At 55.2% G+C, this 57671-nt stretch carries 52 protein-coding genes (1 of these 52 running past the window's edge); 20 read left to right on the forward strand and 32 right to left on the reverse strand.

Going from position 1 to position 57671, the window contains the following annotated elements:
* Positions 1 to 357: 357 nt before the first annotated feature.
* The 8 genes from AC2FH6_RS16145 to AC2FH6_RS16180 all read right to left on the reverse strand — a co-directional run bounded on the left by AC2FH6_RS16145 (position 358) and on the right by AC2FH6_RS16180 (position 10451).
* Positions 358 to 1722, reverse strand: coding sequence for an aminotransferase (locus AC2FH6_RS16145; RefSeq protein WP_496703588.1), 1365 nt, complete (start codon positions 1720 to 1722; stop codon positions 358 to 360).
* On the reverse strand, positions 1715 to 3277 hold the full coding sequence (locus AC2FH6_RS16150) for a trimethylamine methyltransferase family protein (RefSeq protein WP_496703590.1): 1563 nt from the start codon (positions 3275 to 3277) through the stop codon (positions 1715 to 1717). Before AC2FH6_RS16150 ends, AC2FH6_RS16145 begins: the two co-directional genes overlap by 8 nt.
* Entirely contained in the window at positions 3270 to 4502 is a 1233-nt protein-coding gene (locus tag AC2FH6_RS16155; protein ID WP_496703591.1) for an aromatic ring-hydroxylating oxygenase subunit alpha, read from the reverse strand. Before AC2FH6_RS16155 ends, AC2FH6_RS16150 begins: the two co-directional genes overlap by 8 nt.
* Complete coding sequence (locus tag AC2FH6_RS16160; RefSeq protein WP_496703732.1) at positions 4502 to 6562, reverse strand: oxidoreductase; 2061 nt, start codon at positions 6560 to 6562, stop codon at positions 4502 to 4504. The genes AC2FH6_RS16155 and AC2FH6_RS16160 overlap by 1 nt, the downstream gene beginning before the upstream one ends.
* A gap of 61 nt (positions 6563 to 6623) precedes the next feature.
* Complete coding sequence (locus tag AC2FH6_RS16165) at positions 6624 to 7685, reverse strand: ABC transporter substrate-binding protein (protein WP_496703593.1); 1062 nt, start codon at positions 7683 to 7685, stop codon at positions 6624 to 6626.
* Between the two features lie 17 nt (positions 7686 to 7702).
* Positions 7703 to 8800 carry an ABC transporter ATP-binding protein gene (locus tag AC2FH6_RS16170; RefSeq protein WP_496692077.1) on the reverse strand — a complete coding sequence of 366 codons (1098 nt, stop codon included), beginning with the start codon at positions 8798 to 8800 and terminating at the stop codon, positions 7703 to 7705.
* Positions 8797 to 9585 carry an ABC transporter permease gene (locus AC2FH6_RS16175; protein ID WP_496690593.1) on the reverse strand — a complete coding sequence of 263 codons (789 nt, stop codon included), beginning with the start codon at positions 9583 to 9585 and terminating at the stop codon, positions 8797 to 8799. Before AC2FH6_RS16175 ends, AC2FH6_RS16170 begins: the two co-directional genes overlap by 4 nt.
* Positions 9582 to 10451 (reverse strand): ABC transporter permease, encoded by an 870-nt coding sequence (locus tag AC2FH6_RS16180; RefSeq protein ID WP_496702811.1) that lies wholly within the window; start codon positions 10449 to 10451, stop codon positions 9582 to 9584. The genes AC2FH6_RS16175 and AC2FH6_RS16180 overlap by 4 nt, the downstream gene beginning before the upstream one ends.
* Positions 10452 to 10560: 109 nt before the next feature.
* Between AC2FH6_RS16180 and AC2FH6_RS16185 the strand changes: the two genes are divergently transcribed.
* Positions 10561 to 11214: a TetR family transcriptional regulator C-terminal domain-containing protein gene (locus tag AC2FH6_RS16185; RefSeq protein WP_496692080.1), complete on the forward strand. Its 654-nt coding sequence runs from the start codon at positions 10561 to 10563 to the stop codon at positions 11212 to 11214.
* 446 nt (positions 11215 to 11660) lie between these two features.
* Positions 11661 to 12611, forward strand: a complete 951-nt coding sequence (locus AC2FH6_RS16190; RefSeq protein ID WP_496703595.1) for a proline racemase family protein — start codon at positions 11661 to 11663, stop codon at positions 12609 to 12611.
* A gap of 710 nt (positions 12612 to 13321) precedes the next feature.
* Here AC2FH6_RS16190 and AC2FH6_RS16195 read toward each other — a convergent pair.
* The 4 genes from AC2FH6_RS16195 to AC2FH6_RS16210 all read right to left on the reverse strand — a co-directional run bounded on the left by AC2FH6_RS16195 (position 13322) and on the right by AC2FH6_RS16210 (position 15126).
* Positions 13322 to 13636, reverse strand: coding sequence for a monooxygenase (locus AC2FH6_RS16195; protein ID WP_496703597.1), 315 nt, complete (start codon positions 13634 to 13636; stop codon positions 13322 to 13324).
* 30 nt (positions 13637 to 13666) lie between these two features.
* Positions 13667 to 14044, reverse strand: coding sequence for a hypothetical protein (locus AC2FH6_RS16200; protein ID WP_142640351.1), 378 nt, complete (start codon positions 14042 to 14044; stop codon positions 13667 to 13669).
* Positions 14045 to 14055: 11 nt separating this feature from the next.
* Positions 14056 to 14499 carry a MarR family winged helix-turn-helix transcriptional regulator gene (locus AC2FH6_RS16205; RefSeq protein WP_496703599.1) on the reverse strand — a complete coding sequence of 148 codons (444 nt, stop codon included), beginning with the start codon at positions 14497 to 14499 and terminating at the stop codon, positions 14056 to 14058.
* A 168-nt stretch (positions 14500 to 14667) separates the two neighbouring features.
* Positions 14668 to 15126 (reverse strand): Lrp/AsnC family transcriptional regulator, encoded by a 459-nt coding sequence (locus tag AC2FH6_RS16210; RefSeq protein ID WP_496703733.1) that lies wholly within the window; start codon positions 15124 to 15126, stop codon positions 14668 to 14670.
* A gap of 113 nt (positions 15127 to 15239) precedes the next feature.
* Here AC2FH6_RS16210 and AC2FH6_RS16215 point away from each other — a divergent pair, with 113 nt between their 5' ends.
* The 7 genes from AC2FH6_RS16215 to AC2FH6_RS16245 all read left to right on the forward strand — a co-directional run bounded on the left by AC2FH6_RS16215 (position 15240) and on the right by AC2FH6_RS16245 (position 24478).
* Positions 15240 to 16445 carry a methionine gamma-lyase gene (locus AC2FH6_RS16215; RefSeq protein ID WP_496703601.1) on the forward strand — a complete coding sequence of 402 codons (1206 nt, stop codon included), beginning with the start codon at positions 15240 to 15242 and terminating at the stop codon, positions 16443 to 16445.
* A gap of 11 nt (positions 16446 to 16456) precedes the next feature.
* A complete protein-coding gene (locus AC2FH6_RS16220) occupies positions 16457 to 18832 on the forward strand; it encodes a thiamine pyrophosphate-binding protein (protein WP_496703603.1) in 2376 nt (791 codons plus the stop codon).
* Positions 18833 to 19165: 333 nt separating this feature from the next.
* Positions 19166 to 20557, forward strand: coding sequence for an MATE family efflux transporter (locus AC2FH6_RS16225; protein WP_496703605.1), 1392 nt, complete (start codon positions 19166 to 19168; stop codon positions 20555 to 20557).
* Entirely contained in the window at positions 20554 to 20985 is a 432-nt protein-coding gene (locus AC2FH6_RS16230) for a glyoxalase superfamily protein (protein ID WP_281973536.1), read from the forward strand. The genes AC2FH6_RS16225 and AC2FH6_RS16230 overlap by 4 nt, the downstream gene beginning before the upstream one ends.
* Before the next feature lie 588 nt (positions 20986 to 21573).
* Entirely contained in the window at positions 21574 to 21954 is a 381-nt protein-coding gene (locus AC2FH6_RS16235; RefSeq protein WP_496703607.1) for a DUF4345 domain-containing protein, read from the forward strand.
* A 14-nt stretch (positions 21955 to 21968) separates the two neighbouring features.
* Positions 21969 to 22829, forward strand: coding sequence for a DUF302 domain-containing protein (locus AC2FH6_RS16240; protein WP_496703609.1), 861 nt, complete (start codon positions 21969 to 21971; stop codon positions 22827 to 22829).
* Between the two features lie 71 nt (positions 22830 to 22900).
* Positions 22901 to 24478, forward strand: coding sequence for an arylsulfatase (locus AC2FH6_RS16245; RefSeq protein WP_496692090.1), 1578 nt, complete (start codon positions 22901 to 22903; stop codon positions 24476 to 24478).
* A gap of 106 nt (positions 24479 to 24584) precedes the next feature.
* On the opposite strand, the gene tnpB is transcribed toward AC2FH6_RS16245, so the two are convergent.
* The gene (tnpB, locus tag AC2FH6_RS16250; protein WP_496703611.1) at positions 24585 to 24938 is read right to left on the reverse strand and encodes an IS66 family insertion sequence element accessory protein TnpB; all 354 of its coding nucleotides are present in this window, start codon (positions 24936 to 24938) and stop codon (positions 24585 to 24587) included.
* 643 nt (positions 24939 to 25581) lie between these two features.
* On the reverse strand, positions 25582 to 26973 hold the full coding sequence (locus tag AC2FH6_RS16255; RefSeq protein WP_496703612.1) for an aminotransferase family protein: 1392 nt from the start codon (positions 26971 to 26973) through the stop codon (positions 25582 to 25584).
* 243 nt (positions 26974 to 27216) lie between these two features.
* Between AC2FH6_RS16255 and AC2FH6_RS16260 the strand changes: the two genes are divergently transcribed.
* On the forward strand, positions 27217 to 28845 hold the full coding sequence (locus AC2FH6_RS16260) for an acyl-CoA synthetase (RefSeq protein ID WP_282022212.1): 1629 nt from the start codon (positions 27217 to 27219) through the stop codon (positions 28843 to 28845).
* Here AC2FH6_RS16260 and AC2FH6_RS16265 read toward each other — a convergent pair.
* The 7 genes from AC2FH6_RS16265 to hmgA all read right to left on the reverse strand — a co-directional run bounded on the left by AC2FH6_RS16265 (position 28842) and on the right by hmgA (position 35503).
* Positions 28842 to 29177 (reverse strand): DOPA 4,5-dioxygenase family protein, encoded by a 336-nt coding sequence (locus tag AC2FH6_RS16265; RefSeq protein WP_281973544.1) that lies wholly within the window; start codon positions 29175 to 29177, stop codon positions 28842 to 28844. The genes AC2FH6_RS16260 and AC2FH6_RS16265 overlap by 4 nt on opposite strands.
* A gap of 88 nt (positions 29178 to 29265) precedes the next feature.
* Positions 29266 to 29904 (reverse strand): maleylacetoacetate isomerase, encoded by a 639-nt coding sequence (maiA, locus tag AC2FH6_RS16270; protein WP_281973543.1) that lies wholly within the window; start codon positions 29902 to 29904, stop codon positions 29266 to 29268.
* Positions 29905 to 29923: 19 nt separating this feature from the next.
* Positions 29924 to 30121 carry a DUF2783 domain-containing protein gene (locus AC2FH6_RS16275; protein ID WP_142639098.1) on the reverse strand — a complete coding sequence of 66 codons (198 nt, stop codon included), beginning with the start codon at positions 30119 to 30121 and terminating at the stop codon, positions 29924 to 29926.
* 5 nt (positions 30122 to 30126) lie between these two features.
* A complete protein-coding gene (locus AC2FH6_RS16280) occupies positions 30127 to 31737 on the reverse strand; it encodes an FAD-dependent oxidoreductase (RefSeq protein WP_496698960.1) in 1611 nt (536 codons plus the stop codon).
* A 127-nt stretch (positions 31738 to 31864) separates the two neighbouring features.
* On the reverse strand, positions 31865 to 32815 hold the full coding sequence (locus AC2FH6_RS16285) for an MBL fold metallo-hydrolase (RefSeq protein ID WP_496703615.1): 951 nt from the start codon (positions 32813 to 32815) through the stop codon (positions 31865 to 31867).
* Between the two features lie 10 nt (positions 32816 to 32825).
* Complete coding sequence (fahA, locus tag AC2FH6_RS16290; RefSeq protein WP_496703617.1) at positions 32826 to 34082, reverse strand: fumarylacetoacetase; 1257 nt, start codon at positions 34080 to 34082, stop codon at positions 32826 to 32828.
* A gap of 65 nt (positions 34083 to 34147) precedes the next feature.
* On the reverse strand, positions 34148 to 35503 hold the full coding sequence (gene hmgA, locus AC2FH6_RS16295; RefSeq protein ID WP_496702847.1) for a homogentisate 1,2-dioxygenase: 1356 nt from the start codon (positions 35501 to 35503) through the stop codon (positions 34148 to 34150).
* A 58-nt stretch (positions 35504 to 35561) separates the two neighbouring features.
* Between hmgA and AC2FH6_RS16300 the strand changes: the two genes are divergently transcribed.
* Both AC2FH6_RS16300 and AC2FH6_RS16305 read left to right on the forward strand, forming a co-directional pair.
* Positions 35562 to 36014, forward strand: a complete 453-nt coding sequence (locus tag AC2FH6_RS16300) for a MarR family winged helix-turn-helix transcriptional regulator (protein WP_142639108.1) — start codon at positions 35562 to 35564, stop codon at positions 36012 to 36014.
* A gap of 61 nt (positions 36015 to 36075) precedes the next feature.
* Positions 36076 to 37314: an adenylate/guanylate cyclase domain-containing protein gene (locus tag AC2FH6_RS16305; protein ID WP_496702849.1), complete on the forward strand. Its 1239-nt coding sequence runs from the start codon at positions 36076 to 36078 to the stop codon at positions 37312 to 37314.
* An 877-nt stretch (positions 37315 to 38191) separates the two neighbouring features.
* Here the strand turns inward: AC2FH6_RS16305 and AC2FH6_RS16310 are convergent.
* The 6 genes from AC2FH6_RS16310 to AC2FH6_RS16335 all read right to left on the reverse strand — a co-directional run bounded on the left by AC2FH6_RS16310 (position 38192) and on the right by AC2FH6_RS16335 (position 41662).
* On the reverse strand, positions 38192 to 38665 hold the full coding sequence (locus AC2FH6_RS16310) for a GNAT family N-acetyltransferase (protein WP_496703619.1): 474 nt from the start codon (positions 38663 to 38665) through the stop codon (positions 38192 to 38194).
* A 76-nt stretch (positions 38666 to 38741) separates the two neighbouring features.
* Positions 38742 to 39113: a VOC family protein gene (locus AC2FH6_RS16315; protein WP_496698885.1), complete on the reverse strand. Its 372-nt coding sequence runs from the start codon at positions 39111 to 39113 to the stop codon at positions 38742 to 38744.
* 48 nt (positions 39114 to 39161) lie between these two features.
* The gene (locus AC2FH6_RS16320; RefSeq protein WP_496703622.1) at positions 39162 to 39818 is read right to left on the reverse strand and encodes a methyltransferase domain-containing protein; all 657 of its coding nucleotides are present in this window, start codon (positions 39816 to 39818) and stop codon (positions 39162 to 39164) included.
* A gap of 50 nt (positions 39819 to 39868) precedes the next feature.
* Entirely contained in the window at positions 39869 to 40288 is a 420-nt protein-coding gene (locus tag AC2FH6_RS16325) for a DUF6326 family protein (RefSeq protein ID WP_496703624.1), read from the reverse strand.
* Between the two features lie 62 nt (positions 40289 to 40350).
* Positions 40351 to 41007 carry a DUF2306 domain-containing protein gene (locus AC2FH6_RS16330; RefSeq protein WP_496698890.1) on the reverse strand — a complete coding sequence of 219 codons (657 nt, stop codon included), beginning with the start codon at positions 41005 to 41007 and terminating at the stop codon, positions 40351 to 40353.
* A gap of 34 nt (positions 41008 to 41041) precedes the next feature.
* The gene (locus AC2FH6_RS16335; RefSeq protein WP_496703626.1) at positions 41042 to 41662 is read right to left on the reverse strand and encodes a class I SAM-dependent DNA methyltransferase; all 621 of its coding nucleotides are present in this window, start codon (positions 41660 to 41662) and stop codon (positions 41042 to 41044) included.
* A gap of 189 nt (positions 41663 to 41851) precedes the next feature.
* Here AC2FH6_RS16335 and AC2FH6_RS16340 point away from each other — a divergent pair, with 189 nt between their 5' ends.
* Positions 41852 to 42766, forward strand: coding sequence for a LysR family transcriptional regulator (locus AC2FH6_RS16340; protein ID WP_171329874.1), 915 nt, complete (start codon positions 41852 to 41854; stop codon positions 42764 to 42766).
* 211 nt (positions 42767 to 42977) lie between these two features.
* Here AC2FH6_RS16340 and AC2FH6_RS16345 read toward each other — a convergent pair whose 3' ends face one another.
* Both AC2FH6_RS16345 and AC2FH6_RS16350 read right to left on the reverse strand, forming a co-directional pair.
* Positions 42978 to 43610, reverse strand: coding sequence for a tyrosine-type recombinase/integrase (locus tag AC2FH6_RS16345; protein WP_171329876.1), 633 nt, complete (start codon positions 43608 to 43610; stop codon positions 42978 to 42980).
* Positions 43611 to 44222: 612 nt separating this feature from the next.
* Entirely contained in the window at positions 44223 to 44750 is a 528-nt protein-coding gene (locus AC2FH6_RS16350; RefSeq protein ID WP_496702858.1) for a hypothetical protein, read from the reverse strand.
* 69 nt (positions 44751 to 44819) lie between these two features.
* Between AC2FH6_RS16350 and AC2FH6_RS16355 the strand changes: the two genes are divergently transcribed.
* Both AC2FH6_RS16355 and AC2FH6_RS16360 read left to right on the forward strand, forming a co-directional pair.
* A complete protein-coding gene (locus AC2FH6_RS16355) occupies positions 44820 to 47036 on the forward strand; it encodes a hypothetical protein (RefSeq protein ID WP_496703629.1) in 2217 nt (738 codons plus the stop codon).
* The gene (locus tag AC2FH6_RS16360) at positions 47033 to 47539 is read left to right on the forward strand and encodes a hypothetical protein (RefSeq protein WP_496703631.1); all 507 of its coding nucleotides are present in this window, start codon (positions 47033 to 47035) and stop codon (positions 47537 to 47539) included. The genes AC2FH6_RS16355 and AC2FH6_RS16360 overlap by 4 nt, the downstream gene beginning before the upstream one ends.
* 792 nt (positions 47540 to 48331) lie before the next feature.
* Here the strand turns inward: AC2FH6_RS16360 and AC2FH6_RS16365 are convergent.
* From AC2FH6_RS16365 to AC2FH6_RS16375, 3 genes are all read right to left on the reverse strand, one after another.
* Positions 48332 to 49084, reverse strand: coding sequence for a VOC family protein (locus AC2FH6_RS16365; RefSeq protein ID WP_496703632.1), 753 nt, complete (start codon positions 49082 to 49084; stop codon positions 48332 to 48334).
* Positions 49085 to 49088: 4 nt separating this feature from the next.
* The gene (rsgA, locus tag AC2FH6_RS16370; RefSeq protein WP_496703634.1) at positions 49089 to 50171 is read right to left on the reverse strand and encodes a ribosome small subunit-dependent GTPase A; all 1083 of its coding nucleotides are present in this window, start codon (positions 50169 to 50171) and stop codon (positions 49089 to 49091) included.
* 559 nt (positions 50172 to 50730) lie between these two features.
* Positions 50731 to 51720, reverse strand: a complete 990-nt coding sequence (locus AC2FH6_RS16375) for a LysR family transcriptional regulator (protein ID WP_496703637.1) — start codon at positions 51718 to 51720, stop codon at positions 50731 to 50733.
* 117 nt (positions 51721 to 51837) lie between these two features.
* Here AC2FH6_RS16375 and AC2FH6_RS16380 point away from each other — a divergent pair, with 117 nt between their 5' ends.
* The 5 genes from AC2FH6_RS16380 to AC2FH6_RS16400 form a co-directional block, all read left to right on the forward strand.
* Positions 51838 to 52845, forward strand: coding sequence for a TAXI family TRAP transporter solute-binding subunit (locus tag AC2FH6_RS16380; RefSeq protein WP_496703639.1), 1008 nt, complete (start codon positions 51838 to 51840; stop codon positions 52843 to 52845).
* 80 nt (positions 52846 to 52925) lie between these two features.
* Positions 52926 to 55139: a TRAP transporter permease gene (locus tag AC2FH6_RS16385; RefSeq protein WP_496703641.1), complete on the forward strand. Its 2214-nt coding sequence runs from the start codon at positions 52926 to 52928 to the stop codon at positions 55137 to 55139.
* A 4-nt stretch (positions 55140 to 55143) separates the two neighbouring features.
* A complete protein-coding gene (locus tag AC2FH6_RS16390) occupies positions 55144 to 56382 on the forward strand; it encodes an NAD(P)/FAD-dependent oxidoreductase (RefSeq protein WP_496703643.1) in 1239 nt (412 codons plus the stop codon).
* Between the two features lie 28 nt (positions 56383 to 56410).
* Entirely contained in the window at positions 56411 to 57154 is a 744-nt protein-coding gene (locus AC2FH6_RS16395; protein ID WP_496697294.1) for an aspartate/glutamate racemase family protein, read from the forward strand.
* 100 nt (positions 57155 to 57254) lie between these two features.
* Positions 57255 to 57671 carry the 5' portion of a TSUP family transporter gene (locus AC2FH6_RS16400; RefSeq protein WP_496697293.1) on the forward strand. It continues 312 nt past the right edge of the window, so only the first 417 of its 729 coding nucleotides appear in the window; it begins with the start codon at positions 57255 to 57257; its stop codon lies off the right edge, out of view.

Consider the following 57671-nt stretch of genomic DNA (forward strand, 5'->3'; position numbering starts at 1 on the left):
TGATCCACTGGATCAATTGCTTAACGTCTTCACCTCGTCAGGCTCATAACCTGAAGGCCAAAGGTTCAAACCCTACTTCCGCAACCAAAATCACTACACAATATCAATATATTACACACCGTGCCCGAGCGAGCTTTTGCGTTGCGCCATCACAACTGGAAGCACCGTGGAAGCAAGCAGTACGAGAAAAACACTGTGACAGACCCGTAATAGATAATGCCAACCCGTAGGAAACCGTCGCTGTCAAAACCTTCTTCAAAACCGCCAAGGCCGAACGGTTTTGGCGGAGATCGTGGAGCATACGACAATACGCTGAAATGTCGGCCTCCGGGCTTTCGCAACAATAGCGCAAGCAATTCATTGGCCTCTAATCCCGCTGAGCCACGCACTTGTCGCTTCAAGCCCTTTTCGCAAGACAGCAAACATTTGCTCAATTTCACTTTCGCTAATGATTAGGGGCGGTGAAAGAACACACATGTTGATCACAGGTCGAACCAATAACCCACGTTTCTGGCATTCGATATCGATCTGGCTACCAATCTCGTAGTCGCACCCCAGATCGCTCTGGGGATCACCATCGACTGAGCACTGAACGCATCCCATCAACCCCATGCCGCGCACATCGGTAACGATGTCAATCTGACCCAACTGCTGTAGCTGATCCTGAAAAATCGGAGTGACCCTTCGAACGTGTTCGAGAAGCTTTTCCCGTTCAATAATTTCCATACTTTTCAGACCAGCGGCCGCGCTGACCGGGTGGCCAGAATAGGTGTAGCCATTAGAAAAGGTTGCATCTTTTCCCGCAATATCGGCGATTAGCCTGTCCGAGATAATAGCGGCACCCATCGGCGCATACCCAGATGTCATTCCTTTGGCGCAGGTGACTATGTCTGGCTGAATGCCAAAGACTGTTTCTGATGCAAACCAATGGCCCAATCGCCCGAAAGCGGTCACTACTTCGTCGGAAATGTATAGAACATCATACTTCTTGCAGATGTTTAGGCAACTTTCGTGATACCCTTTCGGCGGCACTATCACGCCACCAGAGGCAAGAACCGGTTCGGCGATAAAAGCGGCAACATTTTCTGGGCCAAGCGCCACAATGGCGTTTTCCAGGTCCGAAACTTTCTCTTTCAGAAAGCTCTCTTCGCTTTGACCAGGCGCACGATAAAGCGGATTCACGTCTGGCAAGAAATGTGCGAGGTCATCCGCCTTGTCGAGCCAAAGCCTGTCACGCTCTTTTCCACTGACGCTGGCCGCCAAAAAAGTGCTTCCATGATAAGCTTTTTGCCTTGAAATGATTTTCTTTTTCTCGGGGCGTCCCAAGAGGTTGTTGCGGAAATGAACAAACCGGATGGCCGTATCAACTGCGGTGGAACCGCCGGTGGTAAAAAAGACATTGTTCAATTCGCCCGGCGCACGTTTAGCGATTTCGCGCGCGAACCGCGCAGTAGTCGAGTTGGAATTGTTAAAGGGTGAGAAATAGGCAAGGTTTCGAGCCTGCTCAGCCATGGCCTCGGCCATCTCCTCTCGGCCATAACCGATCTGGGTGCACCACATGCCTCCCGGTCCGTCGATCAGGCGTTCGCCTTTTTCGTTCATGACATGGATGCCGCTGGCACCTTCAATAAATGTCCGGTCGTTTTCGCCCAAAGTTGCCATCCCTTCCCACGGGTGCAGGAAGTGGTCGTTATCCCAGTGCTTGGCGTTAGAGTTATCCACGGCGGGCCATGCTTTCTGCGCTCATCACAATTGGAAACTCTTCGCGCACCTGAGCGTCTGAAGCGCCGAAGTAGTTGGGGAAGTGGCTGTCGAGAATGGAATTGGCCTTGTCACGGGCGCGGTCCAACAGATCAGTTTTGCCTTCGTTTTCCCATGTATCTGTACGCTCACGATCCATGAGCCGCGGGTAGACAAATTCGGTGTTCATATAGTTCAGCGTGTGTGGGTTGCCGAGGAAGTGACCAGGATCAATGGCACACTGGTGGATCACGTCCACCGCCATGGTTTCATCTGTGACCTCAATCCCGCGCAACGATCGCAGGATCATACCACCCGCTTCGTCATCGATAACCATGCTTTCAAAACTGCATCCCATCAGGCTGCCGATCATACCGCCAAACTCGCACAGACGATTGGCACCGGCATGGGCGGCAAGCGTGAAGGTCAGCGCCTTTTCTAACCCGTATTGCGCGTCGGGTATTTTGGCATCGGTCATGCCTGCACCAACTGATGTGGGCAGGCCATAGAAATTGCCCATCTGAATGGCTGCTGCCCCGATGAGAGCCTGTTCGCCGCTGCCGCCGGTGAACGACCCGCTGCGTAGGTCAGTGATGAAGGGCCAGGCGGCAAAGCAGACCGGACAGCCCGGTGTGATGAGGTTTACGATGGCAACGCAGGCCAGCGTTTCGGCCACGGTTTGCACCAGCGTTCCTGCAAGTGTAGCAGGGGCTGTGGCCCCGGCCTGAGGAGGCACAGCCAGATCGACCGTCAGGCCCAACTTGGCTGTATCAATCAGGATTTCCATGTTTTCCTTGCCGACCCGCAAGGGGGAAACCATGGGGCAGCCGCCAAATATGACGCTTGGCTTTTTCATGAAAGCACCTTCGCCACCTTGAGCAAAATCAAACATGCGGATGGCATGCGGAATATGGCTGCGGTCGCGAAAGGTCAGACAGGCAGGTTTTTGACTGCCTGCGAGCATGGCATAAATGGTGTTCATGTCGTGAGCGAAATCATCAGTCACATCGGTGGCCAAAACTGTGTCGCCCAGCATATGGATGTTGTCCAAACGGTCCACCAGACGGGTGAAATCATAGACATCGCGCAAGATCGACGGGCGATAAGATTTAGTTTCGGAATCGAAGGTGGTCACGGCGGTGCCGGAGTTGGCGAAATAGACGCTCTCCGCCGAGCAATGCATGTCGTCTTTGCCTTCACGCTCTCCGCGGGCATAGACGTAAAACTCCTTGGCAGCACTAGCTAGGATGTCTTCCATCAGTGCGCGGGGGAAGCACAGCCGATTTAATTCATTCATCACCGCGCCCTTGGGCAGCACCAGATCAAGTAATTCTGGGAAATGATCGGTAATGCCGGTTTTTTCCAGAACGGTCAGAGCCGCTTGATGGATGTTCTCCATATCTGTTGGGGTAAGCGGCTTATAGCGGCCGCCACTTAATCCCCCACGCACGGCCTCATTGCCCGTGGTCGCCTGTTGAACCTTTATGCGCGCGGCGCGCCCACCACCTCCGCGACGGCGTGATTTTACCTCAGCCATTACCGGCCATCCTTTGTTCTGGTTCCGAGCGGATCATGGCAAAATAGAAATCGTAAAAATCCTGGATCGAGGTTTCCATTTCGCCCAAGGGCCCCGGTTGGAAGTATTGAGAATTAACGCCGGACTGGTTGTGCCGAATGATGCGTTCGTCATCCAAAGATGTGACATGCCAAAGCCAGGTCAGGTCTTCCTTGTTGTAATCTTGGCCTTCTTCGGCATCAGCGTTAACCAACCAGACCACCTGAATGTCGGTTTCTTGTAGACCACGTGGAATAAAGCGGTAGCCCACCAGGTGATCCGAATAGATCAGGAACCAATTCAATGGGCCAATATCAAAGTCAGTTGCGCCACCGTCGAAGCCTTTCAGCGTTCCAAGCAATGGCGCAAGTGCCTCACCCGATTTGCTGCCGGTTTTGTAACCTTGGTAAAGCGGGTAGCGCCGATAATACCCGCTGGTGAATGGGGTGGGCGCAGCCTCGCCAACAAGCGCCAATTCATCAGGTGCCAGCCCGACTTCTACAGCCCTTGCATTTAGCGGCTCGACCAAGCCAGCCATGTCTTGTGGCGATTTCAGGCTATGAGAGCGAGAGTATTCTTTGTGTGCTGGTCCGCAGTGGTAGCATTCAAGATAGTTCTCAACCGCCAGTTTCCAATTCGCTGGAACCGGAAAAGACGCCGTATGCGCCACTTTCAGATCGTCAAAGCCATAGGGTTCGACGAGTGGTGAAAGCTGGCTGAGGACAGGATCTAGCGATGGCGTGTTTGCATAGGCACACACAAAGATCAAGCCTTTAAAGACACTCACCTGAACGGGAAAGAGCCCGAATTTGGATGGGTCAAAGTGTTCCCCCATGTTATGGCCAGCACGAAGTTTCCCCGAAAGTTCATATGTCCAGGCGTGATACGGGCAAACAAGAACACGGGAGTTGCCAGACTGTTCAGTGCAGACGCGAGATCCACGATGGCGACAGACGTTCAAATGAGCGCGAACTTCGCCTTCGCGGTCGCGAACAATAATGATGCTCTCCGGGCCATAGTCGAACAGGAAATAGTCACCGGGTTTTGGAATTTGGCTGACATGCCCTGCCCAAAGCCAGTTGCGGTTCCAGACCTGGGCAATGTCATAGTCATAGATGTCTTGCGAGGTATAGAATCCGCGCGGCAGAGCGTGGCCGTGCTGGTGCGAGGCCATCAAAGCATCTAACCCAATCGGTCGGCTGTTCATCACGTTTCCTCCAAATCGACTATCTCGCGGCGAAACCAATCCTTGTCTGCTTCTGCCTTTGGGCGTTCAAAATCGCGGGCCGCACGGTGGCCTGCGAAGACAGCGTCGACGATCAGTCCTGGAGACGCGGCATCGCCTAAAAGTTCGAGGGTCTTCAACCCAACCCCGCGCAAGCTGTCGTAAAGCGCTGTCTCTCGCTGGCGCTCGGTAACCAGAACTGTCGAGGCACAGGGAATACTCGCTTCGCGATCGGTAAAGGCACATCCGATGCGGGCCATGTCACTTTCGACCGCGGTCAGCACCTGATTACAGCGAATGTCGATGCCAAGTTCGATCAGACGAGCCTGAATACGGGGCTGCTCCAAAGTATGTACGGCGTAAGCAGAGACCAAACTCTCCGGCGTGACAAAGACCACCGGATATCCGGCAGCTGCCAGTTTTTCTGCAATCACACCTGCCAAATAGATATGGTCATCATCATAGATCATCACCGGGCCATTCGGAGGCAATATGCCGTTCATGATATCATCAGGTGTCAGCACTCTGGCGCTTTGCTCGATATGAGGCATACGGCGCTGGGTGTTTCGCCCCATGCCATCCGTACGCCAACGGCTGCCGGTGGCGACAAAGACGTGTTCGACGCCAAGCTCTGCCACCTGATCGCCGTCAAGTCTGCTGTCGGTGAACAACTGAACGTTGCCGCGCTGTTTCAGATCATTCAGGCGATAGTCGACGACGCGCGACCAGGCCGCTAGGCCGGGAAGCTTGCTTTCCTTTGCAACACGTCCACCAAATTCAGCTGAGGCTTCGGCCAAGGTCACCTGATATCCTCGCCGTGCGATTTGCATGGCACACTCAAGACCTGCGGGTCCGCCACCGATTACCAGTGCTTCCGCCTCGCTTTTTTTCGGTGCAATGATCTCGGGGTGCCAGCCGCGACGCCATTCCTCGCCCATGGTCGGGTTTTGGGTGCAGCGGATCGGAATACCCAGATTGTCCGAAGACACGCAGATGTTGCAGCCGATGCATTCGCGAATTTCGTCGACCCTGCCTTCTTCAATCTTATTCGGTATGAATGGGTCCGCAATAGAAGGTCGCGCCGCTCCGATAAGGTCGACAATACCTTTCTTGACCATCGACAGCATCATATCGGGGGAGGTCAGGCGACCGACACCTACCACGGGTTTCCGCGTGATTTGTTTGACGTGGGACAGAAACGCGTTCTGATAACCATCTTCCGGCTGGAATCTGGTTGTGGCACTGTCATTGGACCAGTCGGCCACATTCACATCCCATAGGTCAGGAAGATCGGCCAAAAGCTCGACCACGGCACGGCCTTCTTCTGCGGCCTGCATACCGTCGGCGCCCACCATCTCATCAATGGCAAAGCGGAACGCCACGGCACAGCTGTCGCCTACAGCTTCGTGGGTATCTACCAGCAATTCGCGCGTCAGGCGCACGCGATTTTCAAGCGAACCGCCATATTCATCACTACGCTGGTTCATATGCGGCAGCATGAAATGTTGCGCCAAAGTCATGTTGTGTCCGGCATAGACGTAAATGATGTCAAATCCGGCATCTTTCGCGCGCAGGGCGGCCTCGCGATGCCAGCGGCGGAATTCCCGGATATCGGCCTTATCCATGGCCTGCGCCTGCTTGGGATGCGTCATATCAACGGACATCTCGGACGGAGCAAGAACCGGAGCGCGGGTCAGCAGGTTTTGCGCATGATTGCCATTATGTACCAGCTGGATGGCCGCCAGCGCACCATGTGCATGTACTGCATCTGTCATCAGCCGCAACGCAGGTACATCGCGTCCATCCCACAATCGCCCCTCGGCATAGGGGGACAAGTCCGAGGTCGGGTGTATCTCGGTCTCCTGATTGGAAACCACTGCCCAACCACCTTCAGCCTTCATTCCGCGGACGGCAGCATCCGCCCGTGGCCTGAGGTGTCCCAGTCCGGTGCAATGCGGCACCTGATAAAAGCGGTTTCTGGCTGTGACAGGCCCGATCTGAACCGGTTCGAAGAGCAGAGCGTATGGGTTCGCGTCCGACATAATCACGCGTTTTTCCTATATTTGGGTTCCGGAGCCCGAAGGCCCCGGAAATATGGTTGTGTTAGAATCCGGCTTTGATCCGTTCAAATTCTGCCAGCATTTTTGCCTCCAACTCGGGGTTCACCGCGTCAAAGAACAAACTGCTTTCGAAGAAGCTTTTCGGATCGGCAAAACCATAGGCTTCGATATTGGCTTGATCGGCGACTTCGAACGCTTTTGCGTTGGAATGCGGGTAGCCCCAGTTGTCGATGATGTATTGGCCGCTTGCAGGATCAGTGAGCGCGTTCAACAGATCATAGACCTGATCGACCGGTGTCGTGGAAGACTTCAGATGCACGTAGCCACAGGCCCAGGTCGCGATACCTTTGTCGACGTCACGCATCATGGCGGCAGGCACTTCGTTCCAGATCAGGTTCAGTTCGGACTGGTTCCAGGCCCAACCCATTTCGATCTCACCGCTGGTCATGGCCTGATCAAACTGACCCGCATCGGACCAGTAAAAGCGCATGTTTGGGTGGATTGAGCGCAGGAAATCCGATGCTTCTTTGAACTGCTCATCGCTCAGATTTGTGTAATCATCAGCGTTTCCAGTGGCCAGCGCAGCCAGGGCATATGCAGACGACGCCGCATCCGGGATCGCGATCTTACCTGCATAGGCCGGATCAGCCAGCATTTGCAGCGAGATATCATCCCCCGAGATTTTGTCGGTGCGATAGATAAGACCCGTGTTCCCCCACTCGAACGGCAACATGTAAAGCTCGCCGTCCAGGACGATGGCGTCGACTTCCTTGATCTCGGGCAGTACATCGGCCCAGTTGGTCAGTTTGCTTTCATCCAGGGGCTGAATCAGGTCGGCTGCGACCCATTTCCGGACCGCGTCGGAACAAGGATGCGCCAGATCAGCCGTGAAACCTGAACTCAGTTTCGTAAAGGCTTCCTCCTGACTTCCGAAATAGGAATAGCTTGGCGCCTCATCCCCGTATTTTTCCATGTAGCTGGCAAAGAACCCGGGGTCTTCATATCCCGACCAGTCAAAAACCGTTAGATCAGCGCCACCTGCTATGGCACTTCCCGTACTTATCGCCGTCGCACATGCGAAGGCCGCAATTCCCTGAACTCTCATTTTATCCTCCCACTATTTTACTTTGTGTCTGTACCTAGATCGATCACGCTTGCCCCCTGAAGCCCCAGCCAAACTGCGTCGCCGCGTTTGAAATCGACCGTGTGAAAGTAGTTGGGAACCGAGACCGAGATTGGCTTTTCGGCTCCCGCAACCTGAATGTGATAGTGAATGTTCTCGCCATAGAAGGCGACGTTGCTGACAGTGCCTTGAACCGTTGATGGATAGTCTTCTGGCTTTTCAGCAGCGATTTCCAATTGTTCCGGGCGAATACCGATGTTCATGTCTTTAGAACTGGTCGCAACGTTGGGATTTCTCTCAATCTCAATCCGCCCGAAGGCGGCTGCATCGATCGACAACATATTGCCTGTTTCGCCTGATAATTGGGCAGGCAGTATGTTCATCTCACCGATGAAACTGGCCACTTGCTGATCACAAGGACGGGCGTAAAGCGTGGTTGGTGTATCCACCTGCTTGAGTCGTCCATTGAACATCACGCCAATACGATCGGACATGGTCATCGCCTCATATTGGTCGTGTGTGACCATCACAAAGGTAATGCCAAGGGATTGCTGCAGGTTGCGCATTTCAAACTGCATCTGTTCGCGCAACTTCTTGTCGAGTGCTGACAAGGGCTCGTCCAGCAACAATACTTTGGGTCGCATGATCAGCGCGCGGGCAAGCGCCACCCTTTGCCGCTGCCCACCCGACAATTCACTTGCGCCGCGATCCTGAAGACCGCCCAGCTCGACCATTTCCAGGGCCTCGGCTACGCGCTGTTCGATCTCGGCCTTGGGCGCCTTGCCCCGCAAGCCATAGGCCACGTTGTTCCCGACGTTCAGGTGCGGGAAGATGGCGTAGCTCTGAAATACCATATTCGTTGGACGGTTGTTGGCAGGCACACCTTCCATATCCTGACCGTCGATCAGCACGGTACCCTCGGTCGGTTCCTGGAAGCCCGCGATCATCCGCAATACCGTGGTTTTGCCACATCCCGAGGGGCCGAGGAGTGAAAAAAACTCGCCCTCTTTGAGATCGAGATCGATCCCGCTGGCCGCCAGGAATGTGCCATAGCGCTTTTCGACGCCCCTGAGTTCTATGATGTTTCTGTCTGTCATCGGACCTCTGATGCGGATGAGCGGCGGCGGAAGTACTCGGCCAGCACCAAAAGCAGAACCGAGGTGAGCAGCAGGATAGAGCCCAAGGCCAAAACGTTTGGAAGCTTGGCGGGGAAACGGATCTGGCTCCAGATATAGACCGGCAGGGTTGGCTGGTTGCCTGACAGGAAAAAGGCCAGGACGAACTCATCGAAGCTGACTGTAAAAGTGACCAGCATGCTGGCTACGATACCGGGGGAAACGACCGGCAGCGTCACGCGACGAAAGGTTTCGAACACGCCGACGCCCAGATCGTAAGATGCCTCTTCCAGCGACGCGTCGAAGTCATCGAACGCGGACTTCAAGATCGAGACGGAAAATGGCAGCGCAAGAAACGTATGGCCCAGAACAACGGTCAGCAAAGACGGCTTGAGACCGAGAAACAGAAACAGGACCAGCATTGACGAGGCCACGATAATGCCAGGTATGACCAAAGGCAGCATCACCAAACCTTCAGCAGCACGCTGACCCCGAAAACGGTATCGAACAAAGGCGCGGGCAGCGAACAGCCCCATAGCAGTGGATAGAAGTGCGACGACCGTGCCGACGCCAAGTGAATTCCAAAGGGCCTGGATCAAAGTATCCTGCTCGCCCAGCTTCCGATACCAGTCCAGCGTCCAGCCCTTGATCGGAAATGCAACGATTGTACCGCTGTTGAACGAGAACAACGGTAGGAAAAGAACCGGCAGGTATAGAAACACCAAATACAGGAAAGCATAGGCTGTCAGGGTCGAGGGGCGCTTCATCTGATCCTCCTCCCAAGCCGGGTAGCGGTAATGACAAACACGATGGCGACGAAGCCGACCGACAGCATCGCGATCAGCGAAAGTGTGGCGCCGAGAGGCCAGTTGTTAGCGGCCCCGAATTGCACCTGAATAAGATTGGCAATCATCTTCCCGTCCGATCCGCCGACCAGCGCTGGGGTCACGTAGTCACCGACAGTCGGAATGAAGATGATCAGGCAAGCCGCAATGATCCCTGGGATGGTCAACGGCAGTGTCACCCGCATGAAGCGTTGCAAAGGACTGTTACCGAGGTCTGTGGCGGCCTCTAACAGGCTTGGATCGATCTTCTGCAACGAGACATAGATTGGCAGGATCGCAAAAGGTGCCCAGGCATGAGCAAGCGTCAGCACGACGGCGAATTCATTATAGAGCAAGAAGTCGAGCGGTTCGTCGATCAGACCAAGCATCAATAGTGCAGAATTCATCACCCCGTTGAACCCAAGGATGAGTTTCCAGGCAAATACGCGCAGGAGGTAGCTGGACCAGAACGGAATGGTGATGAGCAGAAGCCAGATGGTCTTTTTCCGGGCCTTCATCGCGATGAAGTACGCGATGGGATAGGCCAGTGCGACAGTGACTACCGTAACTGCTCCGGCAATCCAGATCGACCTTAGCATTAAATGTCGAACCAGCGGATCGGCAAACGCGTCGCTATAGTTTTTCAGCGTCGGTGTCTTGTCGAGCGTTACGTAGGTTTGGGTCCAGAACGAATAGGCGATCAGGATCACCAAAGGCGCCGCCACCAGAAACCCCACGTATGCCGTGGCTGGTGCGCTGAGGGTATAACCCCGGGACGCTTCGCTACGAAAAATCACCCTATCTCCCATCTCGGTACTTACGAGTCTCTAATGGACGATCGTCCATTTAATGTTGCGCCAGAAAGGCCTTTCGTGTCAATCTTCCTGTGAGCCACCCATATGAGAAGACCCTAAGCTGATGGAATCATTGAATAGAGTGACAGAGCCTAAAGGAAGAAAACGTAGCTCGAAGCGCGATCCAGAAGCCAACAGGCAGCTTCTGATCAAAGCGACACTGGATACTATTGCTGATATTGGAGTCACCGATACCTCGGTCAGTCGCATCTGCGAGCGCTCAGGTCTGTCGCGCGGAATGATCCATCTGCATTTCGGGGGGAAGGACAATTTGCTGACCGCAGCGGCCCAGCATTTCAGTACCGAGTATTATGCCGAGATGGACAGAATGACCGATCTGGGCTCGGATGCATCGCCCGAAGAGCGAGTGATGGCTGTGATCGAGGCGGATCTGTCCGAAGCTTTGCTCAATCCACGAAGTACGAAAATCTGGCATGCATTCCGAGGCATCGCGAGCTCACACCCAGGTATTGCCCGATACAGCAGCACTCAGGATCCCAAACTTGTCGAGACTTTGCGGCGTGCGTTCACGGAGATAGCCCAACAAAACGGACATGATCCTAACTTGGTGAATGATGCCACTAGCGGAACGTTGGCCTTACTGGAAGGTATGTGGGTAAATTACCTTACCGATATGCAGGTTTTTTCGCGACGACGCTCTGCTGAACTTATTCGAAGATTTTTAGGCGGACTTTTTCCAGGAAAATTCAAGTTGTGAGCCTTCACGACGCTCAGGTTTGAGATGGAAACAATGCCTCTTCCTGGAAAGCAACTACTGGTATTGGTGAGGCCTCTAGCGTCCAAGTAGCATCCACCTAGCTATTGAAAAATCTCGACGTCCGCTGTGCGCTATTAGCGGACTTTCACAATTAAACTTTGTAGTCCGAGATGCGCAACAAAGTGAGGTTTTGCAGCATTATTGACGTCGTGGTGTGGCTACGCACCCGTTGGTCCAATCTTCAAGCTGGTCGGGAAAAGCATCGACTGACTTCGCTCGGCGCCTGCGATAAATCTCGACATACATGCCTCCAGCCTTTGCCGAAAAGCATACATCATCCAGAGTTTTCACACAGACTCAGTCCAATACACCATCAGCTGAAAGCAAGCATGGATGTTTGCAGCCAGAAGCTACAAGGTAGCACACGATATCCAGGACGCCGAACAATGCCTAATAAACACCAGGGACAAACGGGTGCGATAGATGTAGATCTCGCTGGAGATATTCTTCGAGTGGCAGTTTCTGGTCTTCCTAAACTAGTTTCTAGCAATGCGGCTGGCGCCTTGCTGGAGCTTCGTTCGGATCATGAACAGTTTCGGGGTTTTTTGAACCTCCCACCAAATGGAAACCACCTCATCAACTCTTGCCTACTCTATCCACCCTTTGAGCAAGGTACCGATGGGGCACTTTTTCTAGCCTCTCAGTTTGCATACGCACCATATGCCGGAACCGCACTCATGGCTGCAGCCACCATAATTGCGAGCGCGAAGCGTCAAGCATTAGCCAAAGATCAACAAGTTGTTGCTTTGGAAACAGCAAATGGTGTCATGGAAGTACAAGTAACCCGAACAGGTAGCGTTATGACACATGCCAAGTGGTTTACTGTCAAGCCTAAGCTATTGATTAATAATCAAATATTGAATCTTCCTCTAAGTGGAAACATTCCAGTTTCTCTAGTCGATGCCGGGTTGCCGTATTTGGTTGTCGATGCAGACTATCTAGGTATTTCGCTTAGTGAACGCCAAAAATTGACCAACGCTGCAATTGAGTTAAGCGGGGCGGCTAGTAAACAATACCCGATGTCTAATTTTGGCATTGGCGGCAGCTACGGTAAATACTTGGTCATGTTCAGTTCGAAATCAGGGAAGAACCATATTAAAACTGTCTGGGCCTCTGAAAAGGGAGAACTGGCAAATTCGGCTGGGGGGACAGGCGCATTGTCTGTTGTGGTGGCGTGCGAGGGCAACGGGTCACTATCTCCAGGCAGGTCCGTGACAATCGAAGCACCGGGCGGGATTTTTGAATGCCAAGTTGTCGGTCAATTCGCCACTGTATCAGCAGAAGTTAGGATCGTTGCAAGGCATAGCTTTCCTTCTTTTTACTACGCTAATCCGTAAGGCAGCTTTTTAAATTGGGTGTTTGGGTGCAGAACCCTAACAAACCGAGCAACTGAATTCCATTCTGCCAGAACCCGTTGTGGCGCCTTAATTGCAACCCAGTGCCTGGTAGGGCCACTTAAAGCTTCGGACATTGCCGACGAGAGTATTGGGCCGACCCCCGACGAATATTCGGAAAGGCCTTCTGCGGGCAAGTTTTTCGCCCATCTTCACTAAAATCTGGGTTTTTTAGCTCAATCAGCCCAAATCGGACATTGGTCGTGGCAGTAAAGAACGACAGGAGTACACTAAAGGCACCAAAATCAGCGTGCTTTCTTGATCTTTATTTTGTCAAGCTTCGCTCTGCTCTTGGTCGATTCCTCAGAGCGCGTGAGAGCTTTGGCAATGGCCTTCAAGCCCATCCCCTTTGACACCAATAGGTGCAATTTTTGAATTTCCTCTTGTGTCCAAGCTTGACGGTGACGCTCAAATCGTTCTGCCATGGTTTTCGTCTACCTTATCAATGTGTCTGATCTGTCATAAAGCATGGTGGTCGTGTTGACGCCAGCTCAAGCAAAATCACGAGTATCTTAGTGAAGCAGCGGTGATACCAAACGCTACAAATGACAGACCCAGCCCAAAGCGGACAATCAAGACCAAACTTTGCAATTCCGGATAGCGGACCGAACCGGACATCAACGTTTAGCGTGCCAATGTCCGGTCATTGCTCGTCAGCCTTCAAGTGGGGCTCTGTTGATGCGACTGACCTCTTCCATAATGTCGAAAACATGGTCGGCGGTCACTGTGATCCCTATCGCTTCCAGGCGCTTCAGATGCATACTTTTATAGCTTTCCAGGTATTCGCGGTTCCGAAACAGGTATGTGGACCCATAGTGATTGGTTCCATCTTCGACAGTCCAAATCTTCCAGATTATTCCTGGCTCCTCCGCGATACTCTTTGCAAGTTGCTCGGTGCCGGCGAGAAATTCTTCTGTGATCGGACCTTCATAGGTCATATGCAGATCCCAGGCTTTCAGTGTACTCATGTTTAGTTTCCTTTGTGAGTTTGGGAAAGTTCAGCGGTTTTTCCCGAGTTGGTAGAAGCATAGGACCGCAAGCAAGGCGAAGAAGATGGGGTCAGACCAGCCAAACCCGGTGAAAACTCCTGTCAGGCAGGCGTAAAGCGTGATGATGACGCCAAGTAGATTGGTCCACATCAATCCTGTGAGAATGGCGATTGCAGCTTCACTGCCATGTTCAACGTCCCGAAACAGAAAGCTGATGATCCCGATGCCGCCCAGAAATATCGAGTTATGCTGTGACAGGAACACAGCGTATTGGTCGTTTATTTGCAGGCCGTAGTTTGGCCAGAGGATGGCCGGGGCAAAGAACAGCGCGAGCGCGAACAACATGTAAATCACGCCATGCGCGGTCAGGAGTGTTTTGTTAGGCATGTTACGACTTTCTAAGGTTGAGGCAGTTTTTTTCGGAGTTGGTTGAGTGTCTTGATCGTCTGGCGTTTGTCCTGCACGCTGAGACCACCAAAAATCTGTTCCAGAGCTTGATTGTGGAGTGGCAGGAATTCGGCCACTTTTTGGCGCCCGGCTGCGGTCAATAACAGAACACGCGCCCGTCTGTCGGTTTCATCGACACTCTTTTCCACCCATCCGGCTTGAACCAGGTTTTTGACAACCACATCCAGGTTGCCGGATGTAGACAGCGTCAGCCGCATCAGATCGTTGATTGACAGCGGACCCTTGTTGCTAAGTGTTTCCAGCGCGTCCCATTGTGGCGCTGTAAGGCCCGCCGAACGAAACGCTGACACCATAGCGCGCATGAACAATTGCTGACTGCGTAGCAGGGCCAGCACCAGGGTTTGGTTTTCTCGGGCTTGATTTTTATGTCTCATGTTGCGCATATATCCCTAGTTAGGGATAAATTCAAGTACTCCCCATAGAATGACCTAATCCACTCATTCGCTCGATGTGCAGCATTTGTTGGAATGACGCATAAAGCGAGCTTTCGCTGCATCTGCGCTAATGTCCGCAATCATTTCATCTCAGTTCATCAAGCAACGTTATTCTGTCACTGGAAATACATTTGTCTTCTTGACAACTCCGTAGACAAAGCTGCTGTCCATGGAGGCAATACCTCCAAGAGGATGCAGCTTACTGCGAACGAATTTTTCGTAATCTGAAAGATCAGCCACGACCACACGAAGCAGGTAATCCGATGAGCCGGTCATAACGAAACACTCCAGTACCTGGTCAATCCGCGCAATGGCTGCTTCGAATTTCTTTACTGTCGCTTCAGTATGGCTTTCCAGTTTGACGTGAACGAATACCGTTACCGGCAACCCGTAAGCCTCGGCGTCTATGTTGGCGCTATAGCCGGTGATGATTCCATTTTGCTCGAGCAGCTTCAGCCGCCTCAGACAGGGCGAAGGTGACAAGTTCACCTCTGCTGCCAGGTCTTGATTCGTCATTCGACCATTGCGCTGCAACGCTCGAATGATCTGTTGGTCTTTGCGGTCTATTTTTTTCATAGATTAGCATATACTGCTACAAACGAGGTAGTATAAGACATTTTTGGAATATTTTGCCACTCGTGTCGTCATACTCTGCTTCTTGAAAACCAAGGAGTCACCCAATGCGCAACCGCCCCGACAGCTTTTCCACTCTTGCCATTCACCATGGCTATAACCCGATGGAAAACGAAGGCGCGTTGACGCCTCCGCTGCATCTGACCTCGACATTCGCTTTCGAAACCGCGGAAGCAGGCGGTGCGATGTTCGCGGGCGAGCGGGCAGGGCATGTTTATTCGCGCATCTCGAACCCGACTTGCGATTTGCTGGAGCAACGCATCGCGGTGCTTGAGGGGGCAGAGGCAGGATTGGCCCTGGCCTCGGGGATGGGGGCGATCACCGCAACGATGTGGACTCTTCTTGCCCCGGGGGATGAGGTCATTCTCGACAAGACGCTCTATGGCTGCACATTTTCCTTCATGCGGCACGGGCTGGCAAAATTCGGTGTGACAGTGACCCATGTGGATCTGACGGAGCCGGAAAACCTGACAGCGGCGATCAGCGGAAAAACCAAGGTGGTCTATTTTGAAACACCCGCCAATCCGAATATGCGCCTTGTAGATATCCAGTCTGTATCAGCCATTGCCCATGCCAACGGCGCCTACGTGGTGGTGGATAATACCTATGCCACGCCCTATCTGACCCAGCCAATCAAACATGGCGCAGATATCGTTCTGCACTCGGCGACGAAATATCTAGGCGGTCACGGAGATGTTGTTGCAGGGTTGCTGGCCGGATCGGCCGAGCTGGTGACTGAAATCCGCCTCTATGGGATGAAAGATATGACCGGCGCGGTCATGGCCCCGTTTAACGCGATGCTCATACTGCGCGGCCTCAAGACACTGGAATTGCGCATGGATCGGCATTGCAGCAGCGCTGCGACCATCGCCGAATATCTGGAGCAATCCGCCGGTGTGCGAAAGGTCTGGTATCCGGGACTGAGCAGTTTCGAGCAGCATGATGTCGCGCAGCGGCAGATGTCCAAATTCGGCGGCATGATTGCATTTGAACTGGATGGCGGGCTGGAAGCAGGGCGCGCGATGATGAACAGACTGCAAATGATCACCCGCGCCGTATCATTGGGAGATGCTGAAACACTGGTGCAGCACCCGGCCAGCATGACCCATTCGACCTATACGCCTGAAGAACGCGCCGCACACGGCATCAGCGATGGGCTGGTGCGATTGTCCATTGGCCTGGAGGGGATCGACGACGTGATCCACGATCTCGAACAAGCCTTGCCAAGACCCCCTGTCCGCAGCGCAGCTTAAGGAAATTGACCATGTCCATTGATCTCAAAACAATTGAACAACGTTTGCTGTGGCTGTCCCACTGGATGATCCACCATGCGAACCACATTCGGCCCAAAGCTGACGGGATCAAGGTTGGCGGGCATCAGGCGTCTTCGGCGTCGATGGTATCGATCATGACCGCGTTATATTTTCAGACCCTGCGCCCGGAAGATCGCGTAGCAGTCAAACCGCATGCCTCGCCGGTCTTTCACGCGATTCAGTATCTGATGGGCAACCAGACCCGTGAGAAGTTGGAGAACTTTCGCGGATTTGGTGGCGCGCAAAGCTATCCTTCCCGCACGAAAGATATCGATGACGTGGATTTTTCGACCGGGTCGGTGGGTCTTGGCGTTGCTATCACCTCGTTTGCGTCACTTGTGCAGGATTATGTACAGGCCAAATCCTGGGGCGATACGCAAAAGCTTGGACGCATGATCGCATTGGTTGGCGATGCTGAGCTGGACGAAGGCAATATCTATGAGGCCCTGCAAGAGGGATGGAAGAACGATCTGCGTAATTGCTGGTGGATCATTGATTATAACCGCCAGTCATTGGACGGCGTCGTGCGTGAAGGACTGTTCCAACGGATTGAGCAAATCTTCGACGCCTTCGGATGGGACGTTGTGCGGGTTAAATACGGCGCTTTGCAACGCGCTGCGTTTAAAGAGCCGGGCGGAGAGAAGCTGCGTCAATGGATTGATCAGTGCCCCAACCAGCTCTACTCGGCACTGACTTTCATGGGGGGCGCGGTGTGGCGCGAGCGACTGATGGAAACCCTCGGCGATCAAGGCGACGTAAGCGCGTTGCTTGATGCGCGCAGCGATGACGAACTGGCCGCTCTGATGGAAAATCTGGGTGGGAACTGCGTAACCACCATGGCAGATACCTTCGCCGCAATAGATCACGACCGCCCGGTCTGTTTCCTTGCCTATACGATCAAGGGCTGGGGGACGCCGATTGCTGGTCACAAGGACAACCATGGTGGGTTGATGAACAAGACTCAGATGGCAGAATGGAAGAAATTCATGGGTGTTACTGAGGGTGATGAATGGGCGCGCTTTGCCACCATCGCAGACCCGGCAGCGTTTGAAGAAATGCTGGCAAAGACGCCCTTCTTCGCCAGCGGGCCGCGCCGATACTCAGATGACGTTATCGACGTCCCCTCAGTTGAGTTGGATCCGGGTCGTGAAATCTCGACTCAAATGGCATTCGGCAAGATTCTGGATGACCTGTCCAAAGGCAACAGCGCGCTGGCCGAGCGGATCGTGACGACCTCTCCGGATGTGACCGGCACAACCAATCTTGGCCCTTGGGTCAATCGCAGGAAACTGTTTGCGCGCACCCATCAATCCGACACTTTCAAGGCTGAAAATATCCCCTCCACCGCGAAGTGGGAGTTCACACCAGATGGTCAGCATATCGAACTTGGCATTGCTGAAATGAACCTGTTTTTGCTTCTGGCGGCGGCAGGGCTTTCGCACTCGGTTTTTGGCAAAAGGCTTATTCCCATTGGAACGGTCTATGATCCTTTTGTGTCCCGTGGCTTGGATGCGTTGAATTACGCCTGTTATCAGGATGCCCGTTTCATGATCGTGGGCACGCCCTCTGGCGTCACTTTGGCGCCGGAAGGCGGGGCGCATCAATCAATCGCTTCGCCGCTGATTGGCATGTCGCAAGACGGGTTGGCCGCATTTGAGCCCGCCTTTGCGGATGAATTGGCGGTCATCATGGAATGGGCCTTTGCCTATATGCAAAAAGATGGCGAGGGAGATCCCGATGAACGCACGTGGTTGCGCGACGAGACCGGCGGTTCGGTCTATTTACGTCTGACGACCAACCCGATTGAGCAGCCCGGTAAACGCGTGGATGACAATTTCCGTCAGGGGGCCATCGACGGTGCCTATTGGCTACGCAAACCGGGACCGAACTGCGAAGTTGTCATTGCTTATCAGGGCGCGGTTGCCCAGGAGGCCATCAGGGCAGCGGGCCATATCGCCCAGGGGCGGCGGGATGTTGGCGTTCTGGCAGTGACCTCTGCCGACCGGTTGAACGCCGGCTGGACTGCAGCGCAACGGGCGCGCACAAATGGCATTCGGGGCGCTGAGGCACATATCGAAACGCTGCTGGCAGATGTGCCGCGCGACTGCGCATTGATCACAGTGATCGACGGACACCCGGCAACTTTGTCCTGGTTGGGTGCCGTTCATGGCCACAAAACGATTCCGCACGGTGTGGAGCATTTCGGCCAAACCGGGTCTATTGCGGATTTGTACCGTCATTTCCGCATTGACGCCAACACGTTGATCCAATCAGCTGGCGAATTGTCCCATGGTCGTAAAATCCCTCCGATTGTGGCTATAGCATAGCAGCAGCAGACATTGGTTCACGTTGCTGCGTCTCTAACTATGGGCTCTCCTGTCGCCACTCTCTGCGGAGCACTTCAACTGGTGGTAAGAGCCCATTTTACCAATTTTTCTGCAACGCGGCGTAAGTCAGCTTCCGCAAAATCGGATGCAGACTAACCGCTTGACGACAGAAAAATTTCAGATTAGCCAACGTACAGGCTGTGGACGCCTGCCTCCCGCTGACTTTTGTCTTGGTTAAGTTCTGCGACGTAATTCTCTATCTACCTCTTTCCGCATATCGCGCGGATGGTAATGCGGGTCCCATCTCAAATTGCGCGATCAGGCAAGAGAGATATGACCGATAGCCCCACTAATACATTCACCGATGGGCCGCTTGGCACCATCTACTTTAGGACCGCACTCCCGATCATTTTCGTGATGGGGATGAATGGGCTTCTGTCTGTTGCAGATGCGCTGTTTCTGGGCATTTATGTAGGCCCTGATGCGCTGGCTGCGGTCACGTTGATGTTCCCGATCTACATGCTGATTGTGGCGCTTTCCACGCTTGTGGCGAACGGCATGTCGAGCCTTCTGGCGCGATCCCTTGGCGCGGGTGACATGAACGGCGCGCGTGCCACGTTTGCTGGCGCACATGGGCTGGCAATTGGGTTGGGCGCAGTTCTGATAGTGTTGTTCCTTCTATTGGGCCAGCCAGTTGCATTGCTGGCCGCTGGTGGGTCAGAGACTTTGGCGCAGATGGGGTTGGTCTACCTGCGGATTACGGTGTTCTTCTCACCGCTTTTGTTCGTGTTGTCGGTAAATTCTGATGCGCTGCGCAACGAAGGGCGCGTGGGCTTTATGGCCGCGATGAGCCTGCTGGTTTCGATTGCAAACATGGGGTTCAACTACGTACTCATCGCCGTTCTGGACATGGGCGTAGCTGGGTCAGCCTATGGAACTGCGGCGGCACAGGCGCTCGCGTTTGCTATCATTTTTGCGTACCGATTGTTTGGGGAAACATCGCTGCGTCCTGCGACCTTGCTGTCCCATTCCGTATGCGGAAAATGGGGGCGGATCCTCGCACTGGGTGCACCACAAAGCCTCAATTTCATTGGACTAGCTCTCGGGTCGGCCGCGATTATCTCAGCCCTCCAATGGATTGGTCGCCCGGGTTACGCCGACACAATTACTGCTTACGGGATCATCACGCGGGTCATCACCTTTGCTTTCCTGCCACTTCTGGGCTTGTCGTTTGCAATGCAGACGATCACGGGCAACAACTATGGTGCTGAACTTTGGCAAAGGTCAGATGCAAGCCTGCGCATGGCACTTTGGGTCGCGTTTGTTTATTGCGCAATCGTGCAGGCCGTCGTGATTAGCATGCCTAGCCGGATCGCCAGCGCGTTTGTAGACGACACGTCGGTCATTGCAGAGGTTGCGCGCATCTTGCCGGTAATAACATGTGTCTTTTTCCTGTTGGGCCCGTTGATGATGATTGCGACCTATTTTCAGGCGATTGGATCTGCAGGAAAGGCAGCCCTTCTAGGGCTGACAAAACCTTATGCATTTGCGATCCCGTTGACGTTTCTGTTGCCCTTCTGGTTTGGCGAAGTTGGCATCTGGTATGCGGGTCCGCTGGCCGAAGTGATGATGTTGGGTCTTACTGTTGTAGTGCTTTGGCTCTCCGCCCAAGACCCAGAGCTAAAATGGGGCATTTTCCACACCAAAAAAGGAGTGGCGTCATGAACACGCAATTTCCGTCAGCTACGCAAGCTAAGGATCAAGCTAAGCGTTTGCGCACAAAATTGACCGAGGAAGGTGCATCGATTGGCCATGCCAAGTCCCTCGAGTTGGTCGCCCACCAACACGGGTTCCGCGATTGGAACACGATGTTTGCAGCCATCGGAAACGGACCACCCAAGGGATGGGCCATCGGTGACAAGGTCAGCGGAACGTATCTATCGCAACCGTTCACGGGGCATGTGGTCTCTATTTCGATCATGAAACCAGGATGGTTCCGGTTAGAGGTGCACTTGGATGAAGCCGTAGACGTTGTCACATCCGAAGGCTTCTCAAATTTCCGCTCGCGCATTCGTGGTGTAATTGGTCCCAAAGGACATTCTGTTGAACGAACAAGCGACGGGCAGGCGCACCTTCAAATCAATTTATGCTGACAGGGAAATCCGGTTCTTAAATTTGTCAGCGGCTGTTGGCGCGATTGAAGCCGATGGCTGTCTTGTCTTGCAACCTGTGAATATGTCGTATTAAAAATTCTGCGCAATCGACGAATGGCAGATTTTGCCGCTGCCCTGCGACGGCGGAACCTGACCTCTTACGGCGATTTTCGTGCTGCGAGCGCGCGCAGCAAAAATACTGAAGGTACAGGTTGGGCTCAGTACCGACCTCAGATGCGGCGCGGCATCTGCCAGTTTCGCAGAACCAGTATCGTAGCAGATGGCCCAAAGGAGACATCCATCTTCCTCGACAGCGCCGCTTCACCAGACCTGCCATTCGCTGCGCAAGCAACATCAACGGGCGGATTAAGGATCAAGTCGCGGTACGAAGCGGTAATTCGTCTCGTGGTACATGCTTGACTGAGTTGGGGACAAAGCCTGATATGCAGGTCGTGCCTGCGGTACTATCCTAACGTCCCGCGTAAGTTTCCCGCGGTAAGGAAATTGACCATAGTTCTGAGTTGCCCAACGCGGAATTGACAGTATATTCTATCTGGCTCTTGTAGAGGCAGCCAAAAGGGAAATTCCTTGTCTGGCCGTTTTGTTTTGTTGCTCGCATCCGTTGGGTTGTTCCCGATCGCACTGTCTTATGGCGCGATACCGTCGGCGAGTGTGCCGATGTTGCTGGGAATTCCAGTCGACACGACAGAGCTCACCCACATCTTCCGGGCAATTATGGGGCTGTATCTGGCGATGTTGATGTTTTGGATTGCTGGGGCATTAAAGCCCGCCCTTACAAACGCCGCCCTTTGGAGCCTGTTCCTCTTCATGGCCGGGCTCGCCGCTGGCCGACTGCTGAGCTTTTTGGTCGATGGCTTGCCAAATTTCTTGCTGGTGTTCTACTTTTTGGCAGAAATCCTTTTCGCAGCTTTGGCTCTGCTTCGTTTGCGTCAACAAGGCGCGGTTTGATCAGGAGGGTCAACTTGGGTATCCGAAACACTCTGTTGGCCGCTGCGCTGGCATTAACTCCGATCTCCGCCGATGCAGATGATACACTGCAAGCCGACACCGATATTTTGTTCGAAGCAGTGGCAGAGGCGGTGACAGATGCCAAAATGGCAAGGGTGATCGAGATAGATCATGCCCGTTTGGCGGCTGGCGAAGGCGTGGAGATGCCACCGTCGAGAGTTTTGCTTTTCTCTGATCCCGGCGTGAACGCTGCCATCCTGAGCGAGAACATTCGTGCGGGGTTGGATCTGCCCTTCAGGGTGTTGTCATACGGCGACGAGGCTAAGCCGTCCTTATCTTACACGTCCTCTGCGTTCATCGCCAAACGTCACGGACTTGAGGGGTCAGCGGCCCTTGCTGCCTTTGATGAGCGCCTGCAAGCGGTACTGCGCGCGGTTGATGGCGCAGACCCGAGCCCGATTCCCACCGATGCTGTCGAGCGTGATTTTGGCATTATTGAAATTGCGTCGGCGTATGGCGTTGCCGAAACGGTTGCGCGCCTCGAAAAAGCAGTGACCGCGCAAACAGATACAATTTGGTTCGGCGAGATCGATTTTATGAAAGAAGCTGCCGCGTTTGACGTTGCCCTTCCCGCCGCAAAGCTGCTGCTGTTCGGGGGGCCAGCGCCCGGTGGAGTCGCAATGGCGGATTACCCGGCGATCGGTCTTGATGCCTTTTGCCAGAAACTGCTTGTCTATGAAGGCACAGATGGCAACGCTGTGGTTCTGTTCAACGACATCGCCGCCTTTGCACAGCTCTACTATGGTAGCTCAATCGAGCCACACGCGATGCTCAACAAACGTTTAAGCGCGACATTTTCCGCTGCTGTACAGTAATTACGCGCTTATAAATTTGGGGCTATGAGGACGACCAGACGACCCCGATACGATGCAAGAAAGGATGATTCATGCAGAAACGCTTATCAATCGCGCGCACTTTCGTCGGAGCGGTCGTCGCTTCGGTTGCTGTCGCCGCAAGCGCAGTTGCTCAAGAGGACAAGCCAAATATTTTGGTGATCATGGCTGACGATGTCGGTTGGGCCAGCTTGGGAAGCTACCACCAAGGCGTCAAAAGCATCAAAACACCGAACCTGGACCAGCTTGCCGAAGCGGGAACGCGGCTGACGGACTACTACGCGGAACCGACCTGTACCGCAGGTCGCGCTGCGTTTTTGACGGGTCAGTTTCCTGTACGTGTCGGGATGCACACTGTTGGTCTTCCCGGTGATCCCGTGGGTCTGAGCAATGAAGACCCCACGCTTGCAAACATGCTAAAGGCCTTGGGGTATACCACCGGTCAATTCGGGAAAAACCACTTGGGCGACCAGAACCAGTTTTTGCCAACAACAAAAGGTTTCGACGAGTACTGGGGCTGGCTCTACCATTTGAATGCGATGGAATATACGTCGGACCCTGACTGGCCAGACGATCCCGAATTTAATGCCCAATTCGGTCCGCGCAACATCATACATGCCTTTGCAACCGAAGAACTGGATGAAACGGTGGATCCGCGTTGGGGCGTGGTCGGCAATCAGCGCATCTTGGACGATGGACCCGCGCCGCCCGAGCGTCAAAAGACGCTCGATGATGAGGTGACCGAAAAGACGATCGACTTTATTGATCGCGCTGTCGAAGCGGATACACCGTTTTTTGTATGGATGGCCCCGGCCAGAGCGCATGTTTGGACGCACCTGAGCCCCAAATACGAAGACATGCTGGGCGATGGGCGTGGGCTGCAGGACGTTGTGATGCAAGAGCTTGACGACAATGTGGGCAAAGTGATGGCGCGGCTTGACGAGCTGGGTGTCACTGACAACACAATTGTGGTTTTCACTGCTGACAATGGCCCTGAAACGATGACCTGGCCGGATGGTGGCACGACACCATTTCACGGGGAAAAAGGAACAACCTGGGAAGGTGGTTTCCGCGTTCCGGCGATTATCAAATGGCCCGGCAATGTTCCTGCTGGACGCGTTGCAAACGGCATTATGTCCGGTATGGACTGGATGCCGACGCTGGTGGCAGCGGCAGGTGGCCCTGACAACCTGCCCGAGGCGCTCTTGTCTGGATATGAAGGCTACACAGCACATTTGGACGGATACAACCAACTGTCGTATTTGACGGGAGGTGCCGAAAGCAACCGCGACGAAATCATCTACTACGAAGGCACGAGCCTTCAGGCCGTCCGCTACAGGGACTGGAAAGCCCATTTCGTAATCCAAGAGCATGGCTGGGCCGGACCAAAAGAAGAATTAAATGCGCCGATGTTGTTTAATCTGCGCCGCGATCCTTATGAAAAGGCCGCCGAAGAATCCGGGATGTATACCAAATGGATGGGGCAGAAGATGTGGGCGTTTGGACCTGCTGCGCGACTGGTGCAGCAACACCTTCAGACATTCCAAGAGTTCCCGCCGCGTGGCTCTGACCTGGCCAATCAAAGCCAAGTTGAGAAACAGGTTTCCAGCGAAGGCGGGATGTCTCAATAACGGCTAGAAATACACAATTCAGCACTTCGCCGTGGTGACGGCGGAGTGCTCCTTCCACTATCTCTCAAGATTCTGCTTTGGGCTCGGTATCGCCGTTCGCTGCTATTCACATCAGGGACTGATTGCAGTCCGAAGCGCGCGTTATCACACGCTTCGAATCAAGCCCTTCGAAAAGGGCCTCAAACTGCGATTTGGTCATCGTCATCACCCCGTCACTGACGCGTGGCCATTCAAAACCTTCACCCCCGATCCGCTTATAGATCAGCACAAGACCCGCCCCGTCCCAAACTATGAGCTTCAGCCGGCCCGTGCGTGTCGAACGGAAAACAAATATGGCAACACAGCATGGATCGAGATCGAATTCATTCAGAACGATCGCCTCCAAACCACCCATGCCTTTACGAAAATCGACTGGCTTGGTGGCGGCGTAGAATTTAAAGTTGCCAGCTGGTGAAATCATGAATGGCTATCCATCGCGAGTGCAATTTTGACCAAACAGTTCACCGGATAATTGGCAGGAAAGGCATGGTGCTTTCCCGGCGCGCCAGAAGATTGCGATTGTCAGTTTCTGGATCACGGCCTGGCTGCGTCTCTTCGTTAATTAGAACCTTCGAAAAAATTTGTTCTTCGTTCCGCGCGACGCTTTTGACCTATGAAGATTTCACGCCTGACCTCCATTTGTAGACGAGGGATTGCGAAACGTTGCAATCCTCCAAGATGTCACCAACGTCAGTTCACCGAGATCAAGTTTGGTTTTGACAAACCTCTTGACGCGGGCGGCCAGACACGGCGTCCTCCCGCATGCACCTAAATGGTGAATCCATTGGCTTAGAATGATTGTGGAAATTGCCTCATTGCTGCCGCCTCTCGTTTTAGACAATATGCCATGGAAACAAGAGGCAGATCAGGGGCTAATTCGGGGGTCAGTTGCAACGCCCCGCTCAACGGATACATCAACGGATTCTACAATCCGGGCCGCCGACATTCAGCACTGAGCGGGAACATCCGGTCGCATATTGAGGGTTTGGGCATCCGTCTTGAGAAAAAACCGGCGCAAGCAGCGCCGGTTTTCATGGTCTCATCCTAAGAGACTGCTAACGGTGTCAGCCGAATACACGCCCCAGTGCGCCATCGACAGCATCGGTGATTTGGTCGATGTCATCCGCGGTGGCAATCAGCGCTGGTGAGAAGCACAGAGTGTTGTTCCGACCGGGGACCGAGCGGTTAGTTACGCCGATGATCACGCCTTGCGCCATGCAGTCGGCCACAACGGCTTGGGCAAGCTTCTCATCAACTGGCTCACGGGACGCGCGGTCTGCGACCAGCTCAGCACCCAGGAACAAGCCTTTGCCGCGTACATCGCCGATGACCTTGTGCTTTTCCATCAGCGCCTGAAGGTTGCCCGTCATCCGGTCGCCCATGGCCGTGCAGTTGCCCAACAGGTTTTCATCCTCGATAATCCGCATGTTCTCGATCGCGGCGGCCGGACCGGCGGTGCAGCCCCCAAAGGTCGAGATGTCGCGGAAATAGCCCATCGGGTCCGAGGCGTCTTCTTTGAACATGTCAAAGACTTCCTCAGTAGTTACCATGCAGGCGATGGCGGCATAGCCCGAGGCGACACCCTTGGCCATGGTCACGAAATCCGGCTTCACACCATATTGCTGATACCCGAACCAGGTACCGGTGCGGCCAACGCCACAGACGACCTCGTCAATATGCAGCAGGATGTCGTACTTCTTGCAGATCTCCTGCACACGCTGCCAATAACCCTCGGGCGCTTCGATCACGCCGCCGCCTGCGGTCACGGGCTCAAGGCACAGGGCGCCAACCGTATCCGGGCCTTCGCGCAGGATCACATCTTCGATCTGATCCGCGGCCCATTCGCCGAAATTCTCTTCGGGCGCACCGTCCAGCTCGTGCTTGCGGTATTCCATGCAATGCGGCACGCGGATGAAACCGGGGGCGAAAGGCCCGTACTGCGCGTTGCGCTCGTCCTGACCACCTGCCGACATCGCTGCCAGGGTCGAGCCGTGATAGTCGCGGTCACGGTACAAAATCTTGGTCTTCTTGCCGCCGTATTTCTTGTGGGCGATTTGGCGAACCATCTTGAACGCCTTCTCATTCGCCTCGCTGCCCGAGTTGGTGTAATACACGCGGCTCATGCCAGGCATTTTCTCGATCAGCTTTTCGGCGAACAAAGCACCTGGGATCGAGCCCGCCGAGTTGGCGAAATAGCACAGCTTCATCAGCTGGTCGTAAACCGCCTTACAGATCGATTCGCGGCCATAGCCGACATTCACAGTCCATACGCCGCCCGATACAGCGTCCAGATGCTCTTTGCCTTTTTGATCCCAGACACGCATGCCCTTACCTTCGACAATGATGCGCGGGTCGTTGGTTTCAAAGGGTTTATGCTGGATCAAGTGGTGCCAAATATGGGCGCGGTCGGCTTCGACGACGCGGGAAAGATCGTTTTCGTTGAACGTGCCGTCCATGACATGTCCTTTCAAAATTAGCGTGTGCACATCTTGCAGAGGCGGTGTCGCCTCGGCTTGTATATTCGATGGCTCAGATCAGCGTGAATGGCCAGTACAAGATAGGGCCAGATCGGGCAGGTTGGTATCGCCAGTCGGGCACAGCACAGTTATTTGGCCGCCTCAGCCCGTATTTCTACGGGTTTGTCATGGGACTATGTTTGTGTTCAATTCGCGCAACTTGCGATTTGGGAGGATCCGCAGATGACAGGGGCCAACATATATGAACGCCACTTGGATCAATGCCAGGCGAATTATACGCCGCTGTCACCGCTAAGCTTTATCGAACGGACGGCGCAGGTCTACCCTGATTACCCGTCAGTTGTTTATGGCGTCCGCCGGTATTCCTGGGCAGAAACCTATACCCGTTGTCGTCGACTGGCGAGCGCTCTGGATAGGCGTGGAATAGGGCGAGGAGATACAGTTTCGATTATCGCAGCAAACATCCCCGAACTGTACGAGGCCCATTTTGGCGTTCCCATGGCTGGCGCCGTGCTGAACGCGATTAACACCCGGCTGGACGCGCCGATCATTGCCTTCATCCTGAACCATGCGGAAACCAAGGTGCTGTTGGTCGATCCGGAATTTTCTACGGTTGTGCAAGACGCACTGGAACAGGTTGATCACGATATTCTCGTCATCGATATCGAGGATCCCAGCTTTGATGGTGGCGAGAAACAGGGCAGTCTGACTTACGATGCGCTCTTGGCCGAAGGCGATCCCGAGTTCGCATGGTCCCTGCCAGCGGATGAATGGGATGCGATCACGCTGAATTATACCTCAGGCACCACAGGCAATCCAAAAGGGGTTGTGTATCATCACCGCGGTGCGGCCCTGAATGCCCAATCTGATCTGCTGGACTGGGGCATGCCCCGGCATTCAGTCTATCTGTGGACCTTGCCGATGTTCCACTGCAACGGCTGGTGTTTCCCTTGGGCCATGGCGGCAAATGCAGGGGTCTCGGTTTGCCTGCGGGCGGTTCGGGATGAGCCGATTTATGCCGCCTTCCGGGACGAGAAGGTCACGCATTTCTGCGGTGCGCCGATTGTTCTGAACATGTTGGCCAACGCGCCCGATCACCTTAAGGATTTCGATCACGAGATCAAAGTGATGACCGCAGGCGCTCCACCTCCGGCGGCTGTGGTTAAGAAGATGGAGGATATGGGGATCGAGGTTACCCATGTCTATGGCCTGACCGAGACTTATGGTCCGTCCGTGGTCTGCGCCTGGAAGGATGAATGGAACAGCAAAGAAGGCGAAGAACGCGCCGCTTTGAAGGTTCGTCAGGGTGTGCGGTATTCGGCCCTGTCCGGCCTTATGGTGGCCGACCCGGATACGTTGGAACCCGTGCCTGCGGATGGCGAGACGCTGGGTGAGATTTTCATGCAGGGCAATGTTGTCATGAAAGGTTATCTCAAAAACTCCGATGCCACGGACAAGGCGTTCCGGGGCGGCTGGTTCGCCTCGGGCGATCTTGGGGTGATGCATGCGGATGGATATGTCGCACTCAAGGACCGGTCCAAAGATATCATCATCTCAGGAGGTGAGAATATCTCATCGGTTGAGGTTGAGGATATCTTGTACAAGCACCCCGCCGTGATGGAGGCCGCCGTGGTCGCCCGCCCCGATGACAAATGGGGCGAAACACCCTGCGCCTTTGTTGAACTCAAACCAGATGGGCAAGCGACAGAGGCAGAGATCATCGCGTTCTGCCGGGACAACATGGCCCATTTCAAGGTGCCTAAGACGGTGGTCTTCGGTCCTTTGCCAAAGACCTCGACCGGCAAGATTCAGAAGTTCAAGCTGAGAGATCAGGCCAAGGCGTTGGGTTAAGGCTGGTCGAAGATCGACAGATCTAGATCCAGCATCTCACCCATCCAAATTGCGCGGTCGCGGTGGTCTGCCAGATGCTCGCCGGTTTCGGGATGGGTGAATATCGTCAACCCTTGCCGATTCAGCGTCAGCCAGGGAATGACCTGATCAAATGCGTCGGCTGCAAAGCCCAACTGGCAGCTCCACCTTGGATGTGGGCCTACATTGCGGGCGTGCATCCGCCCCATTGCAACTGGGAACAGGCGCACTGCTTCTTCACAGAGCTGCCGGGCGGTATCCTGCGTTTCTGCATCGAAATAGACATGGGCGTGATAGCCGATGATTTCGGGCATTGGGGCCTCCTGCATTTTGTTTTGAAGAACGTAAGGCAGGGGTCAGGCAATTCCCATTCGCATCGGCACACAGACCCTGTGCAGAGGATCAGGTGGGGGCGTGTTGATCGGGATGCGCTGCGGCAAAGGCTGGGTGTTTGGCGCAGGCGGCCTCGACGCCCAGGATACGGGGCAGGTCGGTCAGATCGACCTGATAGCGGCGGGCATTGTACATCTGTGGGATCAGGCACAGATCAGCCAGCCCTGGCTGCGGTCCAGTGCAATATGGGGTCTGTTGGAAACCGCCCAACTGGGCTTCGAACGCAAGCAGACCCGGTCGTATGAAATGGTTCATCCAGTTGCCAGGCATGCCTTCTGCATTCCCACTGAGCGCGGTTGCATGGCGTGCGACTGACAAATTGCAGACTGGGTGAAGATCAATGGCTATGGTTTGTGCCAGCGCCAGTGCTTGTGCGCGAATACCGGGTTCCGCAGGAAGCAACCCCAGACCCCGTGTCATGTCCAGATAGTCGATGATTGCCAAAGATTGCGTCAGCCGCAGCCCGTCAATCTCAAGCACTGGAACCAGCCCTTGCGGGTTGCGCGTAAGATGCGCGTCAGATTTGTGATCTCCGGCGACAAGATCGACAGACACCGCACGATAGGTGATGCCAGCCAAGTTTAACGCGATCCGCACCCGGTAGCTGGCCGACGAGCGCCAATAATCATACAGAACTACGCCACTCATCGCTGGCCTCCTGTTTACGTCAATTCTCGTTCAGCTTGGCGGCTTTTAGGGCTTCAGACAACACCTCGGCATTTCCGATATGGTTGGCTAGCACCAGTACCAGCCGCGCATTCAGCGCGTCGCTGTCGGTTTTATCCAGCCCGTCATGGGCGGCGATCAGTTCAAAATAGAAATCATCTGCATTGTCCAGATTAGGGGTGAGGATCAGTTGGGTCATCTCGCTTACTCCTTACCGGTGGCCCTGCGGATCGCCTGCCGGAATGCGTTTTCTTCGTACGTATCACGGCGGGCGGCCACGTGTTGATCGGGACGGATCAGATAAACCGCGCTGGTGGCATCCCCCAGATAGCGGCGCTTGAGCGCCAGGGTCGGATCGTCCTTAACGGACAACGCCAAGCGGGTTGCCAGAACCCCGTCTTCCTCAAGAGTGTCTGGTGCGTCGGCGTCAATCGTCAAAAGGGTAAACTTGCCCGCGAGTTTCGGCAGCAGGAACGCGGCGCCGAGGGGGGCATCCGGGCACGCAGCGCCGGGACGGGTAATATCTGGCCCGTTCAGCGCATCTGCGGAATTCAACGACGAGCCCGCATAGGTACAAGGTGTGCTCAGACGGCCGGAATTCACCAGAGGGCGCGCGAATTCGTAGTGCTCGCCCAGGTCAAGAACGGCGTCGCGCAACAGGCGGGACATCTGGGATTTCGGCGTGATGAAGTCGGTCGAGCGACTGGAATAGGCAATATTCTCATCAGCGGCCTGCACCCGTTCATGGCTGTAGCTATCCAGCAAATAATCGGGCGCTTTTCCGTCGATAACCAGCTTCAGCTTCCAACACAGGTTGTCCGAATCCTGCACACCCGAATTGGCCCCACGCGCACCAAACGGGCTAACCTGATGGGCGCTGTCGCCGGCAAACAGGACCCGGCCATACCGGAATCGCTCCATCCGGCGACACTGGAAGGTATAGATCGAGACCCATTCCAAATCGAATTCGACATCTTCGCCCAGCATCTCCTTGAGGCGCGGGATCACATTCTCGGGCCGTTTTTCCCGTTCCTTGTCGATATCCCAACCCAGTTGCAGGTCAATGCGCCAGACATTGTCGGGCTGTTTGTGCAGCAGGGCGGATTGCCCCCTGTTGAACGGTGGATCAAACCAGAACCAGCGTTCGGAAGGAAAGTCAGCCTCCATCACGACATCAGCTATCAGGAAGTTATCTTCGAACACGCGCCCGTCGAAATCCAACCCGAGCATCCTGCGGGCCGGAGAGTGCGCGCCGTCACAGGCGATCAACCAGTCGGCTTCGATGTTGTAGGGGCCTTCGGGGGTCTCTACCTCAAGCGTGACATGGTCCTCATGGGTGCCGATCGCCTCGACCCTATTGCGGCCGCGAATATCGATTGGCGCGCCTTCAGCTTGGAGTGCGCGCAAGCGGTCCACAAGGATCTGTTCTAGGTGATATTGCTGCAGATTGATAAATGCCGGATTGGCATAGCCTTGTTCTGGCTGCAAATTGAACTCATAGATCTGTCTTGTGTCGAAAAAGACCTTGCCGGTATCCCAAAGAACACCTTTCCGGACCAAGGGCTCTGCGCATCCAAGCCTGTCGGCTATGTCCAGCGTGCGCTGTGAAAAACAGATGGCCCGGCTGCCAAAGCTGACCTTGTCATTTTCGTCCAGAACGACAACCTCAACGCCCTGTTGTGCCAGATCAATAGCTGTGGCCAAGCCGATTGGCCCGGCGCCGATGACGATCACCTTGTGGCGTATTGGGGCTACGGCGTCCTGATCGGGATTTCGGGCGTAGGCGTAAAGCGGTATTTCGAAGATCTTGTTCATGGGGCTCTCCCATTGCGCTGCGCTGAGGGTCCTTTCCACCAGCCGTTCAGGCTCAGTGGTCCCGATCCCAGGGTCTCACCAATCCGTCCTGCGAAAAACGATCTGGATCAAATGCGACCGTATGTCCTTAACTCTGCAAGGCTTCCCACATCTCCAGATCTCGTTGGGCGGTCCAGATGCGCGGGGTGTCGATCCCGCGCGCCTCGTCATAGGCACGGGCGACGTTGAAGGGCAGGCAGTGTTCATAGATCGCGTAATCGGCGAATTTCGGGTCGCATTCGGCGCGCACCGCGTCCCATGCTTCTTTCAGGCTTCCTCCGCGCGCCGCAACCTTGGCTGCTGGACGATAGGTGCTGTCGACAAAATCGCGGGTGTTTTCGATTGCTGCATTGACCATGTCCTTGCCGACCAGGGCATCGCCACGGCCTGGCGCAATGGCGTCGACATCAAACCACTTGATCTCATCCAGTGTATCGCCCCAGTCGCCGAAATGCCCATCGCCGCAGTAACAGGCCGAGTGATACTCGACGATGTCACCGGTAAACATCACATTCTGATCGGGTACATGGATCACGATATCGCCTGCTGTATGTGCGCGGCCTAGATGCATCAGGTCAATCCGACGTTTGCCCAGATATACCGTCATGGTGTCGCTGAACGTGGTCGTGGGCCAGGTCAGACCGGGAATGCTTTCGTGCCCTTCGAACAGGCGCGGGAAACGCTGGAACTCACTGTCCCAATCTTCCTGTCCCCGTTCCACCACCATCGCGCGGGCCATGTCTGACATCATGATCTGCTGCGCCCCAAAGGCGCTGGCACCCAGAACACGGACGGCGTGATAATGGGTCAGCGCCACATGCGTGATCGGCTTGTCCGTGACCGAGCGCACGCATTCGATTACCTTGTTGGCCAAACGGGGCGTCGCCTGTGCCTCGACAATCATGACACTGTCATCACCGATGATGACGCCCGAATTCGGATCCCCTTCGGCGGTAAAGGCAAAAAGCCCGTCTCCTACCTCGGTGAACGAGATTTTCTTTTCCGACATGTCCCCTTGGGACGCAAATGCCTTGGCCATTTCTGGTTCCTTATCGCGAATATGGGTTTTCAAGCGCGGGCAGCACGGTTCCGGCACATTCGCCAAATCCGATCGTGTACCCTTTCCCCTTGGCCGCCCCTGTCAGGGTCAGCGTGTCGCCATCCTCGATAAAGCTGCGGCTTTCGCCGGTCTCCAGCGTTAGCGGCTCTTTCCCGCCCCAGCTGAGCTCCAGCATCGAACCGCGCTCGGGCTTTGTCGGGCCAGAGATGGTGCCGGACCCCAGCAGATCACCGGTGTTCATCGGGCAGCCCGACGTCGTGTGATGGGCCAACTGCTGTGCGGCGGAATAGTACATCTGGCTATAGTTTGTTCGCGTGATTGTGGTCGAGGCCTTGCCGTCCGGAGCCATCGTGATCGACAGATCAATGTCATACAGCATCGGGCCGTTCTCTTTGAGGTGATCCAGCAACTCAAAATCCCGCTCGGGCGTGTCACAGCGGAAAGGTTCCAGCGCCGCCTTGGTCACGATCCATGGGCTGATCGACGTGGCGGTGGACTTGGCCTGAAACGGCCCAAGCGGCTGATACTCCCACGCCTGAATATCGCGGGCGGACCAGTCATTCAGAAGGACATAGCCAAAGATATTGTCGTCTGCCTCTTGTACGGAAATTGGTCCGTCAGAGGGTGTGCCCACGATGGCGCCCATCTCAAGCTCGATGTCGAAACGACGGCTGGGAAGGAAGGCCGGAAGGTCCTGATCGGGGGATTTCAACTGACCCCAGGGGCGGCGGATATCTGTTCCCGACACCACGACCGAAGACGCCCGGCCATTATACCCGATGGGAATATGCAGCCAGTTAGGGGGCAATGCATTCTCTGGTCCACGGAACATGGTGCCGACATTTTGGGCGTGGTGCCGACCGGCGTAAAAATCGGTATATTCGCTGACGGCAAAAGGCATGTGCAGCTCGGCATCTGCCTGCGCCACAAGCAAAGGCGCGACGTCCTCTTGTGCCGCGCTGCCTTCGGCCAGCAGATCCATCAGACGGTTGCGCAGGGCGGCCCAAACGGCGGGGCCTTGCTCCATCAGCGGGTTCCAGAAAGGCAGGTCGAACAGCGGTTCGTCGTCCAGAACGACCAGTCCCTCGGCCTCGGCAGCTGTGACATCAAGGATCATGTCGCCGATTGCAACACCACAATGCGGGTCTTCGCCGCCTGTCGAAAACACGCCATAAGGCAGGTTGTTCAAAGGAAAAGGGTGATCGGCAGAATTGGCCGAGCTCACCCAGGATTTCTTCAATGGCATTTTGTCTCCAAACCTCTGTCAGGGGCCAAGATTTTTCGTCGAAAAATCTGCGACCTCAATCGGAATTATTTCTTGCCCGGTGTACCGTCGAACTTTTTCTCAAGCGACGTCCAGCAGTCAATGTAATCATCCTGGAGCGGGGCCTCGGTCGCTGCAAATGATGTCAGATGCTGCGGGAACCGGGTTTCGATCATGAAGGACATCGTATTATCCAACTTATCCGGTCCAAGGTTCGAATTCGACGCGTTGTCAAAGGCATCCTGGTCAGGTCCGTGCGGCAACATCATGTTGTGCAGACTCATGCCGCCGGGAACAAAGCCCTGTGGTTTGGCGTCATACTGGCCATAGATATTCCCCATCAACTCAGACATGATGTTCTTGTGATACCAAGGGGGGCGGAACGTATCTTCGGCCACCATCCAGCGTTCGCGGAACAGGACAAAGTCGATATTGGCCGTGCCCGGCTGTCCGGACGGCGCTGTGAGTACGGTGAAGATCGACGGGTCAGGGTGGTCAAACAGGATCGCACCCACCGGGCAATATGTGCGCAGGTCGTATTTGTACGGGGCATAATTGCCGTGCCAGGCGACTACATCCAACGGGCTTTGCCCAATCTTTGTGGTGTGGAACTGCCCGCACCATTTGACAGTGACGCTCGATGGTACCTCACGGTCTTCATAGGCCGCGATAGGTGCCTTGAAATCTCGTGGGTTAGCCATACAGTTGGCGCCGATCGGGCCGCGTCCGGGCAGTTCGAATTTTTGCCCGTAATTCTCGCAGACAAAGCCGCGGGCAGGGCCCTCAAGAACCTCAACCCGATAAACCAACCCGCGCGGCAGAATGGCGATTTCCTTGGGCTCAAGGTCGATGATCCCCAACTCGGTCGCAAAGCGCAGGCGGCCTTCTTGAGGCACCACCAGCAATTCGGAATCGGCCGAGAAGAAATAGTCATTCACCATCGATTCGGTGACCAGATAGATGTGGCTGGCCATCCCGACCTGCGTATTCACATCCCCTGCTGTGGTCATCGTGCGCATGCCTGTCAGCCATGTCAGCCCATCTTGGGTATGAGCGACGGGGTCCCAGCGATACTGGCCCAGGCTGGTAACATCTGGGTCAACACAAGGTGCCGATTTCCAATAGGGCAGGTCGATCTTATCGTAGCGATGCGAATGCTTCACCGAAGGGCGGATACGATAGCACCAGGTGCGCTCGGGTGGGTTGGCGGTAAAGGCAGTGCCGCTCAGTTGTTCGCCGTATAGCCCATAGTTGCAGCGTTGCGGGCTGTTCATGCCCTGCGGCAGCGCACCGGGTAGGGCCTCGGTTTCGAAATCATTGCCAAAGCCGGGCATATAGCCCGGATGGGTGCCAGCGGGTGTACTGGCCTGGATCATTTTATGCGGGTCTGTCGGATGGTTCATCCTTGGCTCCTGCTGTTTTCTGCTTGTGAGATAATAGTTGATTTTGTAACTAACAAGCATGACAAAGACAGAAAGTACCGAAAGAGACGGGTTTGATCTGCTGGATTTCCTGCCCTATCTGCTGAACCGGGCAGCCGAGGAAAGCGCACTGGAATTTCAGCGTGTATACAAAGACCGTTATGGGATGCTGCGCACGGAATGGAGAGTGTTGTTTCATCTGGGCAATTACGGAGAATTGAGCGCGAAAGAAATCGGTCAACGCGCCCGGATTCACAAAACCAAGATAAGCCGCGCGGTCAGCAGGCTTGAGCAGCGCCGATTTCTTGTCAGAACCGTCAGCCAGACGGATCGCCGCGTTGAACATCTTGCATTGACCACGGCCGGACGGTCGGTTTATCGCGAATTGCGCGGTATTGCGCAGCAATATGATGCTCAGCTTGCCGCAATGTTCACAGAAAACGAGGCTACCTTGTTGCGCAAAATGTTGCGAAAGCTGGCTGATATGAATTGACCTCTGGTAATTCGAACCTTTCGCTCCCAGATGGAAGCCAGAGCGGACACAGGAATGTGAAATGACAGCCCCGAACCAAAACGCGGCAAAATCAAATGATCTGATCAACTGGCTGGTGACGCGGGGCCTTGAAGGTGCCGAAAAAGAAGAATTGCTGGATGGCTATTGTACCCGTCTGATTGAACTTGGTGTGCCCCTGATGCGATTTCATGCGGCGCAATCGGCGCTGCACCCGGTATATGGCGGCACCGGATACAGCTGGTATCAAGACACCGGCGGTGACTATCAGAAATTCGAGTATTCAGAAGAGACCAGAGAAGACTGGATGAGCAGTCCTCTATATGCGATATTACATCACGATCTTGACGGCGTCCATGAACGCATGGTCGATCAGAACGAGCCCAGCCGCTATCCATTGATCAATGAATTACGCGAGGCTGGTGCGACGGAGTATTACGCTAAAGGTGTGAATTTCGATCCGCGGTCGCAGACCTCAAAAAAAGCCGTAGATGGAGTCCTGTTGTCGTGGGCTTCGAACGCGCCGGATGGGTTTCGGGAACAGGATCTTGACCTTATCAATACGGCTCTGCCCCATTTGGGCCTGGCACTAAAGTCAGCCTCGAACGCGCGGATATCCAAAGATCTGATGCGCGTCTACTTAGGTCGGGATGCTGGACGGCGTGTTTTGTCGGGTGAAATTCGTCGCGGATCCCTACAGCAGATCGACGCCGTGATATGGAATTTCGACCTTGAGGGCTTTACCAGCCTCTCCGAGAATCTGCCCGGAATCGAGATCATCGATATGTTGAACGACTATCTGGCGGTTGCCGTTGGCGTCGTGCACGATAATGGCGGCAATATTCTGAAGTTCATGGGCGATGGACTGATGGCTATGTTCAATGTCGGCGAGATTGAAGAGGACGTGCAGGCGGCCCTGCAGGCGGTTCCCATGTTGCAGGATCGGATCGCCGAACTGAATGCGCAGCGCGAATCCGCTGGACTGCCGGTGGCCAACTTCACACTGGCCTTGCATGCGGGCGAAATTCTGTATGGCAATATCGGTTCTGAGACACGTTTGGATTTCACGGTGATCGGCCCAGCGGTGAATCAGGCCGCGCGTATCGCTGGCATGCATCGGTCCTTGGGGCAACGGATACTGATCTCGGATGACGTAGCCCGCGCGGCGCAGCCCTGCGATCAGGATCTGATCTCGGTCGGGCGTTATATGCTGCGCGGTGTGGCCGAGCCGAAAGAGCTGTTTACGGTTTATAATGTTGCCGGAATGCAATCAGGCGTTTGAGCGTCCGGTTTGAGCCCATTCTGTGAATTCGGTTTTCTCGCTGCGGGCGCTCGCAGCACGAAAATCTCCGCGGCCGCATCATTCTCAGCGCCGCTGCGCGGTGTGAAAACCGGCCATTCAAGCATGCCGCTGCGAGATTTACTTCCCAGATTTACAGGTTGCGGACAAAACTGCCATTGCCATTAGGCCCAATTGTGTTTGCATTCTAGCCCGGCATAAGCGGATAACATCTTTGGCGGATGTCACAGGCCACCCAACATTTTGAGTGTTGATTGGAGCCGCGCAACACAAGCATCAGAAGCAAGCTCGTCCGAATTATAAGGCAGATGTAGTTTGGTAACGTCAAATTTTCCGATAAAACCGCGACCCGAGCTACAATACCTCGTTCGGAATCGCGAATTCTGATCAACGTTGTTCTCGAGCTGCACCAGTTGGGCCTCTACGAATGCCACTGCTTTTATGGTTCCTTCTGGAACATCCATTTTTAGACAATTGAAAGCACTACCGTCGTCTCCGACAAATAGGATAATTTGCTTGTGCCCTCTAGCAGATTGCACTTGCGAATGAAGTTGTTCGACGACTTCTTGCCACGAATCTTCACACGGATTGCCAGCATTTTCTGACGCTTGGTCTGCGAAACTTGGACTAACCGAAGCGGCTACGATTGATAACCAGATAGCAAAGTTTGTTGCACACAGCCAACTGTATGAACCCCGTGGCTCTTTAGTTTTTAATTTTTGCGTCACAGCTTTTGCCTGGCTTTGAGATGAACAAGCCTTAACATCGCTGAACTATAGGACCACTGCAATGACCAGTTAGGGCTGCGAGTTACAACACACTCTGGAGCTGCCGATGTACCAGAAATCGGACAATGCTGTCACTCTGTCGCAAGTTGAAATTTGAGGAAGGTCGCCCCGTCATAGTCGACTTCGCCAACCCGCCAAGCACCAAGTCTGTCGAGTGCCCGCAGGTTCGTGCGTGACGGTGGTAAAAGGAAGGTCACATACGGGATGCGTTCATCGGAAATTGCAAAGTCGATCGCCTTTTGCGAGATGCGCGGCCCGAGGCCAAACGTGTCGGGCCGCAAGACCAGTCCGAAATCCCACTCGGCTCCTTCTTTTTGAAATCCACCCCAGCCGACATATCGGTCATCGGACAAGAATGCCCAATGTCCAAGTCCGTCACGGTGCCAACACTCTTCCTTTTTGGCGACAAACCGCGCCACTGTCTCGGCATTCCAAGTAAATCTCAGAAGCGGCATATGCTCGGCGACACGAGGGTCGGACATGTGCGCTAAGATTTCGGTTGGGTCGATTTCCGACAATCGGACAAATTTTATTTCAGATCTCATTGCGGCGTCTTTCGATGTGCTCGTCTCTCATTGTCCGCTGGACGCGATATTTCAACAGCCAACTCTTTGCCTGCTGTCACGCTGGGACATACGCATTCAGTTTGTTGCCATCCAGATCCCGGAAATACCCTCCGTAGAAACCATGATCTCCGCGTGTGCCGGGGGGTCCCTCATCTGTTCCGCCAAGTTCGAGGCACTTGGCGTGAAGCGTATCGACGGCTTTTCTGTTGGTCATTTTCAAAGCGACCATCACCCCGTTTCCAACGCTTGCCGGTGCCCCATTGAATGGACAAGCAAGGCATAACGCAGGCTCGGCCCTTGAGCGGCCCCATGCGGCCATATCGCCCTGTTTCCAAAGACGGTTTGCGCCCACGCTCGAAAACAAGGCGTCGTAGAATTTCAGCGCGGCCTCGAAGTTGTTGGTTCCGAGGGTAACATATCCAATCATGCTTGATCTCCGTAATTCTGTGGTCGTCATTTTCAACTTTAAGCCCGGCTACAAAGACCCCTGGGTTGCTGCGCCAGACCGCCTAGCAAATAAGGTCGAGGCCGGACCATGGCTCGGAATTGCCCGCACTTCAAAATTTTCGAAACGCTCGATTGCCTGCATCAATCGGGAGCGGGACATAAATCGGCCGGTCCCGCGAAACAAAAGCGCCTGGCGCATGAGGCTGCCGGCAAGACCACGGGCAGGCTCATCCGCGCAAAACGCGAGACAAAGCGCGCCGCCGGCTCGAACAACCCTGCAAAGCTCACTCAAAGCCAGGTGGGGATCGGGGACGGTTTCCAAAGCCCAAGCACACGTCACAAGATCGAACGTGCCATCTTCAAACGGCAGGGACTCCAACCGTCCTTGTATCTTCGGCACAGGAATGTCGGCACAGCGTGCAAGCATCGCTGCGGACGGGTCGAGAAGGGTCATCAAATTCGGCGGCATGCCCTCGGCGATCAGTCTACGTGCCAGGTTGCCGGTGCCGCAGCCAGCATCCAAAAGCCTCGAATTCGGCGTCGCAAGTGCACGCACCAGACCTTCCAGGGCGGCCTGCGCCTCGCCGCCTGCATGACGCAGCCAGCGATGATGAAGTTTGTCGTAGCGAGGTGCGAGCTTGTCATAAAGATCAAACGCATCGTCTAAAGGCGTTTCTTCCAACATCTATTTGGTCCTATTATTCATTCATCGTGTCCGCGGTGCGCGCACGTTTTTTACGGAGAACTTGCGTCGGATTGCGGCGCGGTGTGTTCGTCCTCGGGCCACGTCCATGCGGTCCAGAGAATTGCGATTAGAGCCACGATCTCGATGACGAGGTGGAAGGTGTCATCCATGTCGGTGGGGGCCGAGGAAAGGAGCGTACCGGTTGTGACGATCGCTGCAAGAAAGGTGACAGGGCGACCAATCCTGCGGGTTAGCAGGAGCGAAAAGAGCACCATCGCAATCGGCACTTGGACGAGGAAACCGCCCAAAAGCATCAGCCCTTCGGTGATCTCGATGCCGTTGTAATGGCCTGTCAGCAGCATCTCGATATGGGACGCGAGGACAAACTGGTGAATATCGCGAAAGATGATGTTGAGCAGTATGAACAGCCACAGGGCCGACAGAAGAATACGGGGATCGAGCCGTCTCATTTTGGCGTCTTCTTTCTGTGTTTCTGGAGTTTGCCGGTATCAGGTCGGGAGCACGACCGGGTTCAGATCACCGCGCCGGATGTGCGCGTTGCAAAGGCGCGGCGGATAAGGAGTTCCGCAATCGCAAGGTTGATGGCCCACGCCCCAACCATCAGGAGGTCTCGCGAAAACCCCTGCAGTTCGGTGTCAAAGAGGGCCATTGCGACCAGAAAGAGCGCGGTTTGCGTTGAGGCCCCTTGGCCGATGGCATAGGCGCGCAGCATCGCGGCGCGGTGCGCGGCGACGTTTCGCGACCGGATCGCGACGATGGCCCATGCGATGAGGGTGACCATCGCGAGGCCGAGCGTGACCCTTGCCCCGTAAAGCACTGGTCCCTGCAGGGCATCGGGAAATGCGTAGGACACGGTCATCCAGAGCCCGGTTAGTGCGCTGATGCATCCCGCTGCCGCCACAATCCGCCCGAGGGTCCTGTGCAGGGCCGGGCGGTAGCGCCTCAGGCTCGGCAGGAATTGCACAGCCCCCACAAGGCAGAAAACTGAACTGCCGAGGATATGCAATGTGATCGGGAGGGGATCGAACACCGCACGCGGGTTCGGCGGGATGATCGCCCGAGCGCCGAGAAGTTCCGGAAGCCGGACCAGCCCTACGACTGCCGGAATGAAAGAGTAGAGGAACACGAGGGCAAGGAACGCCCATTCGCGACGGCTGATAAAGTGCATGCTTCGGTCTCTCAGAATAAGGCGTCGGTCTGCCTCAGGCGGGCTTGCGCGCGACGATAAAGGGGCTCAGTCGGTTCTTTCCGAAGTACCGCGTCTGCTCGATTTCGAACCCGGCGCGGATCAGGTGTCGGGTCAATTCAGCGCGACTCAAGATGATCACATTAGGCGCGATCCGCGCGGCCATGAGCACGCGAACCATGGCTCGCATCCAGCGCGGCGCGTCCTTCAGACAAACCGTCTTTGATATGAAGTGACCGCCGGGTTTCATTTGGTGGAATGCTGCATCCAGTACGGTGGGTATGTCGTCCACCAGGTGAAGCAAGCTGAACGCGCAAATGGCGTCGAACGGTTGGCCAGGAATGTATTGCGCCGCCTCCGCCTGAAGAAATTCTGGTGTTCCCGCGGCATCGCAACCTGATCGTGACCGGGCGATCCGGATCATCTCGGCAGAGAGGTCGGTTGCGGTCACATGAGCGACGACAGGCGCGATCTTCCTGGCTGTGCCGCCTGTGCCGCAGCCGATTTCAAGAACGCGATCGGTCGATCGAAGAAGCGCAGTGACGCATTCCAGCTTTTCTTCGTAGGCGGTGACATCGGCAATAGGTTTCTTGGCGTACTTGGGCGCATGCCGGTCCCAGAAGGCTTGGGCAGTCATGTCGGTTTCCTTTGCGCGTTGCACTTCAGGTTTGAAGCGGCGCGGATGCGCCAGTCGTAAGAAACTGCGGAATGCATTGTGTCGCTTTCGATTGCAGAGACCGGGCCGATCTCGTTTCGCATCCGGTATCATCCATGCGCTCATAAAAGGTCGATTGCTTAAATTCGTCCACCTGCTATACGCTCATGAATGAACTGGCAGGCCGTTTCCTTCGATTGGAACCAGGTACGCGCCTTCCTCGCGACAGCGGAGGAAGGCTCGTTCAGCGGCGCGGCGCGCGTGCTGAAGACAACGCAGCCGACGATAGGGCGGCAGATCGGTGCGTTGGAGGAGGCACTTGGCGTCACGTTGGTAGAACGCAGCGTCCGTGGTCTTACCTTGACGGAAGCAGGGCGCGACCTGATTGATCACATGCGCACGATGGGCGAGGCTGCGACGCTCATCTCGATGGTGGCCGACGGTAAATCTCAGGATGTCACCGGAGAGGTCACGGTCACGGGAACGGACCTCTTGTCAGCAGCGATCCTGCCGGGCGTGCTCAAGCCGTTGAGACAGATGGCGCCGGGCATCCGCGTCCGCATTCTCGCGTCGAGTGAGATGCAGAATTTGACGCAGCGCGAGGCAGACATCGCGATACGCCACGTCCGCCCAGATCAGCCGGACCTGATCGCACGGCACTTGGGCGACTTTCGCGCCACTCTCTATGCCGCGACCGACTATCTCGATCGTGCAAGCCGCCCACGGACTCCGCGCGATGTGGCTGCACTCGATTTCGTCGGCAATGCCGACCCAGAGAGGCTAATGGCCCCACTGCACAACATGGGCGTGCCCGTTCGCGCAGAGAGCTTCGTGATGTCGAGCGAGAGCGGTGTCGTCGCATGGGAATTGGTGAAAGCGGGCTACGGCGTCTCTATGCAGCCCGAAACGTTGGGCGAGGCTGAATCTGGCATAGAGAAGGTCTTGCCGGATTTCCCTTCGCTTGAGTTTCCAATCTGGCTGGTCACCCATCGGGAGTTACAGACCAGCCGTCGTATCCGGATCGTATTCGACCTGCTGGCCCGGGGTCTGTCAGACGTTGCGAAGCGCCGAAGTGGTGGCGATTAACAGGTGCAAAAGCGCCGAACCCGGAGCAAGTAAGGTCGCGTGGCAATAGTTGAAGCTGCGCTTGCACGAGTTCGTTTTGTCCGATGAGTGTACGTTAATGTTGGAAATGCTGCGCAATCGATCAACTTCCGCTTTGGGGAAGCTGCAATGCGGCAACTTATCTCGCGATGAACGGCTGGTTTGGGCCGCCCGCGAGAGCGGCCCGTTGACTTTAGATCTCTATCGCTTCGGCGATTGCTAGGGCATCCTCGAGTTCGACGCCGAGATACCGGACTGTACTGTCCATCTTAGTATGGCCAAGCAGAAGCTGAACAGCGCGTAGGTTTCCGGTCTTCTTGTAGATCTGAGTGACCTTGGTTCTCCTCATGGAATGGGTGCCGTAGGCGCTTGCTTCGAGGCCGATCGACGTGACCCAATCGCGGACAATCCGTGCATATTGGCGTGTCGAGATGTACAGGCGTTCATGAAACCGGCCGGGCCAAAGGTACTCCGAACCGACCATCAGCTCATCTTCCATCCACTTCTCAACAGAGGCACGTGTGCCCTCTGATATCTCAAAGCGCACGGGTTTCTGCGTCTTGCTTTGAAGGACCGAAGCCCGTTCCTTAATCTGACCCGATGACATGACATCGGCGACCTTCATCTTCACCAGATCGCAGCCGCGAAGCTTACTGTCGATTGCCATGTTGAAGAGCGCAAGATCGCGATGATTTTCGGCAAGCTCGAGGCGAACTCGGATTGCCCAGACATGTTTTGGTTTCAGCGGTCGCTTCTGGCCGACGATGCGTCCTTTGTTCCAGGCTGGGCGAAGAGCACGAATGGCAGGTAAGTTTGGTGTTTCCATGGTTGATCCTCCGATCCGCCATGCCCGCCCACAACGACAACCCGACGTTGACTGGAAAATTTTATCACAGCATGCCGCGCTGCCTCCAAGGTCCGCGATAGAGCCCAAAGCGGAAGTCTTGGATTTTCGCTGCGCGCGCTCACAACATGAAAATCGCTGCAGCTGCTCGAATTGCAGCGATGCAAGTCCAAAGAGATAGCCGCCATTCGACCTTGGCGCAGCGAGGACTTGGACAGCAATTTGCGGGTCGAGGAAGGGCGGCCCTTCGAATACCTTGCGCGTTTCCAATTCTCTGAAGAGATCTTTTTCGAGAATTTCTGGCCGCTCCTTGAAGCAACTTGCTCAATCCAAGGAAGGCCGTAACGATACGTACCGAGTAGCGCAAACCAGGAAGCGACACAAATGGCAATCCAAGGCTATAGGGAGTTGTTCATTAAGGAAATCGACCGATCCTTAGCTTTGATACCAATTTCGGCGGAAGACACGGTCGCGATGGAAGCCGCCTTAAGTGACGATCGCCCGGTGTACGCGACTCTTTTTGAAAAGTACTTTATCGAAGCCATTCAATCTTCGACGCCGCCCACAGCTGGGTACTGGGCCAATTTTCTGCGTTTATTCATTGGAAAAATTGATCATTTTTCCTCCGATGCTGCACGAGCCGTCACGGTTTACCGGATAGCCGCGCAGGAGAGTGTCTGTCGCTTCACGCCGCTGCTTGACAGCGCCGTGTCGGTCGCCGTTCGCCTGTCGGAAACAGAGATCGATTTCTCGGACAGACCCGAAGAACTGGCGCTTGGAAACGCCTGCTTTCATCATGCCAGAGTCCTGTTGGATCTCGGCGAGGCTGACCTTGCCTACAACCTCGCGTCTATGGCCATGGATATCTTGCGAAACGCACCGGATTTCGGAGAGCCGGTCGGCAGATTTGCGCTCGCCTTGGCGGAAAAGGCGCAACGCATGCACCAGATTGCCACCTGCGCGTTTTTCCTTGCGCATGCCGTGAGAAATGCTGCGGTCAAAAACCCAATGCGGAGAGCCGAAGCCTTTGCACTGAGCGAAATCGCCGTCAGTCGTCTTGAAGGCGTGGAAGAGCCTTTTCTGAGAAATTGCCTCGATCAATTGTGGCGCTTGTTCGACCATTTTTCTGACCTTCGGCCGCTCTTGCTCACGCTGCTTCGGTTCTATTCGGAAGAAGAACGGGTAGGGTTGATGCCGCCGAATGCGGATGTCACCGAAATCTACGCGCTGTCGCGATTTGAGGACGAAGCGACCCAAACATGGAAAGACAGGCTGCCTGCCGAATTGAATTTCCTCTCGCTCGTGGATGATCGCTGGTTCGATCTGACGGCTGACGAGCTGAAGACATCGGTCTCGGCGGATTGGATCACCCGCACGATACAGCACCCGGCGATCTTCCGGTGTGTTCCGCACAATCGATCGTTCTTGCGCGACCGGTCCTTTGGCAAGCAACTATTGCAGCTCTCGCATGAAGTGACCCATGCGATCACCTTGAACGGTGGTTTAGGGTGGGCGCTGACAGCCTTGCGCACCGCGTTGTACCGCGCCGAAATGGGGCTTTGGGGCTTGGATGGCGTAGACATCACACAAGGCGATTTCATGGGGGCGTTTGTTGCGCAAAAGGGGTTGGCGCCCCGGCGCGGGACTAGCTCTCTGGCACTGCGGCAGGCGGAAATCTGCCTCGAATTAGCGGCAAAAGCGCAGATCCTGCAGGATGTCTGGACGCCCTGGCTTGAAGGTATTGCGGTTTATGCCGAAACGGCGGCTGACCCGCAGCGCGACCGGCACACCGATACTATTCTGACACGATGCCTGCGAAATCTGGTGGATTTCAATCCCGGCGAGACATTCACCTCGGAATCCCTGGCGCAATCCCATGGCGCTTTTGTCGAGGACTTTGACGCGGCCACTGCCGAAACACTGCAGCAAGAGGCCAAGTCCCACCTCGCAGCGGTGTTGCGGACAGAGAATGCAGTCTACTTTGCCGGCTACATTGCCGTGCGATCCGTCGTAAGCGCCTGGCGCCAAACGCATTCCGCCGAGATATCCGGATCTATGGCGTTCAATCTGCTGCAGCACACTGCTCGATTTGGGACATATGAAGATGCCATCCCGGATTTGTCCTTGCCGACCGAGGAGTTTCACGTTGCGGCGCAACACATGATGAAGCGCTGGGTCTGTGGTCTCGCCGGCCTGCCGCCTGAGGACCTCGCATATTTCTTCAAGCCGACCGATCCCGACAAGCGTGAGCCAACGACCCGGTACCGGAAAGGGCGGATCCAACCCAGCGATACAACGCCGGCTCGTGATATGGAGTTGTTTCTTGAACTGGGGCGACGGCAGCGGCGAGAAGCTCAGATGTCACTTATGACTGAGCGCCGCGAGCAGGTCGAAGACCCGCCCGATGTCCAGCATGTTGTGGCCGTCGCCACAGAAGGTGTCAAAACACTGCACGCCTTGCATTCTGATCCCGAAAGCGATGTGATCGATGACTTTGCTGTCATGTCCCGCGGATTTCTTTTGCCTATTGGCCAAACGGATGCGCTCTTTCACATCAACGTCGATCCTTACACCAGCGATATCATGCTCGGGCTTAGCTTGCGCACAACCGAGGTTCACGTGGAAACCGGCCGGTCGAGTTACAATTCCTTCGCCAGGTTAATCTCCGCCAGGGACCTCGATGAGATCAGACGCCATTGGGATGAAACCGGCGTGCCGCGGCTGAAAGTGCGGCGCATCGTGGACATCAATGGCATGGTCTACGGCAGTCCCGAAATGGCCGGCATGCACTTTCTCACGCTGCAATATGGGGATTGGTTTTTTGTCACGGGCGCCAACCAGTTCCTCGACCAGCTGTTGCAATCCAGCCTGGCGGAGCATCCGGTTCGGAAAGATTGGGTGCGAGAACGGGTTTTGAACCATCCTGCCCGACAGTCAGAGATCGAAGTTGTCGCACGCGGACATGAAGGCGCCCGTCGTACCCTGGCTTGGGTGCAAAACCAGGACGAGTGGGTTTTGGGCGATCAACCGGTAGCCGTGCCACTCATAACATGGACAGACCGTGTGGCAGCAAAGGCCACCGGCTTGCTGGATGACGACGCGCAAAAGACTGCGCGGTTGAACCGGCAGCGAGACTGCGCGGCAGACTTGTTGCAAGCGTTGCTCTGCGATGAAAACCGGTCCCGCGCCGTCGCAAAGGGCGGCTTTGACGATATGACCAGCGATGTCACTTATCAACGCGAAGAGGTAATCGAAGCGTTTTTCCGGACAGGCATCGCACCAGCTGCTTCGACATGGCTTGAGACTGCGAAAATGCGTATTGTGACAGGAGTGACTGGCTTATTTCAAGAACGTGCGGGCCTATGGGACATCATCCCGGCGACGCCCAGATTTGAGGACAAAACATGATACCGTTGACGCTGACAGAAGACTTGCACGACGAGGCACTATCGCGTGCCACCCACTTTGGTGATAGCATGAAATACTCTGTCGGTGTCCTCAACACGGTTGTAGACACCGACGAAGACACCTGGATCCGTCGGATCTGGGACTTCGCCGAAGGCGCTATCCGGTCCGCGGTCCAATCAGGTATGGACGCCGCCGGTCCGATTATAGAGCGGACCCGGGAAAAGATTTCGGAAATGACCTCAGCGCTTGGCGAACGGGCGAAGGTCGTCGTGAACGCGGTCATGGAAAAGATCAGCACCTATATCAAATCCCTGATTGACCTTGCCGTGGCGCGACTGGACCTCGAAATCAAAATCGGCGCACGCCAATACCTCATGAAGAAAATCGCGATTCAACAAAAGTTTTCGGTATCCGGCACGGTGACGTCGTCTCTCGAAGAAGCCTGCGCTTTTGCGGCAAACGGTGAAGTGACCGTCGATGGAGAATACGAGCTGCAAGTATAAGTACACGCAATCCTAGGCGCTCGACACGAGCGGTTTTCAAAAAATATTGGCCAAAAGCGTTCAGAAGTGCGCTTGGGCACATCGCAGAAAATGGTGGCGGGAATGAGTAGACGCTTGAAGGAGAACTGCCACTTTACTCCGTTTTCGGATTTCGGGACCTCAGCGACACTCATAACCGAAGCAAAGAAACGCCTAAAGCCAAACTTGGAAACTATCGGTGTTAAGTCACCGGTTTGACCTATTGCAAACTACAGCGCACACTCGAAGGAACTGTTGCAGTTCTTGCGTGATTTCCCATATGCTCGTCCGTTGACTTCGGACGAGCATATCAATTTTGGACCGCAGTAAATGAACGCTCTGTCCGAGTCTTGCTTCTCCAGCAGGCGCGCAGTGAGTGGTTGATTTGATATCCTGCTCCACACGCGCTTCCGAATGACCGGAAACGGAAAACTGCTGCGCCGGCGCAAGAGCCACGCTGCACCCGCGAAGGGTTGCTGCTTCAGCGACTTTCGAAAACCGAATGACCGGAAAGTCCGCGATCTGTGAGTTCGACCCACATCAGGTTATGCTCTTACGGCGAATGTCGGCAATGCGGACTGCGACCGCAGCATCGAGAGACTGGGTCGGATGTCGGCTTTGGGCCGTCCTCATCTGAGCTGGCGTGCCTGTCAGCAAGATGCTGCGGTTGCTCCGATGGAAGCTCTGAGCCCTGAGTCACGCATGCTGCAGAACGAACAAATATCCGCTCTGCAGTTCCTGTGAAGAATTGGCGACCTGTTAGAAAGTGGTCGTCTATTCGATGCCAAAAGCAAACGGCGCGCCGTCTGGATCACACAGGATAGGGTTATGGGCTTGAACGGTTTCATTCAAATCTACAGAAGCCGGACGCGCCCCTTTGGCTTCTGCAGCACGGCAGGCATGGGAGACTGAAGCAACCTTGATGCACGGGACCCAAGCTGCATTTGAACCGGTTGGCCAGGTCGCGGCATGTTGGCGTGCAACAAGATCGCCCCCAGGCCTGAGGAGTGCGAGACAATCCGTGTCCTGCTCGGGAGAGACCTGCCATCCAAAAAGGTCTGCATAGAACGCCAGCGGGAAGTCAGTCCCATTGCCGACGTACACGTCTGGGCCGAACTGCCGACGCGGAACAGGGAAGCTGTGCCGGGTCAGCGAAATCCCGACCAGAGCACCGAGCGGATCGCGCAGCAGTGCATTGCGACCGACACCCGGTACCTCGAATGGCTCCCGAATGATCTTGCCTCCGAGCGTGGCGACGCGCCTGACCGCCGCGGCCACGTCGGGAACCTCGATGTAAGCGATCCAGCCATTTTCCTGCCCGGCAGGCGTCTCGGCCAACCCCGCACCCGCTTCGTCCCCGGAGAGTGCGAGGACGAAATCCTGCGCACCGCCTCCCCAGGCAAAATCCGTCGCCCGCTCGACTTCATACGTCCAGTTGGCGACGTGCTGGTAAAATGCCATCGAACACGCCCTGACCGATGTGAAAAGGTCGTGCCATACGATTTGACCCGCTTTCGACTGCGTCATCGTCTTACCTCCTGACAACTTTGATTTTCTTGACGCCGCGCACCATTTTTCCGAACGCCTTGTCGCGCGACCTGCGTTCCGCAAGGCTCGCCGAGTTGAACGCGTCCTCCGCCATGAGCTTGCGCCATCTGCCAAGCCGATGGGCATCGAGAATACCCACATCAACAGCCTCCAGAACAGCGCATCCCGGCTCGGTTTCGTGCTGACAGTCGTTGAATCGACAGCGCGCGGCCAACTCCTGAATGTCAGCAAAGAGATCATTGATCCCGTCCGCCGCATCGGTGAGCTGCAATTCCCGCATGCCGGGCGTGTCAAGGATCAGACAGCCATTGGGCATCGCATGAAGCTCACGCCGCGTCGTCGTATGCCGACCCTTCGCGTCGTCCTCGCGAATGGTCTGGGTCTCGATGGATTGGCTCTCAAGCAACGCATTGGCCAGCGTCGATTTCCCAACACCGGACGAGCCGAGGAACGCCACCGTCTTGCCGGGCTTGCACCATGGGGTCAGCTCTGTCCGGGGCGCGTCTCCACGGGCGTCAAGCGCAACCACGTCGATCATGTCCGACACCGCGCGCGCCGCGTCAATGTAGCTTTTCGGGTCCGGCACAAGGTCGGTCTTTGTGATGACGATGACAGGCGTGATCCGTGCCTCAAACGCCAGAGCGGCATAGCGTTCCAACCGTGCCACCTTGAAGTCCTGATTGCAGGACGTGACGATAAAGGCCGTATCAATGTTCGCCGCAATCAGCTGTTCCTGCCTGTCGGTGCCGGGCGCACGCCGCTTGATGAGGCTCGTGCGCTCGAGAACCCGACTGGATCGCGGGTGCGAAGGATCCAGCATCAGCCAGTCCCCGACGGTCACATCCGCTCTGGGAGGAAGTACAACATCAATGTTGTCTCCAAGGGCGTGCAGCCCACTGCGATGCACTTCGACAACGCGAACGGGAGGTGTCGATGTTAGCTCGCCCACGCTGATTTGCTGGGCGAAGAAGGGTTGCCATCCCAGTGCCTGAAGAGGGCTGAGTTTGGGGTGTGATTGGGCGTCGCGCGCGCTACGCGGAAGGAAGTCCGAGTAATCTCTTGTCATAGGGTGTGCACTTTCATGTCTCTGGCCTAGATCAAATTTGGGCACTGATGGTAGGAAACGAGTGAGCAGATCAAGATTGTCCGTCAGCTACAAAGCGACGGCAATATTTCAGGTGTTGCATGTGCTCCGGGAGGCGCGCTGCCTCCCTTCCTTACCGGGACATGAAATCTCCATTACAGGTGACGTGGAGATAGGAAGAATAGACGCAAAACGCAACCGTTGACGGCTGACTTGGAACTCTTCTTCAGATATCTGTAGCGGTCGTTCAAAGGGAATAGGGGTATGTCAGATCCGTCCACAGAGCGTGAGTTTGATCTTGCCCTGATGTTGCTTATGCGGCGAATGACCGCAAAGCGGGCTGCGACTGCAGCATCAAAAACGCCTGCTGGGTGTCCGCTTGGGGCCGGACTGACCGTGCCCAGGTCGTTTATCGCATGGATGCTGCGCTGTCTCCGAGGTCCGTAGTGAGCCCAAAGTCACGAATGCTGCAACATGCATGAATGTCGGCTTTTGGTCACGCAGTAGCCAAACACAAAAATTGGTTTTCAGATCGTAAGGTCTATTGTGATCTATTATGTTCTGTCCCTGCTTCATCTACCCAAAAGGAAAGTGGGTTTGCCTTCACACCATCCAACATCCTCAACACTTCTGCCTTCCATCCCGCTTTGGTCTGTAATGCCAATTGGGACGGTGGTCGGTGGTTTGGTTCGAGGATGGCATACTCATATCTGAGCGGTTTCGTAAAGGGTAAGAAAACCACTTTGCCATTCGAGAAGTTAAGTTCACGCTCAGTCGCAACTGTCAGCGGATCTACGATGCTGCAACACTGTCCTGAACTCACAAAGGGGATTAATGGCAGAAAGTACTGGCAAGTTACCGTTGGGTTGTATTCAGCGGCAACATTTTCAAACTCCTGCCGGATTTTTCGTTGAAACGGGTGTGAAGGATGCAGGCCGCCCATTGGCGTTCTATCCAGGTCTGATAAGGCCAAGCTCTGGCGCGATGATAGCGGATGATCGCGATCAAGGGCACAGAAGCAATCTGCCTGGATAAGCTCGGCGGAGTATTGGGGTTCTTTACCGGTTGAATGCTCGAAGTCAGCAAAGCCGAAGTCGATGTTTTGTGATCCCGCAAGCTCCATAATCTGAGGTGAGCTGCGAGTGGAAAGTGTTATGCGAATTTCGGGGTTTTCGCCAACTGACTGGCTTATGAAACGCGGGAACAAAAAGGCAGATGGACCAGGCATCGTTGCAATATTCAAGCTTCCGGCATGCCCTTTGATGAGACCTTCCATGGTGTTGGAGATCGACGCGAGGCGGTCAAGAATGCCTGTCGTTTCTGCCAAAAGATAATGCGCTTCGGGAACCGGCACCAAACGCCGTCCTTTACGTTCGAACAGCATCAGGCCCAGAGATTTTTCAAGGTTTTTCAACGCAAGACTGATTGCAGGCTGCGTGCGATTTAGTTTCTTGGCGGTTTGAGAGATGGAGCCGGTCTCCATCACCTCACGAAATACGGTTAGCTGAGTTAGGTTCATATTCTCAAACATAAGCAAAACTTTAGTTTAGTGAAATATAACAAATTTGTATTTATGAAGTTTGTCTCTACGCTTGCAGGATCGAAGTTTGGGAAAACCAAAACCGAAATTCCAACAAGGGAGATGATAATGAAATTTGTGAAATGCTTGACTGGTCTTGCATTGGCGGGCGCGCTGGTAGCCCCCGCGCTGGCGCAGGACCCAACGTTCTTCCGTATCGGCACCGGTGGTGCTGGCGGCACCTACTTCCCCATCGGTGGCACCATCGCCAATGGTATCTCAGCACCTCCGGGCTCTCGCCCGTGTGAAGAAGGTGGCCAGTGCGGTGTTCCGGGGCTGATCGCAATTGCGCAATCCACCACTGCATCGGTCTTCAACAACGCTGCCGTTGAAAACGGTGAGCTTGAGGCGGGTCTTGCTGCAGCTGACGTCACGCGTTCGATGTATATGGGCGAAGGCAAATTCGAAGGCAAACCGCATCCGAAACTGCGCATCGTGGCCAACCTGTTCCCCGAAGACCTGCACCTTGTTCTGCCGGCCAACTCGACGATCAACGATCTGAGTGATTTGGAAGGCAAGCGCGTTGGTATCGCGCAAGCTGGTTCTGGCACGCAGGTTGCCGTTTTGCAGATGCTGGATGCTTGGGGCGTTAACCGTGACAACATGGATGAGGCCGAGCTGAACAATAGTCAGAGCGCCGAACGTCTGGCCGATGGTCAGCTTGATGCCTATTTCTATGCCGCAGGCTGGCCGGTTGCAGCGATGGTGCAGCTGTCTTCGACCAAAGGTATGAATCTGCACTCGTTCAGCGATGAGGATCTGGCCAAAATCAATGAGATTATTCCGGCTTATATCCCTTCGGCCATCCCTGGCGGTGTCTATGAAGGTATTGACGCGGATACGAAGACCCCCGCAGTAAGCGCGATGCTGGTTGTATCCTCGGACCTGTCCGATGATCTGGTCTATCAGATGACCAAAGCTCTGTGGAATGACAACACTCGCAAGCTGCTGGATAACGGCCATGCCAAGGGCAAGCAGATCACACCGGACACGGCGTTGGACGGCGTCGAGGCGCTGGGTGTTCCGCTGCATCCGGGTGCCGAGAAGTTCTACAAAGAAGCCGGGCTTCTTCAGTAACTCTGTCTCACGAAACTTAAATGTCCGGTGCTCAGATCTGAGCACCGGGTACTCAAAATACGCGCAATCAGGGGGCCATCATGTCCGTGACACAAAAGCTTGATGACCACGAGCTGACAGCCGAGGAACTGGCTGCAATCGAAGAACAATTCGACGAAGGCGCCGCCGTCCGGCAGGTAACTCCGACAACCGGAATTGTTCTGCGCGTCGTCGCCCTGATCTTTGCATTCTACGAATTTTTCACAGCCGGGTTTGGCCTGCCTGCCGATCACTGGCACATGGGCATTTATCTGGCCCTGTTGTTCATTCTGGTCTACGCGACAATCCCGATTATCGGGGCCAAAAGCCTGTATGCGCTTAAAGTAAGCCGGTTTCGCATAGGCAACATCCCACTATACGACTTGGTCTTCATGGTGCTGGGGATCATCGCAGCGCTGTATGTTGGCGTCGCCTGGCGCGGCATTCCTTTTCTGGGTATCGAGGAACAGACGTTCCGCATGGGTAACCCCAATAGCTATGACGTGATCTTGGGCGTTATCATTATCCTGCTTGTGCTGGACATCGCGCGCCGCACCTTGGGTTGGGTGCTGCCCCTGATCATCTGTGTGTTTATCTCATATGCCCTGCTGGGGCCGTATTTTCCCGGATTGCTGCAACATCCCGGCGTGAACTTCAAAACCTTCGTGTCGTCGATGTATTTCCCGCAGGAAGGCATCTATGGCGTCACCCTTTGGGTTGTTTCGACCATCGTGTTTCATTTTGTGCTGTTTGGCGTGATCGCGCAGCGTACGGGGCTGGGGCAGCTGTTCATCGACAATGCAACTATTTTGGCGGGCCGTTATACCGGCGGTCCGGCAAAAGTGTCGGTGGTATCCTCGGCCTTCTTCGGCACGATCTCGGGTTCTTCGGTGGCCAACACCGTTTCGACCGGCGCGCTGACCATTCCCAACATGAAGCGTCTAGGATACCCCGGCCACTTTGCGGGCGGCGTCGAAGCAGCATCTTCTGCTGGTGGTCAGATCACTCCGCCGATCATGGGGGCCGCCGCCTTTATCATGGCCGAGTTCCTCGAGGTTCCATATACCACGATCGTGATTGCAGCGATCTTTCCAGCCCTTCTGCACTATGTTGGCGTCTTTGCCGTGGTGCACCTGATGGCGCGCAAGCTGAACTTGAAAGGTCTGACCAAAGAGCAGCTACCTCAGTTCAAGGCAGTTTGGGCCGAAGGCTGGGCCAATATAGTGCCGCTGATCGGATTGTTGGTGGTCTTGTTCACTGGATATACGCCCTTCATGTCGGCCTTTTGTGGAATCTCGCTTGCCGTGATCGCGGGCATGTCGCGCTTGAGGCAACCGCCGACATTGATCTACGCGGCAGCGTTCCTCAGCTTTGTACTGTGGAAGTTCTCAGACGGCGGCTTTGACCTGACCATGACAACAATCCTGTGCGGATTGACGGTGGTCGCAACTATGAACCCTCAGAAACGCATCGAAGTGCCCGAGATGCTACAGGCGGTAGAATTGGGTGTGAAATACTCGCTAGCCGTGGGCGCCGCCGCTGCTGCGGTCGGTATCGTGGTAGGCGTGATCAACACCACTGGCATCGGGTTCCGCATCGGTTTCATGGTTACACAGGGCGCAGGCAACCTGGCATCGGATCTGTACAACATGATCTCGTTCGGCAGCTTCCAGTTCTTTGCGATGGAAGACTTACAATTGTTCATCTCACTGGTGTTCATCGCCGTGGTCTGTATCTTGATGGGCGCGGGCATTCCGACCACCGCGCTGTATATCATGCTGGTGTCAGTGGCGCAGCCTGCGCTGGCGCAACTGGGTGTTCCACCCATCGCCAGCCACCTTTTCGTACTCTACTATGGTGTGGTGTCCGAAATTACACCACCGGTCTGTACTTCAGCCTATGCCGCGGCTGCCATTGCGAACTCGAACCCGTTCCGAACTGGTCTTTCTGCCTTCACCCTTGGATTGGGCAAAGTGATAGCGCCTATGGCCTTTGTTTATGCGCCGGTGCTGCTATTCGTGTCCTCAACCGGGTTTAACCTGTGGGAGTTCACCTATACCGCGACCAGTTGCATCGCCGGGGTTATTGCCCTGTCGGCGGCTGTGGTTGGGTATTGGTTGAGTCCGTTGAATCTCGCATCGCGCGTTCTGTTGGCCATCGCTGGGATTATCTTTGTCGCGCCCAGCCTGACTTCTGATCTGATCGCGCTGGCCGTGGCATCACCTGTCATCGTCACCCAACTGATCGCCCGCAACCGCAGTCACTCACCGGCGTGAAACCATGACAGAACAAGTGACCATTATCGGCGCAGGGATCGTCGGCATTTGTTGCGCTTTGTCGCTACAAGAGCGCGGCATTCCGGTTCGGCTGATTGACCGCGGTCAACCGGGGCAGGAAACTTCTTTCGGGAACGCAGGTGTAGTGTCGCCGTGGTCAATCATTCCGCAAGCGATGCCGGGCATATGGAAATCACTGCCCCAGATGCTACTGGACCCCAGAAGCGCGCTTTCGGTCAGAACCAGTTTCTGGCCGAAAATGATCCCCTGGGGGCTGCGGTTTTTGGGAAACTCTGGCGAAAGATCAGTGCGCGAAATCTCGGACGCGATGGAGCTTTTGTGCCGCCCTTCTATCGACCTGTATCGTCGTCATCTCCAAGGCACCGGGCACGAAAACCTGATCACTGACAGCTACTATATTCACGCTTTTCGCCACCGGAAGCAGGCTGATCTGAATGGGCTTGGATATCTGATCCGTCAGGAAAAAGGAGGCGATCTGGAGCTTGTCGATGGTGCCGAGTTGCGCGGCCTGGAACCTGCACTGTCAGAAGAATTCAAAGCCGCGATCGTGATCAAAGGTCAGGCACGCGTAACCTCACCAGGACGTCTGGGGGCAGTTCTGGCTGAAAAAGCACGCATGCAAGGGGCCGAGATCGTACAAACCGAAGTCTCCAAGTTGATCCAGACCCAAGATGGAAGTTGGCAGATTACAACATCACAGGATACGCTGCACGCCCCCAGGCTTATACTTGCGGCTGGGGTGTGGTCCGCCGACCTGCTGAAACCGTTTGGGTTGCCAGTGCCCCTTGTTGCCGAGCGCGGCTACCACGTTGAATTCCCGAACCGTTCAGTCCAATTGAACAACTCGGTCATGGATGTGGACGCAAAGGTCGTCGCAAGCTCGATGCTGGGCGGCCTGAGAGTCGCCGGCACGGCCGAATTTGGCAGCGTCGATGCGCCCGCTGATCCGCGCAAGAAAGAAATCCTGACCGAACAGGCAAAGGCGATGTTGCCAGACCTCGAAACAAGCGAGGCACGATTCTGGATGGGTCGACGGCCATCATTTCCGGACAGTTTGCCTGCTATCGGGCCGATCAACGGCTCAGACGGGCTGTATGCCGCGTTCGGACATTCACATTACGGGCTAATGATGGCCCCGAAAACCGGTGAGCTTGTGGCGGATCTTGTATCCGGTCGCAGCCCGAACGTCGATATGGCGCCGTTTTCGTTGGCTAGGTTTTGAACACTCAAGTCAGAAAGGTCTAATAACAATGCCAATTTACCAAGGCGGTCAGAATATATGCGGCGCGTCGATCGGTGTTCTGTGCCTTGAAAGTTATTTTCCAAAACCGCCGGGCCATATCAAGAACCCATCCAGCCTGCCATTTCCGGTCCTGTATGAGATGATCGATGGCGTGACGGTCCCAACCTTGCTGAACAACCCTACGCCCGAATTACTGACCCCCTTCATTGAAGGAGCCAAGCGGCTTGAGGCTGAGGGCGTTCGTGCCATCACCGGCAGCTGTGGCTTCCTGGCCCTGTTTCAAAAGGAATTGGCAGCGGCGGTTTCCGTTCCTGTTTTTGCATCCAGCCTGATCCAGGTGCCGCTGGCTTATCACATGACCGGGGCCAGCGCCCCAGTGGGCGTGCTGACTGCGGATGCATCGGCACTGACGCCCCAGCATTTTGAAGGTGTCGGTGCAGCCGGTGTTCCTGTGGCAGTGAAGGGCTTGGAAGGTACATCAGAATTCGCCGAGGTGATCTTGCGGAACGCACGAACGAGGATGGATACTGATCTGATCGAAGCCGAGGTCTTGGATGCCGCTCGCAGTCTTATGCTTGAAGCTCCGGATATTCGGTCATTGGTATTGGAGTGTACAGATCTGCCGCCATATGCCACGCGCCTTCAGGAAGAACTGCGGCTTCCCATTTTTGACCTTACGACACTGGCGCATATGGCGCATTCTGTAGCCGCTCGGATACCTTACTCTGGAATGATGCCGTGGCAGCGCTGACCGCGCCGTGCCGTAGGTGGGTTGGAATTGAAGTAGACCTCAGCTGGTCAATCAAGGTACCTGTGGCCCTGCAACAATCCCCCGATCCATAGGAGTTTGAGTGCCCGTTGAACTGTACATCCTGATGACCGCTATTTGCGTTGGCGCTATGCTGCAAGTCGGGGTTGGCATCGGATTTAGCATCATTGCGGGGCCACCCATGATGATTATGCTTGGCACGCCGACGGCGGTTCCCATTTTGCTTCTGCTAAACACCGTTGTGTCAGCGGTGGCAACGGACCGGCATGTTCTGAAAAACAATCGGCGGATAATCGTCACTGCGGTCATTGGATGCTGCGTTGGAGTGGCTGCTGGCCGCATTGTTTATCCCCTTTTGAGCGAGGCGTTTGTTCTCGCCCTGACGGCCTGCCTGTTGTTAATCGGCTTGATTACAACCTTGCTCCCCTTGCGTGGCTCAATTGGAAACGTCGGGTTTTCAGCTGTTACCGGATTGTCCGGACTTGCAACTGTATGGGCG

The organism is Ruegeria sp. CDSC045, from assembly GCF_059610725.1.

Coding starts and splice junctions, on each gene's coding strand:
- AC2FH6_RS16340 (WP_171329874.1), top strand. CDS start 41,852: ATGAACTGGCAGGCCGTTTCCTTCGATTGGAACCAGGTACGCGCCTTC.
- tnpB (WP_496703611.1), bottom strand. CDS start 24,938: ATGATTTCACCAGCTGGCAACTTTAAATTCTACGCCGCCACCAAGCCA.
- AC2FH6_RS16160 (WP_496703732.1), bottom strand. CDS start 6,562: ATGTCGGACGCGAACCCATACGCTCTGCTCTTCGAACCGGTTCAGATC.
- AC2FH6_RS16375 (WP_496703637.1), bottom strand. CDS start 51,720: ATGTTTGAGAATATGAACCTAACTCAGCTAACCGTATTTCGTGAGGTG.
- AC2FH6_RS16155 (WP_496703591.1), bottom strand. CDS start 4,502: ATGAACAGCCGACCGATTGGGTTAGATGCTTTGATGGCCTCGCACCAG.
- AC2FH6_RS16215 (WP_496703601.1), top strand. CDS start 15,240: ATGCGCAACCGCCCCGACAGCTTTTCCACTCTTGCCATTCACCATGGC.
- AC2FH6_RS16200 (WP_142640351.1), bottom strand. CDS start 14,044: ATGCCTAACAAAACACTCCTGACCGCGCATGGCGTGATTTACATGTTG.
- AC2FH6_RS16255 (WP_496703612.1), bottom strand. CDS start 26,973: ATGGACGGCACGTTCAACGAAAACGATCTTTCCCGCGTCGTCGAAGCC.
- AC2FH6_RS16330 (WP_496698890.1), bottom strand. CDS start 41,007: ATGCACTTTATCAGCCGTCGCGAATGGGCGTTCCTTGCCCTCGTGTTC.
- AC2FH6_RS16335 (WP_496703626.1), bottom strand. CDS start 41,662: ATGACTGCCCAAGCCTTCTGGGACCGGCATGCGCCCAAGTACGCCAAG.
- AC2FH6_RS16380 (WP_496703639.1), top strand. CDS start 51,838: ATGAAATTTGTGAAATGCTTGACTGGTCTTGCATTGGCGGGCGCGCTG.
- AC2FH6_RS16260 (WP_282022212.1), top strand. CDS start 27,217: ATGACAGGGGCCAACATATATGAACGCCACTTGGATCAATGCCAGGCG.
- AC2FH6_RS16365 (WP_496703632.1), bottom strand. CDS start 49,084: ATGACGCAGTCGAAAGCGGGTCAAATCGTATGGCACGACCTTTTCACA.
- AC2FH6_RS16180 (WP_496702811.1), bottom strand. CDS start 10,451: ATGGGAGATAGGGTGATTTTTCGTAGCGAAGCGTCCCGGGGTTATACC.
- AC2FH6_RS16275 (WP_142639098.1), bottom strand. CDS start 30,121: ATGACCCAACTGATCCTCACCCCTAATCTGGACAATGCAGATGATTTC.
- AC2FH6_RS16285 (WP_496703615.1), bottom strand. CDS start 32,815: ATGGCCAAGGCATTTGCGTCCCAAGGGGACATGTCGGAAAAGAAAATC.
- hmgA (WP_496702847.1), bottom strand. CDS start 35,503: ATGAACCATCCGACAGACCCGCATAAAATGATCCAGGCCAGTACACCC.
- AC2FH6_RS16390 (WP_496703643.1), top strand. CDS start 55,144: ATGACAGAACAAGTGACCATTATCGGCGCAGGGATCGTCGGCATTTGT.
- maiA (WP_281973543.1), bottom strand. CDS start 29,904: ATGAGTGGCGTAGTTCTGTATGATTATTGGCGCTCGTCGGCCAGCTAC.
- AC2FH6_RS16315 (WP_496698885.1), bottom strand. CDS start 39,113: ATGATTGGATATGTTACCCTCGGAACCAACAACTTCGAGGCCGCGCTG.
- AC2FH6_RS16265 (WP_281973544.1), bottom strand. CDS start 29,177: ATGCCCGAAATCATCGGCTATCACGCCCATGTCTATTTCGATGCAGAA.
- AC2FH6_RS16175 (WP_496690593.1), bottom strand. CDS start 9,585: ATGAAGCGCCCCTCGACCCTGACAGCCTATGCTTTCCTGTATTTGGTG.
- AC2FH6_RS16195 (WP_496703597.1), bottom strand. CDS start 13,636: ATGAGTACACTGAAAGCCTGGGATCTGCATATGACCTATGAAGGTCCG.
- AC2FH6_RS16190 (WP_496703595.1), top strand. CDS start 11,661: ATGCCTAATAAACACCAGGGACAAACGGGTGCGATAGATGTAGATCTC.
- AC2FH6_RS16230 (WP_281973536.1), top strand. CDS start 20,554: ATGAACACGCAATTTCCGTCAGCTACGCAAGCTAAGGATCAAGCTAAG.
- rsgA (WP_496703634.1), bottom strand. CDS start 50,171: ATGACAAGAGATTACTCGGACTTCCTTCCGCGTAGCGCGCGCGACGCC.
- AC2FH6_RS16350 (WP_496702858.1), bottom strand. CDS start 44,750: ATGGTCGAACAAGCGCCACAATTGATCGAGGCAATTTCTCAGAAAAGG.
- AC2FH6_RS16305 (WP_496702849.1), top strand. CDS start 36,076: ATGACAGCCCCGAACCAAAACGCGGCAAAATCAAATGATCTGATCAAC.
- AC2FH6_RS16280 (WP_496698960.1), bottom strand. CDS start 31,737: ATGAACAAGATCTTCGAAATACCGCTTTACGCCTACGCCCGAAATCCC.
- AC2FH6_RS16360 (WP_496703631.1), top strand. CDS start 47,033: ATGATACCGTTGACGCTGACAGAAGACTTGCACGACGAGGCACTATCG.
- fahA (WP_496703617.1), bottom strand. CDS start 34,082: ATGCCATTGAAGAAATCCTGGGTGAGCTCGGCCAATTCTGCCGATCAC.
- AC2FH6_RS16245 (WP_496692090.1), top strand. CDS start 22,901: ATGCAGAAACGCTTATCAATCGCGCGCACTTTCGTCGGAGCGGTCGTC.
- AC2FH6_RS16165 (WP_496703593.1), bottom strand. CDS start 7,685: ATGAGAGTTCAGGGAATTGCGGCCTTCGCATGTGCGACGGCGATAAGT.
- AC2FH6_RS16325 (WP_496703624.1), bottom strand. CDS start 40,288: ATGAGACGGCTCGATCCCCGTATTCTTCTGTCGGCCCTGTGGCTGTTC.
- AC2FH6_RS16355 (WP_496703629.1), top strand. CDS start 44,820: ATGCCGCCGAATGCGGATGTCACCGAAATCTACGCGCTGTCGCGATTT.
- AC2FH6_RS16205 (WP_496703599.1), bottom strand. CDS start 14,499: ATGAGACATAAAAATCAAGCCCGAGAAAACCAAACCCTGGTGCTGGCC.
- AC2FH6_RS16395 (WP_496697294.1), top strand. CDS start 56,411: ATGCCAATTTACCAAGGCGGTCAGAATATATGCGGCGCGTCGATCGGT.
- AC2FH6_RS16220 (WP_496703603.1), top strand. CDS start 16,457: ATGTCCATTGATCTCAAAACAATTGAACAACGTTTGCTGTGGCTGTCC.
- AC2FH6_RS16170 (WP_496692077.1), bottom strand. CDS start 8,800: ATGACAGACAGAAACATCATAGAACTCAGGGGCGTCGAAAAGCGCTAT.
- AC2FH6_RS16310 (WP_496703619.1), bottom strand. CDS start 38,665: ATGAGATCTGAAATAAAATTTGTCCGATTGTCGGAAATCGACCCAACC.
- AC2FH6_RS16225 (WP_496703605.1), top strand. CDS start 19,166: ATGACCGATAGCCCCACTAATACATTCACCGATGGGCCGCTTGGCACC.
- AC2FH6_RS16320 (WP_496703622.1), bottom strand. CDS start 39,818: ATGTTGGAAGAAACGCCTTTAGACGATGCGTTTGATCTTTATGACAAG.
- AC2FH6_RS16345 (WP_171329876.1), bottom strand. CDS start 43,610: ATGGAAACACCAAACTTACCTGCCATTCGTGCTCTTCGCCCAGCCTGG.
- AC2FH6_RS16150 (WP_496703590.1), bottom strand. CDS start 3,277: ATGGCTGAGGTAAAATCACGCCGTCGCGGAGGTGGTGGGCGCGCCGCG.
- AC2FH6_RS16300 (WP_142639108.1), top strand. CDS start 35,562: ATGACAAAGACAGAAAGTACCGAAAGAGACGGGTTTGATCTGCTGGAT.
- AC2FH6_RS16185 (WP_496692080.1), top strand. CDS start 10,561: ATGGAATCATTGAATAGAGTGACAGAGCCTAAAGGAAGAAAACGTAGC.
- AC2FH6_RS16385 (WP_496703641.1), top strand. CDS start 52,926: ATGTCCGTGACACAAAAGCTTGATGACCACGAGCTGACAGCCGAGGAA.